Source organism: Streptacidiphilus sp. EB129 (assembly GCF_041262645.1).
GTDB lineage: Bacteria > Actinomycetota > Actinomycetes > Streptomycetales > Streptomycetaceae > Streptacidiphilus.
The window spans coordinates 1-57,671 of the sequence record NZ_JBGCCS010000017.1; the positions used below are offsets into that span (position 1 = coordinate 1).

At 72.2% G+C, this 57,671-nt stretch carries 49 protein-coding genes and 2 pseudogenes (1 of these 51 running past the window's edge); 37 read left to right on the top strand and 14 right to left on the bottom strand.

The features are described from left to right. Nucleotides 1-147: 147 nt before the first annotated feature. Together ABH925_RS21165 and ileS are read right to left on the bottom strand one after the other, a co-directional pair. On the bottom strand, nt 148-693 hold the full coding sequence (locus ABH925_RS21165; protein WP_370150139.1) for a Uma2 family endonuclease: 546 nt from the start codon (nt 691-693) through the stop codon (nt 148-150). Nucleotides 694-791: 98 nt separating this feature from the next. After that, nucleotides 792-3,929 (bottom strand): isoleucine--tRNA ligase, encoded by a 3,138-nt coding sequence (ileS, locus tag ABH925_RS21170; protein WP_370150141.1) that lies wholly within the window; start codon nt 3,927-3,929, stop codon nt 792-794. A 624-nt stretch (nt 3,930-4,553) separates the two neighbouring features. On the opposite strand from ileS, the gene ABH925_RS21175 reads away from it, so the two are divergent. From ABH925_RS21175 to ABH925_RS21205, 7 genes and pseudogenes are all read left to right on the top strand, one after another. Beyond that, entirely contained in the window at nt 4,554-5,087 is a 534-nt protein-coding gene (locus ABH925_RS21175; RefSeq protein WP_370150143.1) for a TraR/DksA family transcriptional regulator, read from the top strand. 163 nt (nt 5,088-5,250) lie between these two features. Beyond that, nucleotides 5,251-5,880: pseudogene (gene lspA, locus ABH925_RS21180) on the top strand (signal peptidase II); the annotation flags it as partial. 210 nt (nt 5,881-6,090) lie between these two features. Next, nucleotides 6,091-7,029 carry an RluA family pseudouridine synthase gene (locus ABH925_RS21185; protein ID WP_370150144.1) on the top strand — a complete coding sequence of 313 codons (939 nt, stop codon included), beginning with the start codon at nt 6,091-6,093 and terminating at the stop codon, nt 7,027-7,029. A gap of 28 nt (nt 7,030-7,057) precedes the next feature. Then, a complete protein-coding gene (locus tag ABH925_RS21190) occupies nt 7,058-7,483 on the top strand; it encodes a GNAT family N-acetyltransferase (protein WP_370150357.1) in 426 nt (141 codons plus the stop codon). 72 nt (nt 7,484-7,555) lie between these two features. Further along, a complete protein-coding gene (locus ABH925_RS21195; RefSeq protein ID WP_370150145.1) occupies nt 7,556-9,148 on the top strand; it encodes a Na+/H+ antiporter in 1,593 nt (530 codons plus the stop codon). Between the two features lie 313 nt (nt 9,149-9,461). Beyond that, entirely contained in the window at nt 9,462-13,298 is a 3,837-nt protein-coding gene (locus ABH925_RS21200) for a Pls/PosA family non-ribosomal peptide synthetase (protein WP_370150147.1), read from the top strand. 52 nt (nt 13,299-13,350) lie between these two features. Further along, complete coding sequence (locus ABH925_RS21205) at nt 13,351-14,886, top strand: M1 family metallopeptidase (RefSeq protein ID WP_370150149.1); 1,536 nt, start codon at nt 13,351-13,353, stop codon at nt 14,884-14,886. A gap of 619 nt (nt 14,887-15,505) precedes the next feature. Here ABH925_RS21205 and ABH925_RS21210 read toward each other — a convergent pair. Together ABH925_RS21210 and ABH925_RS21215 are read right to left on the bottom strand one after the other, a co-directional pair. After that, nucleotides 15,506-16,279, bottom strand: a pseudogene (locus ABH925_RS21210) (DNA polymerase beta superfamily protein); the annotation flags it as partial. Then, nucleotides 16,276-16,980 (bottom strand): DNA polymerase beta superfamily protein, encoded by a 705-nt coding sequence (locus ABH925_RS21215; protein ID WP_370150150.1) that lies wholly within the window; start codon nt 16,978-16,980, stop codon nt 16,276-16,278. The gene ABH925_RS21215 and the pseudogene ABH925_RS21210, both read right to left, overlap by 4 nt. Nucleotides 16,981-17,285: 305 nt before the next feature. Here ABH925_RS21215 and ABH925_RS21220 point away from each other — a divergent pair, with 305 nt between their 5' ends. Both ABH925_RS21220 and ABH925_RS21225 read left to right on the top strand, forming a co-directional pair. After that, the gene (locus ABH925_RS21220; protein WP_370150152.1) at nt 17,286-17,546 is read left to right on the top strand and encodes a CopG family transcriptional regulator; all 261 of its coding nucleotides are present in this window, start codon (nt 17,286-17,288) and stop codon (nt 17,544-17,546) included. Next, the gene (locus tag ABH925_RS21225) at nt 17,543-17,986 is read left to right on the top strand and encodes a PIN domain-containing protein (RefSeq protein ID WP_370150154.1); all 444 of its coding nucleotides are present in this window, start codon (nt 17,543-17,545) and stop codon (nt 17,984-17,986) included. The genes ABH925_RS21220 and ABH925_RS21225 overlap by 4 nt, the downstream gene beginning before the upstream one ends. Nucleotides 17,987-18,007: 21 nt before the next feature. Here ABH925_RS21225 and dnaE read toward each other — a convergent pair whose 3' ends face one another. From dnaE to ABH925_RS21250, 5 genes are all read right to left on the bottom strand, one after another. Beyond that, the gene (dnaE, locus tag ABH925_RS21230) at nt 18,008-21,562 is read right to left on the bottom strand and encodes a DNA polymerase III subunit alpha (RefSeq protein WP_370150156.1); all 3,555 of its coding nucleotides are present in this window, start codon (nt 21,560-21,562) and stop codon (nt 18,008-18,010) included. Nucleotides 21,563-21,620: 58 nt separating this feature from the next. Continuing rightward, the gene (locus tag ABH925_RS21235; RefSeq protein ID WP_370150158.1) at nt 21,621-22,373 is read right to left on the bottom strand and encodes a hypothetical protein; all 753 of its coding nucleotides are present in this window, start codon (nt 22,371-22,373) and stop codon (nt 21,621-21,623) included. A 52-nt stretch (nt 22,374-22,425) separates the two neighbouring features. Next, nucleotides 22,426-23,316, bottom strand: coding sequence for an ABC transporter permease (locus tag ABH925_RS21240; protein ID WP_370150159.1), 891 nt, complete (start codon nt 23,314-23,316; stop codon nt 22,426-22,428). Then, nucleotides 23,313-24,320 (bottom strand): ABC transporter ATP-binding protein, encoded by a 1,008-nt coding sequence (locus ABH925_RS21245; RefSeq protein WP_370150161.1) that lies wholly within the window; start codon nt 24,318-24,320, stop codon nt 23,313-23,315. Before ABH925_RS21245 ends, ABH925_RS21240 begins: the two co-directional genes overlap by 4 nt. 105 nt (nt 24,321-24,425) lie before the next feature. After that, on the bottom strand, nt 24,426-25,712 hold the full coding sequence (locus ABH925_RS21250; RefSeq protein ID WP_370150163.1) for an NYN domain-containing protein: 1,287 nt from the start codon (nt 25,710-25,712) through the stop codon (nt 24,426-24,428). Between the two features lie 223 nt (nt 25,713-25,935). Here ABH925_RS21250 and ABH925_RS21255 point away from each other — a divergent pair, with 223 nt between their 5' ends. Next, a complete protein-coding gene (locus ABH925_RS21255) occupies nt 25,936-26,706 on the top strand; it encodes a hypothetical protein (protein ID WP_370150165.1) in 771 nt (256 codons plus the stop codon). Here the strand turns inward: ABH925_RS21255 and ABH925_RS21260 are convergent. Next, nucleotides 26,693-27,403 carry an LON peptidase substrate-binding domain-containing protein gene (locus tag ABH925_RS21260; protein ID WP_370150167.1) on the bottom strand — a complete coding sequence of 237 codons (711 nt, stop codon included), beginning with the start codon at nt 27,401-27,403 and terminating at the stop codon, nt 26,693-26,695. The two genes, ABH925_RS21255 and ABH925_RS21260, sit on opposite strands and share 14 nt — an antisense overlap. A gap of 96 nt (nt 27,404-27,499) precedes the next feature. On the opposite strand from ABH925_RS21260, the gene hisD reads away from it, so the two are divergent. From hisD to hisF, 8 genes are read left to right on the top strand one after another with little or no spacing between them, the layout of a single operon-like run. Then, complete coding sequence (hisD, locus tag ABH925_RS21265) at nt 27,500-28,807, top strand: histidinol dehydrogenase (RefSeq protein ID WP_370150168.1); 1,308 nt, start codon at nt 27,500-27,502, stop codon at nt 28,805-28,807. Continuing rightward, the gene (locus ABH925_RS21270; protein ID WP_370150170.1) at nt 28,804-29,901 is read left to right on the top strand and encodes a histidinol-phosphate transaminase; all 1,098 of its coding nucleotides are present in this window, start codon (nt 28,804-28,806) and stop codon (nt 29,899-29,901) included. Before hisD ends, ABH925_RS21270 begins: the two co-directional genes overlap by 4 nt. Beyond that, nucleotides 29,902-30,495 carry an imidazoleglycerol-phosphate dehydratase HisB gene (gene hisB / locus ABH925_RS21275; RefSeq protein ID WP_370150171.1) on the top strand — a complete coding sequence of 198 codons (594 nt, stop codon included), beginning with the start codon at nt 29,902-29,904 and terminating at the stop codon, nt 30,493-30,495. 3 nt (nt 30,496-30,498) lie between these two features. Further along, nucleotides 30,499-30,651, top strand: coding sequence for a hypothetical protein (locus ABH925_RS21280; protein WP_370150172.1), 153 nt, complete (start codon nt 30,499-30,501; stop codon nt 30,649-30,651). Nucleotides 30,652-30,668: 17 nt separating this feature from the next. After that, complete coding sequence (hisH, locus tag ABH925_RS21285; protein WP_370150174.1) at nt 30,669-31,301, top strand: imidazole glycerol phosphate synthase subunit HisH; 633 nt, start codon at nt 30,669-30,671, stop codon at nt 31,299-31,301. Between the two features lie 11 nt (nt 31,302-31,312). After that, nucleotides 31,313-32,041, top strand: coding sequence for a bifunctional 1-(5-phosphoribosyl)-5-((5-phosphoribosylamino)methylideneamino)imidazole-4-carboxamide isomerase/phosphoribosylanthranilate isomerase PriA (priA, locus tag ABH925_RS21290; protein WP_370150176.1), 729 nt, complete (start codon nt 31,313-31,315; stop codon nt 32,039-32,041). Between the two features lie 16 nt (nt 32,042-32,057). After that, complete coding sequence (locus ABH925_RS21295; protein WP_370150178.1) at nt 32,058-32,504, top strand: RidA family protein; 447 nt, start codon at nt 32,058-32,060, stop codon at nt 32,502-32,504. A gap of 28 nt (nt 32,505-32,532) precedes the next feature. Continuing rightward, nucleotides 32,533-33,303 (top strand): imidazole glycerol phosphate synthase subunit HisF, encoded by a 771-nt coding sequence (gene hisF / locus ABH925_RS21300; RefSeq protein WP_370150180.1) that lies wholly within the window; start codon nt 32,533-32,535, stop codon nt 33,301-33,303. 24 nt (nt 33,304-33,327) lie between these two features. On the opposite strand, the gene ABH925_RS21305 is transcribed toward hisF, so the two are convergent. Next, nucleotides 33,328-33,960, bottom strand: coding sequence for a TIGR03085 family metal-binding protein (locus ABH925_RS21305; RefSeq protein WP_370150182.1), 633 nt, complete (start codon nt 33,958-33,960; stop codon nt 33,328-33,330). Nucleotides 33,961-33,991: 31 nt separating this feature from the next. Continuing rightward, entirely contained in the window at nt 33,992-34,840 is an 849-nt protein-coding gene (locus ABH925_RS21310) for a hypothetical protein (protein WP_370150184.1), read from the bottom strand. Nucleotides 34,841-35,019: 179 nt separating this feature from the next. Here ABH925_RS21310 and hisI point away from each other — a divergent pair, with 179 nt between their 5' ends. The 12 genes from hisI to ABH925_RS21370 all read left to right on the top strand — a co-directional run bounded on the left by hisI (nt 35,020) and on the right by ABH925_RS21370 (nt 44,429). Next, nucleotides 35,020-35,472, top strand: coding sequence for a phosphoribosyl-AMP cyclohydrolase (gene hisI / locus ABH925_RS21315; protein ID WP_370150186.1), 453 nt, complete (start codon nt 35,020-35,022; stop codon nt 35,470-35,472). Nucleotides 35,473-35,520: 48 nt separating this feature from the next. Beyond that, a complete protein-coding gene (locus ABH925_RS21320; protein WP_370150188.1) occupies nt 35,521-37,080 on the top strand; it encodes an anthranilate synthase component I in 1,560 nt (519 codons plus the stop codon). Next, nucleotides 37,077-37,760 (top strand): TIGR02234 family membrane protein, encoded by a 684-nt coding sequence (locus ABH925_RS21325; protein WP_370150190.1) that lies wholly within the window; start codon nt 37,077-37,079, stop codon nt 37,758-37,760. The genes ABH925_RS21320 and ABH925_RS21325 overlap by 4 nt, the downstream gene beginning before the upstream one ends. A gap of 96 nt (nt 37,761-37,856) precedes the next feature. After that, nucleotides 37,857-38,111: an HGxxPAAW family protein gene (locus ABH925_RS21330; protein ID WP_370150192.1), complete on the top strand. Its 255-nt coding sequence runs from the start codon at nt 37,857-37,859 to the stop codon at nt 38,109-38,111. Between the two features lie 41 nt (nt 38,112-38,152). Then, nucleotides 38,153-38,617, top strand: coding sequence for a DUF2752 domain-containing protein (locus tag ABH925_RS21335; RefSeq protein ID WP_370150360.1), 465 nt, complete (start codon nt 38,153-38,155; stop codon nt 38,615-38,617). Nucleotides 38,618-38,747: 130 nt separating this feature from the next. Beyond that, complete coding sequence (trpC, locus tag ABH925_RS21340) at nt 38,748-39,557, top strand: indole-3-glycerol phosphate synthase TrpC (protein ID WP_370150193.1); 810 nt, start codon at nt 38,748-38,750, stop codon at nt 39,555-39,557. A gap of 40 nt (nt 39,558-39,597) precedes the next feature. Continuing rightward, nucleotides 39,598-39,780, top strand: coding sequence for a tryptophan biosynthesis modulator TrpM (gene trpM, locus ABH925_RS21345; protein ID WP_370150362.1), 183 nt, complete (start codon nt 39,598-39,600; stop codon nt 39,778-39,780). A gap of 152 nt (nt 39,781-39,932) precedes the next feature. After that, nucleotides 39,933-41,147 carry a tryptophan synthase subunit beta gene (gene trpB, locus ABH925_RS21350; RefSeq protein WP_370150195.1) on the top strand — a complete coding sequence of 405 codons (1,215 nt, stop codon included), beginning with the start codon at nt 39,933-39,935 and terminating at the stop codon, nt 41,145-41,147. Nucleotide 41,148: 1 nt separating this feature from the next. Beyond that, nucleotides 41,149-41,964, top strand: a complete 816-nt coding sequence (gene trpA, locus ABH925_RS21355) for a tryptophan synthase subunit alpha (protein WP_370150196.1) — start codon at nt 41,149-41,151, stop codon at nt 41,962-41,964. Between the two features lie 189 nt (nt 41,965-42,153). Further along, on the top strand, nt 42,154-43,017 hold the full coding sequence (locus ABH925_RS21360) for a DsbA family protein (RefSeq protein WP_370150197.1): 864 nt from the start codon (nt 42,154-42,156) through the stop codon (nt 43,015-43,017). Further along, the gene (locus ABH925_RS21365; protein ID WP_370150198.1) at nt 43,014-43,544 is read left to right on the top strand and encodes a MauE/DoxX family redox-associated membrane protein; all 531 of its coding nucleotides are present in this window, start codon (nt 43,014-43,016) and stop codon (nt 43,542-43,544) included. Before ABH925_RS21360 ends, ABH925_RS21365 begins: the two co-directional genes overlap by 4 nt. 30 nt (nt 43,545-43,574) lie before the next feature. Beyond that, nucleotides 43,575-44,429 carry a DsbA family protein gene (locus ABH925_RS21370; protein ID WP_370150199.1) on the top strand — a complete coding sequence of 285 codons (855 nt, stop codon included), beginning with the start codon at nt 43,575-43,577 and terminating at the stop codon, nt 44,427-44,429. A 75-nt stretch (nt 44,430-44,504) separates the two neighbouring features. On the opposite strand, the gene ABH925_RS21375 is transcribed toward ABH925_RS21370, so the two are convergent. Both ABH925_RS21375 and ABH925_RS21380 read right to left on the bottom strand, forming a co-directional pair. Continuing rightward, nucleotides 44,505-45,149: a response regulator gene (locus ABH925_RS21375; RefSeq protein WP_370150201.1), complete on the bottom strand. Its 645-nt coding sequence runs from the start codon at nt 45,147-45,149 to the stop codon at nt 44,505-44,507. Continuing rightward, nucleotides 45,146-46,534 carry a sensor histidine kinase gene (locus ABH925_RS21380; protein WP_370150202.1) on the bottom strand — a complete coding sequence of 463 codons (1,389 nt, stop codon included), beginning with the start codon at nt 46,532-46,534 and terminating at the stop codon, nt 45,146-45,148. The genes ABH925_RS21375 and ABH925_RS21380 overlap by 4 nt, the downstream gene beginning before the upstream one ends. Before the next feature lie 212 nt (nt 46,535-46,746). Between ABH925_RS21380 and ABH925_RS21385 the strand changes: the two genes are divergently transcribed. The 7 genes from ABH925_RS21385 to ABH925_RS21415 all read left to right on the top strand — a co-directional run. Beyond that, on the top strand, nt 46,747-47,820 hold the full coding sequence (locus tag ABH925_RS21385; RefSeq protein WP_370150204.1) for an ABC transporter permease: 1,074 nt from the start codon (nt 46,747-46,749) through the stop codon (nt 47,818-47,820). After that, on the top strand, nt 47,817-48,506 hold the full coding sequence (locus ABH925_RS21390; protein ID WP_370150207.1) for an ABC transporter ATP-binding protein: 690 nt from the start codon (nt 47,817-47,819) through the stop codon (nt 48,504-48,506). The genes ABH925_RS21385 and ABH925_RS21390 overlap by 4 nt, the downstream gene beginning before the upstream one ends. An 82-nt stretch (nt 48,507-48,588) precedes the next feature. Next, a complete protein-coding gene (locus ABH925_RS21395) occupies nt 48,589-49,827 on the top strand; it encodes an acyltransferase family protein (RefSeq protein WP_370150210.1) in 1,239 nt (412 codons plus the stop codon). Nucleotides 49,828-49,981: 154 nt separating this feature from the next. Next, entirely contained in the window at nt 49,982-50,533 is a 552-nt protein-coding gene (locus ABH925_RS21400) for a Uma2 family endonuclease (protein WP_370150212.1), read from the top strand. Between the two features lie 260 nt (nt 50,534-50,793). Beyond that, a complete protein-coding gene (locus tag ABH925_RS21405) occupies nt 50,794-51,513 on the top strand; it encodes a VIT1/CCC1 transporter family protein (RefSeq protein WP_370150365.1) in 720 nt (239 codons plus the stop codon). Between the two features lie 374 nt (nt 51,514-51,887). Further along, entirely contained in the window at nt 51,888-56,489 is a 4,602-nt protein-coding gene (gltB, locus tag ABH925_RS21410) for a glutamate synthase large subunit (protein WP_370150213.1), read from the top strand. Continuing rightward, nucleotides 56,482-57,671, top strand: the 5' portion of a protein-coding gene (locus ABH925_RS21415; RefSeq protein WP_370150215.1) for a glutamate synthase subunit beta. 274 nt of this gene lie beyond the right edge of the window; only the first 1,190 of its 1,464 coding nucleotides appear in the window; the start codon lies at nt 56,482-56,484; its stop codon lies off the right edge, out of view. Before gltB ends, ABH925_RS21415 begins: the two co-directional genes overlap by 8 nt.

Genomic DNA, 57,671 nt, shown 5'->3' on the forward strand with positions numbered 1-57,671 from the left:
CCCCGGGCCGCCACGGCCGGGCGCTGCCCCGTCCCCGCGGCGGGGCCCCGGCGCGGCCCCCCCCCCCCCCCCCCCCCCCCCCCCGCGCGGCCCCCCCCCCCCCCCCCCCCCCCCCCCCGCCACGGGGTTGTTCGCGTCCCGGCCCGTCTAGTACGGCAGCAGCCGGCTGGTGTCGAGGGTGAAGCCGAAGGGGGCGGGGATGTGGACGGTCTCGCCGAAGGCGGCGTCCTCGCGAAGGCGGTAGCGCCCGTTCTCGGGTTCGCTGAGCAGGGTCACGGTCTTCTTTCGCGCGTCGACCAGCAGATACAGCGGGATGTGCATCAGCGGATAGTCGCGGACCTTCCCCTCCCAGTCGTTCTCGGGGTTGGACGGGGAGACGATCTCCACGGCGATGAGGGCGAGCTCGGCGGGGAGCGCGCTGTCCGTGGTGGTCATTGCCTCCTCGGGCAGGTAGGTCAGATCCGGGTTCCGCAGCTTGCTGATCGCGGGCGATTCGAGGTCGCTGTTTTCCGTGGCGATGTACCCGTCCGGAACGTGGGCGTCGAACTGTCGCCGGATGTTGCTCAGGTTCCGCTGGTGGATGGCGGACGGTGAGGCCTGCATGATCACGATGTCACCAGAAAACTCGACTTTCACCTTGGAGTCGGCGAGCTGTCGGGCCTGATCGAGGAGTTCACGGTGCCGTGGCTGCATGGTCCTCATGGTATGGGCTCACGCCCAACACGGTGGAACAAGGCGGCGTGCGCCCGGTGTGCCCGGCGCGGGCAGACCGGGCGCACGCCGTCGGCGGGTCAGGCCTTGCGGAGCCAGAAGGTGAGGCCGAGGGGCTCGTCGGTGAAGGCGGCCGCGCCGTCCCAGTCGGCTTCGCCGGAGGCGAAGTCGGTGGCCAGGACCTCGTCGGCGATCAGCGTCGCGTGGGCGGTGAGGGCTTCCGCGGTCGCCTCGTCGGTCGCCGAGTAGCGGAGCGTGATCCGGTCGGCGACGTCAAGGCCGCTGTTCTTGCGGGCCTCCTGGACCTGCCGGATGACGTCGCGGGCCAGGCCCGCGAGCCGCAGCTCCGGAGTGATGTGCAGGTCCAGCGCGACGGTGGCACCGGCCTCGTTGGCAACGGCCCAGCCCTCGCGCGGGGTCTCGGTGATGATGACCTCGTCCGGGCCCAGCTCGACCGGCTCGCCGTTCAGCTGGACCGTCGCCGTTCCGGTGGCGCGCAGCGAGGCCGAGAGGGCGGCCGCGTCGGCGGCGGCGACGGCCTTGGCCACGTCCTGGACGCCCTTGCCGAAGCGCTTGCCCAGCGCGCGGAAGTTCGCCTTGGCGGTGGTGTCCACCAGCGAGCCGCCGACCGCGGCCAGCGATTCCAGCGCGGTGACGTTCAGCTCCTCGGCGATCTGCGCCAGCAGCTCGGCGGGCAGTTCCTCGTAGCCCTGCGCCGCGACCAGCGCGCGGGACAGCGGCTGACGGGTCTTCACGCCGGAGTCCGCGCGGGTCGCACGCCCCAGTTCGACCAGGCGGCGGACCAGGGCCATGTGCCGGGACAGGGCCGGGTCGATCAGCGACTCGTCCGCGACCGGGTAGTCGGCGAGGTGGACCGAGGCCGGGGCGTCCGGCGCGACCGGGACCACCAGGTCCTGCCAGACCCGCTCGGTGATGAACGGGGTGAGCGGGGCCATCAGCCGGGTGACCGTCTCCAGCGCCTCGTGCAGGGTGGCCAGCGCGGCGGGCTCGCCCTGCCAGAAGCGGCGGCGGCCGCGCCGCACGTACCAGTTGGACAGGTCGTCGACGAAGGCGGAGAGCAGCTTGCCGGCGCGCTGGGTGTCGAAGCCGTCCAGCGCCGTGTCCACCTCGCGGACCAGGGTGTTCAGCTCGGACAGCACCCAGCGGTCCAGCAGCGGACGCTCCGCCGGGGCGGGGTCCGAGGAGGACGGGGACCAGCCGGCGGTGCGGGCGTAGAGGGCCTGGAAGGCGACGGTGTTCCAGTAGGTCAGCAGCGTCTTGCGGACCACCTCCTGGATGGTGCCGTGCCCGACCCGGCGCGCGGACCAGGGCGAGCCGCCGGCCGCCATGAACCAGCGCACCGCGTCGGCGCCGTGCTGGTCCATCAGCGAGATCGGCTCCAGGGTGTTGCCCAGGTGCTTGGACATCTTGCGGCCGTCCTCGGCGAGGATGTGGCCCAGGCAGACCACGTTCTCGTAGGAGGACCTGTCGAAGACCAGGGTGCCGACCGCCATCAGCGTGTAGAACCAGCCGCGGGTCTGGTCGATGGCCTCGGAGATGAACTGGGCCGGGTAGCGCTTCTCGAACAGGTCGGCGTTCTTGTACGGGTAGCCGTACTGGGCGAAGGGCATCGAGCCGGAGTCGTACCAGGCGTCGATGACCTCGGGCACGCGGACCGCGTCCAGCGCGCAGCCGGGGCTGGTGCACGGGAAGACGACCTCGTCGATGAACGGGCGGTGCGGGTCCAGGTCGGCCAGGTCACGGCCGGTCAGCTCGGACAGCTCGGCGAGCGAGCCGACGCAGCTGAGGTGGCCCTCCTCGCAGCGCCAGATCGGCAGCGGCGTGCCCCAGTAGCGGTTCCGGGACAGCGCCCAGTCGATGTTGTTGTTCAGCCAGTCGCCGAAGCGGCCGTACTTGACCGTCTCCGGGAACCAGTTGGTGTTCTCGTTCTCGCGCAGCAGCGCGTCCTTGACCGCGGTGGTGCGCACGTACCAGGACGGCTGCGCGTAGTAGAGCAGCGCGGTGTGGCAGCGCCAGCAGTGCGGGTAGCTGTGCTCGTACGGGACGTGGCGGAACAGCAGGCCACGGGCCTGCAGGTCGGCGACCAGCGCCTCGTCGGCCTTCTTGAAGAAGACGCCGCCCACCAGCGGGACGTCCGGCTCGAAGGTGCCGTCCGGGAGCACCGGGTTGACCATGGGCAGCCCGTAGGCGCGGCAGGTCGCGAGGTCGTCCGCGCCGAAGGCGGGGGCCTGGTGCACCAGGCCGGAGCCGTCCTCGGTGGTGACGTACTCGGCGTTGACGACGAAGTGCGCGCCCTCGACCGGGACCAGCTCGAACGGGCGCTGGTAGGTCCAGCGCTCCAGCTCGGCGCCGGTGAAGCGCTCGCCGGTGGCGGTCCAGCCCTCGCCCAGGCACTTCTCCAGCAGCGGCTCGGCGACGACCAGCCGCTCGGTGCCGTCGGTGGCGACGACGTAGCTCACCGACGGGTGGGCGGCGACGGCGACGTTGGAGACCAGCGTCCACGGCGTGGTCGTCCAGACCAGCAGCGAAGCCCCTCCGGCCAGCGGGCCGGAGGTGAGCGGGAAGCGGACGTAGACCGAGGGGTCGACGACGGTCTCGTAGCCCTGGGCCAGCTCGTGGTCGGACAGGCCGGTGCCGCAGCGCGGGCACCACGGGGCCACCCGGAAGTCCTGGACCAGCAGGCCCTTGTCGAAGATCTGCTTCAGCGACCACCACACCGACTGGATGTAGTCCGGGTCCATGGTGCGGTAGGCGTCGTCCAGGTCGACCCAGTAGCCCATCCGGTGGGTGAGGCTCGCGAAGGCGTCGGTGTGGCGGGTCACCGACTCGCGGCACCTGGCGTTGAACTCGGCGATGCCGTAGGCCTCGATGTCCTGCTTGCCGGAGAAGCCGAGCTCCTTCTCCACGGCGAGCTCGACCGGCAGGCCGTGGCAGTCCCAGCCGGCCTTGCGGGCCACGTGGTGGCCCTTCATGGTCTTGTAGCGCGGGAACACGTCCTTGAAGACGCGGGCCTCGATGTGGTGCGCGCCCGGCATCCCGTTGGCGGTCGGCGGGCCCTCGTAGAACACCCATTCGGGGCGGCCCTGGGACTGCTCCAGACTGCGCTGGAAGATCTTGTTGTCCTGCCAGAAGGAGAGGATCCCGTGTTCCAGTGCGGGCAGGTCTACCTGGGCGGGGACGGGTCGGTACTGGGCCATGGTGTCTGGTTCCTCCGGCGGGCGCGTGTACGTCGTGCGGCTTCCGACGAAGGGACGAGGCCGAGCTGCGGGCCCCGCGGTACCACCCTCCTTGGCCGTGCGCGCGAACACGCACAGCCCCCTCATTAGGGGTTGCGGCCGGTTCTACTCGACCCGCGCCGACACGCGCGGTTCTTTCCTCCGACGGCTCCGGGGTGATCTTCCCGTCGCGCACACCCCCGGGCTTCCACCGGCCCCGGGTCGCTCCTGGCTGCGTGCGGCGGTACTCGTCCCCATCCACGCCTTGCGGCGTCAGTCTATAGGGCTTGGCGAGCGAATTTCTGCGGACGCCGGAGGGGTGACGCGCCGGTAACGATGACTGAAGGCGATTATCGGGTCACGTTCTGGGCACACATCCGTCGAGTCAGAAGCCAAGGGACATGCAGCGGTATGTCCCGTTGTGGTGGGATTCATCACGCATTATCGTTCCGGCACCACCAGTACGTCCGAACGCGCGCAGCCGCGGAGTCCGCGGTCGGCGCGACCAGCCATTAAGGGGTCACACGCATGGCGGACAAGGCAAGGAGCGGGGCCGTCGGTACGCGCCGCGCGGGATCGTCCGTGGCAGACCCGGGGGAGGGCACAGTGACCCGACAGAAGACCGGCGCGGCGACCAGGACCGCGGCCGGCGCCCGCGGCAGCGCGGCAGCGGTTGTCAGCGCCGGGACTGCCGGCCCGGGGGCCGCGGGGGCCTCCGGGGCGGGCACCACGCAGGCGACCGCCGCCGGAGCGATCCCGGTACGACCGGGCGAGGACCTGTGGACCGAGGCCGAGGTCACCGAACTGCGCGAGGAACTGGCGGCCGAGGCCGCCCAGCTGCGCGCCGAGATCACCGCCTCGGAGCAGACGCTCAACGGCCTGATGCGGGACTCCGGCGATGGCGCGGGCGACGACCAGGTCGACGCCGGCACCAAGAACATCTCCCGCGAGCACGAGCTGTCGCTGGCCGCCAACGCCCGCGACATGCTGGCGCAGACCGAGCGGGCACTGGGACGGCTGACCGGGACCGGCTTCGGCGTCTGCGAATCCTGCGGCAACGCCATCGGCAAGGCCAGGCTCCAGGCCTTCCCCCGGGCCACCCTCTGCGTCCAGTGCAAGCAGAAGCAGGAGCGCAGGTAGGAACGGTGCGGCCGGCGGCGGACGGGCGGGGCGGCGGAGCCCGTCCGGCGGCGACACGAGCGGGTAACAGTGTGCCGTGGCGGTGCGGGCCAGCCCGTGTCGCTGATCCGCTGTGCCGTAGGCTCGATGATGGACGTCCACTCGACTCGGTGTAGCGGAGCGCATCATCAGTACCCCAGGTTTCCAGAAGGCCCCCGCCGCCGCGGCCGGCCCGGAGTCGGGCCCGGAGGCGGAGCTGCCCGAGGCCGCGGCCGACGCCGCGACCGGGCCCACCGCCCGGTCCGGAGCCGACGACGCCGCGACCGGGAAGCGCCGGCGCAGGGTCGGCGTGCTGCTCTCGGTCGCGCTGCTCGCCTACCTGCTCGACCTCGGCAGCAAGCTGCTGGTGGTCGCCAGACTGGAGTACCACGAGCCGATCCGCCTGGTCGGGGACTGGGTGATGCTGCAGGCCACCCGGAACCCGGGGGCGGCCTTCGGGATGGGCGCGGCGATGACGATCGTCTTCACCGTCATCGCCACCACCGTGGTGGTGGTGATCTCCCGGCTCGCCCGCAAGCTCTACAGCCTGCCCTGGGCGGTCGCGCTGGGCCTGCTGCTGGGCGGTGCCTTCGGCAACCTGACCGACAGGATCTTCCGCTCGCCGTCCACCTTCCGGGGCGCGGTGGTGGACTTCATCTCGGTGAAGCACTTCGCCGTGTTCAACCTCGCCGACTCGGCGATTGTCTGCGGCGGCATCCTGGTCGTGGTGCTGTCGTTCCTCGGCACCAACCCGGACGGCACCTCGCTGCGCGACGCCGGGCGGGAGACCGGGCCGCACGAGGCGGCCGAGGCCGAGGCCGAGCCGGCCGACGGCACCGTCCCGAAGGCCGATCCGCAGACCGCCGTGAAGCCCGGTGCGCAGACCGGCGCGCAGACCGCCGCGGATGGCGCGGAGGCCCCGGCGGAGGCCGATCCGAAGGCCTGATGGCGGGCCGACCGCCCGCGTTCCGGCATACTCGTACCGGTGAGCACCGTTCCGCAGATCCGTAGCCTGCCCGTACCCGACGGCCTTGAGGGCGAGCGTGTCGACGCCGCCATCGCCCGGATGTTCGGGTTCTCCCGCACCAAGGCGGCCGAGCTGGCCGCCGACGGCAAGGTCCTGCTGGACGGGGCGGCCGTGGGCAAGTCCGACCGGGTGATGGCCGGATCCTGGATGGAGGTCGAGATCCCGGCCCCGCCCGCGCCGGTGCAGATCGTGGCCGAGCGCATCGACAACATGCGGATCGTGCACGACGACGAACACCTGGTGGTCGTGGACAAGCCGGTCGGCGTGGCCGCGCACCCCAGCCCCGGCTGGACCGGCCCCACCGTCATCGGCGGCCTGGCCGGCGCCGGGTACCGGATCTCCACCTCGGGCGCGTCCGAGCGCCAGGGTGTGGTGCACCGGCTGGACGTGGGCACCTCGGGGCTGATGGTGGTGGCCAAGTCCGAGCTCGCCTACACCCTGCTCAAGCAGCAGTTCCGCGACCGGGTGGTGGAGAAGAAGTACAACGCCCTGGTGCAGGGCCACCCCGACCCGATGTCCGGCACCGTGGACGCGCCGATCGACCGGCACCCCACCAGTGACTGGAAGTGGGCCGTGGTCGCCAACGGCAAGCCGTCGGTGACCCACTACGACCTGATCGAGGCCTACCGGGCCGCTTCGCTGCTCGACATCAAGCTGGAGACCGGCCGCACCCACCAGATCCGGGTGCACATGTCCGCGCTGCGGCACCCCTGCGTCGGCGACATCACCTACGGCGCCGACCCGACCCTGGCCAAGCGGCTGAAGCTGACCCGGCAGTGGCTGCACGCCGTCGAGCTGGGTTTCGAGCATCCCTCCGACGGTCAGTGGGTACAGTTCCGCAGCGAGTACCCCGAGGACCTCTCCCGTGCGCTGGAGATCATCAGTGCTGAAAGCTGACATACGCGTCGCCGAGAGCGAGCAGGACATGGCGGCGGTGCACGCGGTGCGCCGGGCCGTGTTCATCGTCGAACAGGGCATCCCCGAGGACGAGGAGTGGGACGAACTCGACGCCACCGCCCTGCACCTGCTCGCGGTCGACCAGGACGGCGCGCCGCTGGGCACCGCCCGGCTGATCCACGGCGAGCAGGCCCTGGCGATCAGCGGCCGTCCGGACGCCCCGCTGCTGGGCCGCCTCGCGGTGCTGCCCGCCGCGCGCGGCACCGGCCTCGGGGTGGCGCTGGTCCGCGCCGTCGAGGAGGCCGGACTGGCGCGGGGCGCGCGCGAGCTGGAGCTGCACGCGCAGGTCCCCGCGCTCGGCTTCTACGAGCGGCTCGGCTACCTCGCCGAAGGCCCGGAGTACCTGGACGGCGGTATTCCGCACCGCACCATGACCCGGTCGCTGGCAGGCTGATCAGCAGGATCGCGAGCATTCCCGGGCGGACCGGTCATCAGGGTCTCCCTGACGCGAGAGGGGGCCGGCGGCATGGCGCAGCTGACGCTGCTGTTCCTGGTGCTGCTGGCCGCCATCGTCACCACCCCGCTCGCCCGCCGGTTCGGCGTCCCGCAGCCGGTGCTGATGACGCTGATCGGCATCGTCATGGCGGTGCTGCCGTTCGTCCCCGACATCAGCCTCGACCCGGACCTGATCCTGCCGCTGGTGCTGCCGCCGCTGATCTACGCGGCGGCGCAGCGCTCCACCACCCGCTTCTTCCGGGCGAACTCCCGGGTGATCCTGCTGCTCGCGGTCGCCCTGGTGCTGGTCACCACGGTCGCGGTGGCCTGGGCCGCGCGCTGGATCGCCCCGGCGCTGCCGCTGGGCGCCGCCGTCGCGCTGGGCGCGATCATCTCGCCGCCGGACCCGATCGCCGCCGCCGCGGTGGCCGGCAGCGTGGGGCTGCCGCGCCGGCTGCTGGGGATCCTGGAGACCGAGGGCCTGTTCAACGACGTCACCGCGCTGGTGGTGTACGGGCTGGCGGTGGACGCGGTGGTGAACGGTCGTTTCTCCACCCTGTACGCGGCGGAGCGGCTGGCGCTGTCGGCGGTGCTGGCGGTGGTGTTCGGGATCGGCCTGGGCTGGCTCAGCGGCAAGGTGATGTCGCTGCTGGACGACCCCACGCTGCAGGTGGGGCTGAGCCTGCTGATCCCGTTCGCGGCCTACTCGCTGGCGGAGGTCCTGCACGGCTCGGGGGTGCTGGCGGTGCTGGTCTGCTCGCTGTGGATCAACGACCGCGCGGTGGGCGCCGACGACGTCGGCTTCCGGCTGGTGGGCAGCGCCTTCTGGGACGTGGTGGAGCTGCTGATCTCGGGCATGGCGTTCGGCCTGATCGGCCTGGAGCTGGCCAGCGTGCTCAAGGAGGTGGGCCACAACTGGCGCGGGATGCTGGGCGACGCCGTCCTGGTGATCCTGGTGGTGGTCGGGGTGCGGCTGCTGTGGCTGCTGCCGGGCGGCTGGGTCACCCAGTGGTGGGACCGCCGCCGGGGCGTCCGGGAGGAGGCCGCGCCGATCAGCTGGCGCGAGTCGCTGGTGCTGTGGTGGTCCGGGATGCGCGGGGTGGCCTCGGTGGCGCTGGCGCTCGCCGTCCCGTACACGGTGGACGGCGGGGCGCCGTTCCCCGGCCGTGCCGAGATCGTCTTCATCGCCTTCTGCGTGGTGCTCTTCACCCTGCTGGTGCAGGGGCTGAGCCTGGCCTGGGTGGTGCGCCGGCTGCACCTGAGCCGGGACGAGGACGCGGAGGACGCGGCCGAGCGGCAGCTCTGGTACCGGGTCTCCAAGGCCGGGATCCGCCGGCTGAAGGAGCTGGCGGAGCGCGAGGACCTGCCGGAGGAGCTGGTGGACCGGCTGAAGCAGCGCCAGCTGGACCGGGTGGCCCGCACCCGCCCGGACATCTACGACGAGGAGCAGCGCCGCGAGTACCGGGAGCGGGCGGTGCGGATGCGGCGGTTCCGCGAGGTCGAGCAGGAGATGCTGGCGGCCGGCCGCGCGGAGATGCAGCTGGCCCGGATGGAGGCGGGCGCCGATCCCGAGCTGGTGGACCGGGTGATCCGCACGCTGGACCTGCGCAGCGCCCCGCTGTAGCGCGGGGCCGGTGTCCCGCGGGTGGCTGGGGCGGGCTCCGACGGGATTCGGTCCGGGTGCTATATCCTGTTTAAGGCGATATGAATGGATATTGACACCCGTCCGACATGTGGCGTCTGTCTCAGTTCAAAATTTATCTGATGGCTCGTCAAAAATAGCTGACAGGCCGTCAAGTCTCGCCGAGGGCGCGGTGCCTATTACCTGACTAGGCGTCAGAAATAGTCCGCAGTTGGGGTGTTGCAGGCGATTCCGGGACTGCGCCCGGCTCTCCGGCGGACTAGCATCGACCGGGTCGTTGACGAGAAGAGGACCCATGACCACGGCCGTGCACGACCAGCTGACGGACGGTGACGTCGCCCCCAGCGGCCTCGCGCTGTTCCCCGGCCGCCCGGCACACCCCGCGCGGACCCTTCTCGACCTCCTGGACGCCACGGTGAAGGCGCACCCGGACGAGCCCGCGCTGGACGACGGGAGCACCGCGCTGAGCTACCGCGCGCTGGCCGCCCGGGTCGACACGCTGCGCCGCACCCTGGCCGGCGCCGGGGTCGGCCCCGGCGACCGGGTCGGGGTCCGCATCCCCTCCGGGACGCTGGACCTCTACGTCGGCATCCTGGCGGTTCTCGCCGCCGGCGCCGCCTACGTCCCGGTCGACGCCGAGGACCCGGACGAGCGTGCCGCGCTGGTCTTCGGCGAGGCCGGGGTCTGCGCCGTGCTGGGCGCCGGCAACGAGCTGGCGGCGCACCGGCCGCCGCAGGGCACCCCCGGCACCCGCCCCGGGCTGGACGACGACGCCTGGATCATCTTCACCTCCGGCTCCACCGGCAAGCCCAAGGGCGTCGCGGTCAGCCACCGCAGCGCCGCCGCCTTCGTCGACGCCGAGGCCGCCCTGTTCCAGCAGGACGAGCCGCTCGGCCCCGGCGACCGGGTGATGGCCGGCCTCTCGGTGGCCTTCGACGCCTCCTGCGAGGAGATGTGGCTGGCCTGGCGCTACGGCGCCTGCCTGGTCACCGTCCCGAGGTCGCAGGTCCGCAGCGGCGCCGACCTCGGCCCCTGGCTGCTGGACCAGGAGATCACCGTGGTCTCCACCGTCCCCACGCTGGCCTCGCTCTGGCCCGCCGACGCGCTCGGCGACGTCCGGCTGCTGATCTTCGGCGGCGAGGCCTGCCCGCCCGAGCTGGCCGAACGGCTGGCCACCGAGGGCCGCGAGGTCTGGAACACCTACGGGCCCACCGAGGCCACCGTGGTCGCCTGCGCGGCGCCGCTGACCGGCGCGGCCCCGGTCCGGATCGGCCTGCCGCTGGACGGCTGGGAGCTGGCCGTGGTCGACGAGCAGGGCCAGGTCGTCGCCATGGGCCAGAGCGGCCAGCTGGTCATCGGCGGGGTGGGCCTGGCCCGCTACCTGGACCCGGAGAAGGACGCCGCGACCTACGCCCCGCTGGAGTCGGTCGGCTGGGAGCGCGCCTACCGCAGCGGCGACCTGGTGCTGGCCGAACCCGAGGGCCTGGTCTTCCTCGGCCGCGCCGACGAGCAGGTCAAGCTCGGCGGCCGCCGGATCGAGCTCGGCGAGGTCGACGCGGTGCTGCAGTCCCTGCCCGGCGTCACCGGCGCGGCGGCCGCCGTGCGCACCGCGCGCGGCGGCAACCAGCTGCTGGTCGGCTACCTGGTCACCGACCAGGACGCCTTCGACCACGACGCCGCCGTCGCCACACTGCGCTCCGCGCTGCCCGCCGCGATGGTCCCGCTGCTCGCGCAGGTCGAGGACCTGCCCACCCGTACCTCCGGCAAGGTCGACCGCAACGCCCTGCCCTGGCCGCTGCCCGGCGCCGCGCGCCAGGAGCGGGCCGAGCAGCTCTACGGCACCGAGGCCTGGCTCGCCGAGCAGTGGACCGACGTCCTCGGCGTGCCGGTGACCGGTGCCAAGGACGACTTCTTCGCCAGCGGCGGCAGCAGCCTCGGCGCGGCCCAGCTGGTCACCCTGCTGCGCGGCCGCTACCCGGCCGCCGCCGTCAGCGACCTCTACCAGCACCCGGTGCTGCGCGACCTCGCCCGCCGGCTGGAGGCCTCCAGCCAGCGGGCCGGCGCCGTCCGGGAGATCCGGCCCACCCCGCGCCGGGCCGGGCTGCTGCAGACCCTGATCACCCTGCCGCTGCTGACCGTGGTCGGCCTGCGCTGGACCGTCGCGCTGGCGGCGGTGGCCGGGCTGCTCGGCTGGAGCCACACCGCCCCGTGGTGGGCGCTGGCCCTGGCCGCCGCGGTTCTGTGGACCCCGGCCGGGCGGATCGCGGTCGCGGCCGGCGGCGCCCGGCTGCTGCTGCGCGGCGTCGAACCCGGCGACCACCCGCGCGGCGGCAGCGTGCACCTGCGGCTGTGGACGGCCGAGCGGCTGGCCGAGGCGGTCCGGGCCACCGACCTGTCCGGCGCCTGGCTGGTCCGCTACGCCCGCGCGCTGGGCGGCAAGGTCGGCCCCGACGTCGACCTGCACACCCTGCCGCCGGTCACCGGCATGCTCAGGCTGGGCAAGGGCTGCGCGGTCGAGGCCGAGGTCGACCTCAGCGGCTGGTGGCTGGACGGCGACATCCTGCGGATCGGCCCGGTCCGGGTCGGCGCCGGCGCCGCCGTCGGCACCCGCAGCATCCTCTTCCCGGGCGCCAGGGTCGGGAAGCGCGCCGAGATCACCGCCGGATCCGCCGTCACCGGCCAGGTCCCCACCGGCCAGCGCTGGTCCGGCGCCCCGGCCGCCAAGACCGGCCGCGCCGAACACGCCTGGCCCAAGAACCGCCCCGCCCGCAAGGCCCGCTGGGCGGCGCTGTACGGGGCCAGCGGCCTCGGGCTGACGCTGCTGCCGGCGGCCGCCGCCGTGCCCGCGCTCCTGGTGCTGCGGCAGCTGTGGTCGCAGCCGCTGCTGGCCGTCCCGCTGGCCACGCTGGCCGGGGCCGCCGCGTACGCGCTGCTGGTACTGGTCGCGGTCCGGCTGCTCAGCGTGGGCCTGCGCACCGGGCACCACCCGCTGCACAGCCGCACCGCCGTGCAGGCCTGGACCGTGATCCAGCTGATGGACCTGGCCCGCAACAGCCTCTTCCCGCTCTACGCCAGCCTGTTCACCCCGGCCTGGCTGCGCGCCCTGGGCATGAACGTCGGCCATGGCGTCGAGGCCTCCACCGTGCTCGCGCTGCCCAGCATGACCACCGTCGGCGACGGAGCGTTCCTCGCCGACGACACCCTGGTCGCCCCCTACGAGCTGGGCGGCGGCTGGCTGCGGATCGACTCCGCCGAGATCGGCGTCCGGGCGTTCCTCGGCAACTCCGGGATGACCGCCCCGGGCCGCTCGGTCCCGGACCGGGGCCTGGTCGGCGTGCTCTCGGCCACCCCGAAGAAGGCCAAGAAGGGCAGCTCCTACCTCGGCATGCCGCCGATGAAGCTGCCCCGCCGCGCCGACAGCGCCGACCAGAGCCTCACCTACGCGCCCCCGGCCCGGCTGCGCTGGCTGCGCGGCGCGGTGGAACTGCTGCGGCTGGTCCCGGTGATCCTCTCGGCCGGGCTCGCGGTCGCCGTGCTGGACGTGCTGTACCGGATCGCCGGGAGCGGCGGCTACCTGCTGGCCGCGTTCGCCTCCGGCGCGGTGCTGCTGGCCGCCGGGGTGTTCGCCTGCCTGCTGGCGCTGGCCGCGAAGTGGCTGCTGATCGGCCGGTTCCGGGCGGTGGAGCACCCGCTGTGGAGCGGGCACGTCTGGCGCAACGAGCTGGCCGACACCTTCGTCGAGGTGCTCGCCGCGCCCTGGCTGCTGAACAGCGTCCTGGGCACCCCGTTGCTCAGTCTGTGGCTGCGCGGCCTCGGGGCCAGGATCGGCAGGGGCGTGTGGTGCGAGAGCTACTGGCTGCCCGAGGCGGACCTGGTCACCCTCGGCGACGGGGTCAGCGTCAACCGCGGCTGCGTGCTGCAGACGCACCTGTTCCACGACCGGATCATGCGGATGGACACGGTCACCCTCCAGGAAGGGTCGACCGTCGGCCCGCAGGGTATCGTCCTGCCCGGGACCACCATCGGCGCCCGCACCACCCTCGGCCCCGCGTCGCTGGTGATGCGCGGCGAGTCCGTGCCCGCGGACAGCCGCTGGCTGGGCAACCCCATCGCGGCCTGGCCCGAGCTCTGACCCGAGCCCTGAAAGGCCCCCGGAGCGGGATGAACAGTGGAGCAGAACAGCGTTGAGCCCCAAGCAGTCGCCGTCCCCGCAGCAGCGGACCCCGCAGGCCGTGCCGTCCTCGCAGCCCCGGCCCGCGGCTGACCCGTACTTCCCGACCCACGGCGACGCCCGCTTCCACGTCCACCGCTACGAGTTGGCGCTCGACTACCGCCCCGCCCCGAACCGGCTGGCCGGCAGCGCCCGGCTGACCTGCCTGGCCGGCCCCGCACCGCTGACCGAACTCGCGCTGGACTTCGCGGACTTCCGGATCACCCGGGTACTGCTGGACGGCCGCGCCGCACGCTGGACGCACCGGGCGGGCAAGCTGCGGCTGCGCCCGGTCAAGTCGCTGCCGGCCGGCGCGGCCTTCACCGTCGAGGTGCACTACAGCGGCAACCCCCGTCCGGTCCGCAGCGACTGGGGCGACCTGGGCTGGGAGGAGCTGGAGGACGGCTCGCTGGTCGCCAGCCAGCCGATCGGCGCACCGTCCTGGTACCCGTGCAACGACCGGCCCGCGGACAAGGCCGCCTACCAGATCTCGGTCACCGCCCCCAGCCCCTACACGGTGGTCGCCAACGGCAGACTGCTCTCGCGCACCGCCAGAGCCGGCAGCAGCACCTGGGTCTACGACCAGCCGGCGCCCACCGCCAGCTATCTGACCACGGTTCAGATCGGGCACTACCGCGAACTCCCGATCGCGGCAGGGCCGGTGCCGCAGCTGGCCTACGTCCCGGCGCGGCTGAGCTCCGCCGCCCTGACCGACTTCGGCCGCCAGCCGGCCATGCTGGAACTGTTCACCGAACTGTTCGGCCCCTACCCCTTCGGCGAGTACTCGGTGGTGGTCACCGACGAGGAACTGGACGTCCCGGTCGAGGCCCAGGGGCTGTCCACCTTCGGCGCCAACCACGTCGACGGCCACCGCGGTTCGGAGCGGCTGATCGCGCACGAGCTGGCGCACCAGTGGTTCGGCAACAGCGTCACCATCGCCGACTGGCGGCACATCTGGCTCAACGAGGGCTTCGCCAAGTACGCCGAGTGGCTCTGGTCCGAGCGCTCCGGCGGCCGCAGCGCGGCCGAGCACGCGGCCCTCGCCCACGCCGGGCTCGCCGACCTGCCGCAGGACCTGGTGCTGGCCAACCCGGGCCGCAGCCTGATGTTCGACGACCGGCTCTACCAGCGCGGCGGCCTGGTGATGCACGCCCTGCGCGGCGTCCTGGGCGACCCGGCGTTCTTCGCGCTGCTCCGCGAGTGGGCCACCGAGCACCGCAACGGCGTGGTCACCACCGCCGACTTCACCACCAGCGCCCAGCGCCACAGCGCCGCCCCGCTGCACGCCTTCTTCAACGACTGGCTCTACGCCACCACCCTCCCACCCCTCCCGGCCCTCCCGGCCCCCGCAGCACCGCCCGCAGCCCCGTCCGCGCCCGCCGCCCCGATAGCCGCGCCCGCCCCCGCACCTCCGACCGCCCCCGCCGCGCCGTCCGCGACCCAGCAGGCGGGCAGCGCCGCCGCAGCCCTGTCCCCCCGCCGCTGGCTGCGCCGCGAAACCCGCCGCTGACCCGCGACGAGCCGCGCCCGCCCGGCGCCACGCCGCCAGCGTGGCCGGTATGGACTACGCACGGATGCTGGAGATCGCCGACGAGCTGGCGAAGCTGCCCGAGTCGTGGACTGTGGAGATCTCCGGAGACAACGTCATCCTGGTAACGGCTCCCAGCAATCCCCACCAACTCAACGTCCGCCGCGCCCGTCAGCAACTCGACCCGCAGGTCCAGCGGACCCGGCCGGGGTGGGTCGCCGAGAATGAGCCGGAAGTCGCCGTTCCCGGAGTCAAGCGCAAGCGCCGCCCCGACCTGGTGGTCTGCCGGGAGAGCGCCCTGGAACGCGGCACCGCACTGGACGTCGCCGACGTCCTGCTGGAGTGCCAGGACGGTTCGGGACCTCGCGCCAGCAGCGTGAATCGGACCGTGTCCTACGCGTCGTCGCGGAAGAAGTGGCTCCAGCGCTCATCGATGGTGGCGTCGGTGACCTGCTGGGGACCCTGCGTCGACGGGTTCGGACTCCAGACGGTCGATCTCTGCGTCGATCTCGGCGAAGACTTCGCGTTCCCGAGTCGTGCGGCGGGCGACCTCCATCGCGGTGCCGGACACGAGGGCCGAGAAGAGTTGGTGGTCGTGAGCGAGGCGCGCGCGTACGACCAGATCGTTCACGGCGGGGCCGGCTGTGGGCTCGGCGGGCAGGTGCGTGCCTGCGCGTGCCGCGTCCAGCCTGGTGCGCAGGGAGCGGATGTCGGCGCTGAGTCGGTCCTGGCCAGGCGGCAGGTCGAGCTGGTTCAGTGCCAGGTGTTCCGCGCGGGCCTTCGCTGCTATCAGATCATTGAGATAGCCTGGCGCGTTCTCCTGCTCGGCCAGGGTGGGCAGGTCAGCGAGGAGCTGCCCGGTGCGCATCAGGTGGATGCCGGTGAGCAGGACCCGGAAGGTGTAGAGCAGGGGTTTGCGTTCCCCGGTCCTGGCGAACAACTTCCACTGTGTGGCGGCGAAACCCTGGTAGTGGTCGGCATGGTGGCTGGTGAGCAGACCTGGTACCAGATCGGCCAGCTCGGCGTGAACCTGCGTGGTGTGCACCACGAGCGGCGAGAGGAGCTGTTCGAGGACGTAGCCGTTGGGGCGCAGCAGCAGTCGGGCGAACTTCGCCAGGTCGTGGGTGACCAGGTCCATCTCGACTCCGTCGCGGTCCCACATCCGCGAGAGCGTCTGGACCGGGGCGCGCAGCCCGGCCAGGTCGGTGACCGGCAGCAGATGCGCGCCCCGCAGGTCGATGTCGGAGTCAGCTGAGGGGAATCCCTACAGGTGGGCACCCGAGACGGTGGCGAATACCAGCGGATGCGGGTATTCGGCGACGATCGGCCGCAGGTCCGGTAGGAGTGCTGCCTGTGCCGCGTAGTCGGGGCTCATGTGGGCTCCCAGAACGCCCTGCGGACCCGCAGCAGCCACGCCTCGACCGCGGCGGTGTCCGGCTGCTCGGGCAGCGCGGTGCGCGCGGTGCCGAAGCGGGTCTCCGCCTCGGCCATGAACGGCACCGCCACTTGCGGGTTGGCCGCGACCTGCTCGCCGAAGGCGAGGTACCGCTGCGGATCCGCCAGCCGGATGACCACGTTCCCCGTCGTGTACAACTCGAAGCCCTGATCGACGAGGCGCATCAGGTGCCGGGCGTGCTTGGCGGCGCGGTTGCGGGTCTCGCCGGAGAATGCGCCGTCGCCGCGGTTCAGCAGCTTCCTGAACTGCTGGGTCGCATAGCCCAGATAGGCGTCGCGGGTTCGTTTTGCGGACAGGAACGCGGTCCGCAGGGCGATCGCCTCGTCGCCCAGGGGCGTGCGCGACTCGTAGAGGTCTTCAGGCAGCCACAGCAGTTCGGTGGCGGTCGGGTTCCCGGCCAGGATCAGCCGCGCGGCCTTGCCTGCTTCGTGGAACGTCGCGTCCGGTTTTGTTGTCACCCGGCTTTGTGCCGGGGCGCTCAGGGCGAGCAGCGTCTGGGTTGGCGTGGCGAACATTCCCAGCCGGTCCACGTCCGAGCCCGCCCCGGCCAGACCGTAGGCCGTGGAACCCACGATCCCGGACAACAGCACCGTGCCGTAACCCTCAAGCTGAGTCGCCACTCGCCCTCCCCTCGGATCACGGCGATCATGTCGCCCAGGCAGCACCCGATTTTTACCGGGCTGCGAAGGGCCGGGTCAAGCGGGTTTCCGCAGTTCAAGGCCCCGCACCCGTTGCGGTACACGCCTCACTCCGCGCCAGAGCGGAGGTGCGGAATCGCCAAGGCGAGTGGCGACAGACTTGGCTGCTGCCAGGCGCATCGCCTCCAACCGCTGATCGGCGGCGGCTCGACCCCTCAGGCGTTCGACCGCCCTGCCGCGACGAGCGGCGCCTGCCCGGCACCGCTGATATGTACTACGCTTGGTACATGTCGATGAAGCGAACCAACGTCTATGCCGACCCCGAGGACCTCGCGATCATCAAAGAGGCGGCCAGGCGACGCGGCATCAGCGAGGCTGAGATAATCCGCCAGGGTATTCATCTTGCCGCCATGGCCAACCGGGTCTGGGACGAGCCCCTTTTCTCGCGCACCTTCGAGGGGCCGGGGCGGACCCCGACCAGGAGCGACGTGCGGGATGCTGTTGCCGACGCGGTCCAGAGCGAGACCGGCCAGGGGTCCGCCGCGTGATCATCGTGGTCGCGGACACATCCGGTCTCCTGGCGGCTCTCGATTCCACCCACCCGGAGCACCATGCGGCGAACCAGGCGATCATGGCGGCCGGCCTCCTGATCGTGTCACCGTTGCTGCTGGCCGAACTTGATCACGTCGCCACGCGTGAGCTGGGCCGCGAGGCAGCAGTGAGCGCGGTCGACGACATCCGACGCTGGATGCGCCTGGGGCGCGTCGTAGCACCCGAGATCACCGAGTCCCACCTCGCGGCTGCGCAGTCCGTTCGAGCCCGTTACGCCGCTCTCGGTCTCGATCTCGCGGACGCGGTGAACGTCGCCCTGGCCACCGACTACGACACGGACGCCGTCCTCACGCTCGACCGCCGCGACTTCCGCACGGTACGTCCGCTCGGGCGGCACAAGGCATTCCGGGTCCTGCCCGACGATCTCCCACTGTGACTGCCCTGGTGGTTCGCCGGTTCAGGCCGCGGTGGCCCAGACGCCGGGGCCGAGGAGGCCCTTGATGTCGCTGGCGAAGCCGCTCTCCGGGTCGACCAGGAAGCCCAGTTCGAAGAGCACGCTCCTGGTGTGACCCTCCATCAGCAGCCGGACCGGTACGTCGCCGGGGTGGGCGCGCATGGTGCGCTTGAGCTCGGCGATCAGCTGGGGGGTGATCTTCCGCTCCGGGATGTTGAGCTGGATCGGCGGCTTGCCCCCGTGCTCCGCGGAGGAGATGTCCACCGGGGCCATCTCCTCGCCGAAGACGCTGATCGCCCCGTCCCGCTCGTTCAGCCGGCCCCGGACCGAGATCACGTTGTCCTCGATCAGCTCGTGTGCCACCAGCTGGTACGCCTTGGGGAAGTAGAGCACCTCCATGGTGGCGTCCCGGTCGGCCAGGGTGACGATGGCCCAGGGGTTGCCCGCCTTGTTGATCCGCCGGTCCACCGAGGTGATCAGACCGCAGAGCTTGACGAAGCCCTCGGTCCTGCCGGAGCCCAGGAGTTCGGCGATCGAGCTGTCCCGGTTGCGGGACAGGATGTGCTCGGTGCCGTCCAGCGGGTGGCTGGAGACGTACAGGCCCAGCATCTCCCGCTCGGTCGAGAGCAGGTGCTTGCGCGGCCACTCGCGCTCGTCCACCTGGAAGTCCAGGCCGATGGTCGGGCTGCCGCTGCCGTCGTCGATGGCGCCGAAGAGGTCGTCCTGGCCGATCGCGGCCTGCTTCTTGACGCCGATCACCGCGTCGATCGCGGTCTCCGCGACCGCGACCAGACCGCGCCGGGTGTGCTGCAGCGAGTCGAAGGCACCGGACTTGATCAGCGAGTCCACCGCGCGCTTGTTGCACACCGGCAGCTCGACCTTGTCCAGGAAGTCGGCGAAGCTGTTGAACTTCCCCTTCTCCCTGCGGGTCGCCACCAGCGAGTCGATCACCGGCAGACCCACGTTGCGGACCGCCTGCAGGCCGAAGCGGACGTTGTCGCCGACGGCGGTGAAGTCGGCCACGGACTCGTTGATGTCCGGGGAGAGCACCTTGATCCCGGCCGACCGGGCGTCGGCGAGGTAGATCGCCATCTTGTCCTTGTCGTCGCCGACCGAGGTCAGCAGCGCGGCCAGGTACTCGGCCGGGTAGTTGGCCTTGAGGTAGGCGGTCCAGTAGGAGACCAGGCCGTAGGCGGCGGAGTGCGACTTGTTGAACGCGTAGCCGGCGAAGGGGACCAGCACGTCCCACACCGCCTGGATCGCCTCGTCGCTGTAGCCGCGCTCCTTGCAGCCCGCGTGGAAGGGGACGAACTCCTTCTCCAGGACCTCCTTCTTCTTCTTGCCCATGGCCCGGCGGAGCAGGTCGGCCTGTCCCAGGCTGTAGCCGGCCAGCACCTGCGCGGCTCGCTGCACCTGCTCCTGATAGACGATCAGACCGTAGGTCGGGCCGAGGACCTCGCTGAGCGGCGCCTCCAGCTCGGGGTGGATCGGGGTGATCTCCTGCTGGGCGTTCTTCCGCAGCGCGTAGTTGGTGTGCGAGTTCATGCCCATCGGGCCCGGCCGGTAGAGCGCCGAGACGGCGGAGATGTCGGCGAACTCGGTGGGCTTCATCAGCCGCAGCAGTGCCCGCATGGGCCCGCCGTCGAGCTGGAACACGCCCAGGGTGTCGCCGCGCGCCAGCAGGTCGTAGGTGGCCGGGTCGTCCAGTGGGATCTTCTCGGTGTCGACCTCGACACCACGGTTGGCCTTGATGGTCTTCACCGCGTGATCAATGATGCCCAGGTTCCGCAGACCCAGGAAGTCCATCTTGATCAGACCCATCTCCTCACAGGACGGGTAGTCGAAGCCGGTGATGATCACGCCGTCCTTGTCCCGCCTGTGCAGCGGGATCAGCTCAAGGAGCGGGGTGGAGGAGAGGATGACGGCGGCGGCGTGCACGCCGGTGCCGCGGATCAGGCCCTCGATGCCCTTGCCGGTGTCGATGATCTTCTTGACGTCCGGTTCGTTCTCGTACATCGCCCGGATCTCGCCGCCCTCGCTGTACCGCGGGTGCGAGTCGTCGAACAGCGCGTAGAGCGGGACGCCCTTGCCCATCACGTCCGGGGGCATGGCCTTGGTGATCCGGTCGCCCATGGAGAAGGGGTAGCCCAGGATCCGGTTGGAGTCCTTGACCGCGGCCTTCGCCTTGATCGTGCCGAAGGTGTTGACCTGCGCGGTGTAGGCGGCGCCGTACTTCTCGGTGACGTAGCGGACCATCTGGTCGCGCTGGCGGTCGTCGAAGTCGATGTCGACGTCGGGCGGGTTGATCCGCTCGGGGTTGAGGAAGCGCTCGAACAGCAGATCGTGCTCCAGCGGGTCCAGCTCGGTGATCCGGGTCAGGTAGGAGACCATCGAACCGGCCGCGGAGCCACGGCCCGGGCCGACCGGGATGCCGTTGTCCCGGGCGTGCTGGCAGATGTCGGCGACCACGAGGAAGTACGCGTCGAAGCCCATCGGGGAGATGACGCCCATCTCCAGCTCGACCCGGTCCAGCACCTCCTGGCTGGGGTTGTCGCCGTAGCGCAGCTGCAGCCCGGCCTCGATCTTCCGCCGCAGGAACGAGGCCTGGGTCTCGCCCTCCGGGACGTCGAACTGCGGCATCCGGTCGACGTAGGTGAAGACCTCGTCGTACGGCTCGATCATCTCGGCGATGGCGAGGGTGTTGCTGCAGGCCTCGGGCAGCTCCCGGAACATCTCCTGCATCTGCTCGGCGGTCTTGATGTAGTAGCCGGAGCCGTTGAAGCGGAAGCGGTTCGGGTCGTCCTTGTTCTTGCCCACGCCGATGCAGAGCAGGTTGTCGTGCGCGTCGGACTGGTCCTCGGTCACGTAGTGCGAGTCGTTGGTGGCCAGCAGCGGGATGTTCAGTTCCCTGGCCAGCCGCAGCAGGTCCTCGCGGACATTGCGCTCGATGTCCAGGCCGTGGTCCATCAGTTCCAGGAAGTAGTTCTCCCTCCCGAAGATCTGCTGGTACGCGTCGGCCGCCTTGACGGCCTCCTCGTACTGGCCGAGCCGCAGCCGGGTCTGCACCTCGCCGGAGGGGCAGCCGGTGGTGGCGATGATCCCGGCACTGTTCTCGGCGATCAGCTCGCGGTCCATCCGGGGCTTCATGTAGTAGCCCTCGATGGACGCCAGCGAGGAGATCTTGAACAGGTTCCGCAGCCCCTGGGCGTTCTTCGCCCACATGGTCATGTGGGTGTAGCGGCCGCCGCCGGAGACGTCCTTGCCGCCCTCGCCGTCCGCGTTGGCGCTGCGCTGCCCGCCCGGAGCCCAGAACACCGGCTTCTTCTCGAACCGCGAGCCGGGCGCGACATAGGCCTCGATGCCGATGATCGGCTTGACCGGGCTCTTGGCCGCGATCTTCTGGAACTCGTACGCCCCGAACATGTTGCCGTGGTCGGACATCGCCACGGCGGGCATGCCCTGCCGTTCCACCTCCGCGATCAGCTTGCTGTTCTTCGCGGCCCCGTCAAGCATCGAGAACTCGGTGTGAACATGCAGGTGAACGAAGCTGTCGGCCACGGTTCGGGCGCTCCTCGGGCTGGAAGCCGGCTGGGGAAGCCTCCACCCTAGCGCGCGGTCACGGCGCTTCGTGCCCGCCCGTCGAAGGTGTCCGCGGCGGCCCCTGCCAGTGCATCGGCTGGGGCTGCGGCTTGGGGGTGAACAGCGCGGTGAGGCCCATCAGCACCGCCAGCGCGGCGATCGGCCAGGCCGTCAGCACGCCCTGCGCGGTGAGCTTCAGCGGGCCGTAGAAGGTCTGCCCGGTGGGTACCGCGCGGGCCGCCGCCACCACGTCCCCGGTCGGCCCGAGGGCGGTACCGACCTTGGCGGCGATGTACGCGCCGAGGAGTCCGCCGAGGGCCAGTCCGACCGCGACCGTCACCCCGCCCTGCCGAGCCCGGGTGCGCCAGTACGCCAGCGCCCCGGCGACCAGGCCGAAGCCCAGGCCGATCAACGCGAAGGTGCCGTCGGCGCCGATCGCCTGCTCGCCCTCCGGGTCCTTGAGGTAGACCGCGCTGGTGTCCGCGTAGAGCGGCACCTTGGGTGCCAGCCAGTGCCAGACCGCGCCCATCAGCACGCCCAGCACCGCCGAGCCGACCAGCAGCGCGCAGATGATCACCAGATTGGCGCGCAGCTCGACCGGCGCCCTCACCGGCCCGGTCGGGAGCGCGTCGGGCCCGCCGGGCCCGGTGCCCGAGGGCAGGGCGTCCGAGGGCAGGGCGTCCGAGGGCAGGGCGTCCGAGGGCAGGGCGTCCGAGGACGCGGCGTCCGAAGGCACGGTGTCGGCCGTGTCGGCGGTGTTCGCGGCATCGGCGGCGTCAGGAGCGGTCACGGCGTCATCGTCCCATGCCGGTACGCGCCGGCGCGCGCCCAGGTCGGCCAGGTCAGGCGTGGGTGGCGGCGCGGCGGTAGGCCCAGGTGGCCAGGGTGAGCGAGAGCAGGCCCACCACGGCGCAGACCGCGAGGTCGGCACCGACCAGCGCCCAGTCCGGCCGGGCGGCGAAGCTGCGGGCCAGCGCCTCCACCCCGTACGTCGAGGGCAGCAGGTCGCGCAGCCACTGGATCGGGGCCGGCATCCGGCTCGACGGCAGCACCCCGAGCAGCAGCGCGGCGGACATCCCCAGCTGCCCCAGCAGCGTCGCGATCTCCTGACGGTTCGCCAGCAGCCCGCAGGCCGCGCCCAGGCCGGCCAGCGCCGCCCCGGCGAGCGGGACCACCAGGGCCAGCACCCACAGGTGCACCCAGCTGAGCTGGAACAGCGCACAGCCCACCGCCGCCGTCAGCAGCGTCCCCGGCACCGTGAACGACGCGTACGCCGCCGCCGTCCCCAGCACCACCGAGGCGGCCGGCACCGGCAGCGTCGCGTAGTGGTCCAGGCCGCCGGTGGCGCGCAGCCGGCCGAAGTACTGGGCCAGCAGGTTGAGCGCGACGAAGGCCACCACCAGCACGCTCGACCCGGCGACCACGTCGCGCGCGGCCTCGGTGTCGGAGGCACCGGTGCCGACCACCCCGCGCATCATCACCATGATCCCGAGGGACTGGAAGGTGGCGACGAACAGCAGCGGTATCCGGGCCACCCTGGCCCGGGACAGCTGGGCGCGGTAGACCGCGCCGAGCGCGGGCAGCAGCGCGGCCCGCGGCGCCAGCGGGACCGGCCCGCCGGCCGGGACCGCGGGCCGGGCGCAGGCCGGAGCGGCGGAGGAGGTGGCGGAGGCAGGGGCGGAAGCCGAAGCGGAGGCGGGCACGGGTGCGGGTGCCGGGACCGGGGTGTTCATCGGGCCAGTCCTTCCTGGCGTCCGCCCAGCAGCAGGTACACGTCCTCCAGGCTGGGCGTGGACAGCGAGAAGTCGTCGAGGGCCGCGAAGGCGGGGCCCGAGGTGACCTCCGCGACCAGGTCGCGGGCCTCGTCCGGGCCGGTGCGCACGGTCCAGCGGCGGCCGTTGCGGGTGGCCCGGGCGGCCAGCCCGGCGACCAGCGGCAGCCCCAGCGGCGGCTCGTCCCGCCAGACCAGGTCCAGCCGCACGTCGCCGTCGACCATGGCCTTGAGGCCGCCGGGGGTGTCGCAGGCGATGATCCGCCCCTGGTCGACCACGGCGACCCGGTCCAGCACCGTCTCGGCCTCGATCACGTTGTGGGTCACCAGCAGCACGGTCACCCCCTGCTCGGCGCGGCGGCGCGCCACCGCCGACCAGACCGCCCGCCGGGCGACCGGGTCCATACCGGTGGTGGGCTCGTCCAGGACCAGCAGCGGGCGGGTGCCGACCAGCGCGGTGGCGAAGCAGGCGAGCCGGCGCTGGCCGCCGGAGAGTCTGGCCAGCGGGCGGCCGGCGAGCGGCTCCAGGGCGAGCTCGGCCAGCACGGCGTCGCGCTCGTCCCGCGCCGCCGGGGTGCTCAGCCCGCGCAGCCGGGCCGTGGTCTCCACCGCCAGCGCCACGGTGAGCTCGTCCAGCGCGGTGGACTCCTGGCCGAGGTAGCCGAGCAGCCGCGCGGCCCGGTCCGGGTGCCGCACGATGTCGTGGCCGAAGAGGTCGATGCTGCCGCCGTCCGGCCGCAACAGCCCGGTGAGCTGCCGGACCAGGGTGGACTTGCCCGCTCCGTTCGGCCCGAGCAGCCCGAACACCTCGCCGCGCCGGATCTCCAGCGAGATGCCGGCGTTCGCGGTCACGGTCGTGGCTTTCGCGCCCCGTCCGGAGCGATAGGTCTTGGTCAGGTCACGGACGGTGCAGCAGCTGTCGGCGGGAGCGAGCGTCCCCGTCGCCGCGATTGGTTGGGTATCCACGTGCTCCCTGCGCTTCCGTCCTCCGACAGGGCCTGACTGTACGCGGAGTCGGCGTGCCGGCGGGCCACGGGGGTGCTCGCAGGGGTGACGCGGCGGCCGGTGGGATCAGTGGTCCGGGACGCGCTGCTCCACCGCGGCGGCGTCCCCGCCGGGGACACGGGCCGCGATCTCGCGCCAGAAGCCGGCCCGGATGGCGAAGCGGTCGTGCTCGTCGATCTGGTCGTCCTTGTGCGCGAGCAGGCCGAACCGGGCCGCGTAGCGCAGCAGCTCGCCGTCCACCCGGTGCGGGATCCGGGGGTAGTCGGTCCAGAGCCCGGCCAGCCGGGTGGCCGCGTCGCCCAGCCGGTCGGTCCAGCGGCGGGCGAAGACCTGGCCGACCTCGGTGGGGTCGCCGCCGACCGCGGTGATGTCGTCCTCGCGGTCGGCCCACTTCTGCTCGGCGGTGGTGAGCTGGCTGAGCGTGGGTACGGTGTCGGCCGCGCCGCCCTCGCCGGGCCGGTCCACCCAGCCGCGGTCCGAGGACCAGCGCAGCATCGACGGCGACGGCACGGGCATCGGCGGCGCCGGCGGCGCCGGACGGGGAGCGGCGAGACCGGCCGCGATCTCCTTGGGGGTGGGCACCCGGGCGGCAGGCTTCCCGGTCGCGGTGACCGCTCCGGCGGCCGCCGTCGCCGCCGCCCCGGTCACCAGCTCCTCGGCGGTGTCCGGGACGGCCGGTTCCGGCGTGGCCGGGATCGGCGCGTGGGTGATCGGCGCGTGGGTGATAGGTGCGTGGGGAATCGGCGCGGAGAGGATCGTGGTGATGTCGGGACGGGGGTCCGGGGGCGCGCAGGGCGGCACGGCCTCGCGGACCCGGACCCAGCCGGTGATCCACTCGCGGTCCAGCACCCGCCGCTCGTCCGCCTCGGCGACCAGGTCCTCGGACTGGTTGAAGTCCCCGTCGGCGGCCTGCACCGCCCACAGGTGCACGGCCACGCCGTGCTCCTTGGCCGCGGTCATCCCCGGCAGCAGGTCGCCGTCGCCGGTGACCAGCACCACGTCGGCGCAGGCCCGGTTCCGGGCCAGCCCGGACAGCTCGGCATGCATCGCGGCGTCCACGCCCTTCTGCACCCAGCGGCCTTCGGCCCGGGTCAGCGCGCCGAGCCGGACGGTGACCCGGGGCATCACCCTCAGCCGCCGGTGGTCCGGCATCGGGCGCCGGTCCGGCGCGGCGTCGAACCAGTAGATGCGCAGCAGCGGCAGGCCGGTCTCGGCCTCGGCACGCTCCCGGAGCCGTCCGATCAGTTCGTTGTGGTCCACCGCGATCCGCGAGCGGGAGCTCTCGCCGGCGAGCAGGCTCGCCGCCGCACCCAGCAGGTATCCGGCATCCACGAGGACGACGCATCGGTCCACGTCCCACACCTCATTCCTCTGACCGGCGGGTGGAGCTCGGCGGTGGAGGAGTGACCGGCCGCGCTGTTCCGAGACCCTTACCCAACCGGAACGCAGGGTATCCGACCGGACACGCGCCGCGGGGGCGGTCGCCGGGCCCGCCGTGCGTCGCGGACGATCAGGGACAATGGCTCCTACGGGCCGTGGCGTCCGGTTCGCGAGTGGAGCAGGTGTCTGTCGAGTCATGCGTAGAAGATCAGTGGTGCTCCTGGTGTCCGGGGTCCTCGCGGTCGGCGGGATCGTGCTGCCCTCGATCCAGGAGCAGGGGTCGCACGGCGACACCAGGATCACCAGGGTGGTGGTGAACGGCGGCAAGCCCATCGTGCTCGGCCCGGACAGCACCGTGCCGTTCACCTTCAGCATCACCGCGGAGGACGGTTCGGGGGTCAGGTCGGTCGACAACGTCGGCTTCTGGGGCCCCAACGACGGGATCCTCAAGGCCTCCGCGACCAGCTGCACCGCCACCTCGAAGACCGTCTCGGTCTGCACCGGCACCTCGTCGGTGTCGACCGGCAAGTCCAGCGAGCGCGCCTTCGACGACATGGCCGGGGTCTGGCACGTGCACGCGGTCGCCAACGGCAACGACGGCGACAAGGCGGTGGAGGACGGCGCCGGGACCTTCTCGGTGCTCAAGGCCGGGGTGTTGTCGGTCTTCGGCGTCCAGCAGGTGGCCGCGAAGGGCACCCACTTCACCGTCGGCGGGCTGCTGCAGAAGCCGCAGTGGCAGACGAAGCAGTGGGTGCCGAACCCGGACCAGAAGGTCGAGCTGCAGTTCTGCGCGACCGGCTGCCGCAAGCCCACGGTGGTGGCGAAGGTCTGGTCGGACGCCCAGGGCGAGATCATCGCGACCGTCGCCGCGTCCAGCACCGGCACCTACAACTGGTACTACCCGGGCCAGTACTGGGCCCAGCCGGTCGCCTCCCAGGCCGTGCAGACCACCGTCAGTTCGGGTTGAAGGCCTGGCGGGTGAGTTCCACCGCGGGCAGCGAGGGCAGCTTGGCGAGCAGCGCGGTCTCGCGGCGGAGCAGGGCCAGTTCGGCGCGCAGCCGTTCCCCGGTCGAGACGGCCCCCAGCAGCCGCTGCTTGTCCGTGGTGTCCAGCACCGAGGCCGCGGCGATCAGGTAGGAGAGCACGGTCGGGTCGTCGGGGAGCTCCTGCACCCCGGCGACGGACGTCTCCCGGGCCCCCGCCAGCCGCTTCTGGTAGGTGCGGAAGGTCCGCTCCACCACCGGGGCGAGCATGGCCGCCTCCTCGTCCGGCTCCTCGGCGATCCGTTCGACCTCCGCGGTCAGGTACGGTCCGCTCGCGTCGAAGGACGCCACCCGGAACCGGGTGGTGCCGGTCGCGATCAGGTCGTAGCCGCCGTCCTGGCGCGACTCCACCGAGGCGATCTCGGCGACGCAGCCCAGGTCGAAGAGCGAGCGGGCCGGGTCGGGGCCCATTCCGGCCAGGGCCGCGCTCGACTGCTCCAGCCCGGTCGGCGCGACCTCGCGGCCGTCCCGGATCGCGACCACTCCGAAGCGGTACGGCTCGGGACCCTCCACCAGGTCCGCCACGAGACGGCGGTACCGCTCCTCGAACACGTTCAGAGGCAGGACCAGGCCCGGATAGAGCACCGTGCCCAGGGGGAAGAGGGGTAGCCGTTCCGTCACGTGCGCAAGAGTATCGGCACCCCGGGAGTCCCACGGCGCGTCCCACGACGTGGTACGGACCCACGGTTGCGGCGGCTGCTCCGTAGACTGGTTTCTGTGATTTCGCGAATCGACCTCAGAGGTTCCACCGACGACCCGCGCGCCGTCCTGCCGCGCGCCGAACTGGACGTCGAGGCCGCCCTGGAGCGGGTGCGGCCGATCTGTGAGGACGTACGCCATCGCGGCGTCGAGGCGCTGATCGAGATCACGGAGCGTTTCGACGGAGTTCGGCTGACCGACATCAGGGTGCCCACGGCGGCGATCAGCGCCGCCCTGGAGCAGCTCGACCCGGACATCCGGGCCGCCCTGGAGGAGTCCATCCGCCGGGCCCGCACGGTCCACCGCGAGCAGCGCCGCACCGACCACACCACCCAGGTCGTCCCCGGCGGCACCGTCACCGAGCGCTGGGTCCCGGTCGACCGGGTCGGCCTCTACGTCCCCGGCGGCCTGGCGCCGCTGGCCTCCTCCGTGGTCATGAACGTGGTCCCGGCGCAGGAGGCCGGGGTGCCCAGCCTGGCGCTGGCCAGTCCGCCGCAGAAGGCGCACGGGGGGCTGCCGCACCCGACCATCCTGGCCGCCTGCGCGCTGCTGGGCGTGGACGAGGTGTACGCCGTCGGCGGCGCCCAGGCCATCGCCATGTTCGCCTACGGCGCGGGGGAGTGCGAGCAGGTCAACCTGGTCACCGGTCCCGGCAACATCTATGTCGCCGCGGCCAAGCGCCTGCTCAAGGGCCGGATCGGGATCGACGCCGAGGCCGGTACCACCGAGATCGCCATCCTCGCCGACGACACCGCCGACCCGCGGCACGTCGCCGCCGACCTGATCAGCCAGGCCGAGCACGACCCCAACGCCGCCTCGGTGCTGGTCACCGACTCGGCCGCGCTGGCCGGTGCGGTCGAGGAGGAGCTGGCGGCGCAGGTCGCCAGGACCCGGCACGAGGTCCGGGTCCGGGCCGCGCTGTCCGGCAAGCAGTCCGGCATCATCCTGGTCGACTCGCTGGACCAGGGCCTGGAGGTGGTGAACGCCTACGCCGCCGAGCACCTGGAGATCCAGACCGCCGACGCCCCCGCGGTCGCCGCCCGGGTCCGCAACGCGGGCGCGGTCTTCGTCGGCGCCTACGCGCCGGTGTCGCTGGGCGACTACGCGGCCGGCTCCAACCACGTGCTGCCGACCGGCGGCTGCGCCTGCCACTCCTCCGGGCTGAGCGTGCAGTCCTTCCTGCGCGGCATCCACGTGGTGGAGTACTCCCGGGACGCCCTGGCCGACGTGGCCAGGCACGTGGTGACCTTCGCCAACGCCGAGGACCTGCCGGGCCACGGGGACGCGGTTCGCGCTCGCTTTGACTGGACGGTGCCCCAGGCATGAGGATCGACGACCTCCCCATCCGGGACGAGCTCAAGGGCAAGTCTCCGTACGGGGCCCCGCAGCTCGACGTGCCCGTCCTGCTGAACACCAACGAGAACCCCTACCCGCTGCCGGACGCACTGGTGGCGCGGATCGCCGAGCGCGTCGCCGAGGCCGCCCGGACCCTCAACCGCTACCCGGACCGGGACGCGGTCGAGCTGCGCGAGGGCCTGGCCGGCTACCTGACCCGCTCCACCGGGTACGGCGTCGACCTGGTCAACGTCTGGGCCGCCAACGGCTCCAACGAGATCCTGCAGCAGCTGCTGCAGACCTTCGGAGGACCCGGGCGCACCGCGCTCGGCTTCGCGCCCACGTACCAGATGCACGAGCTGATCGCCCGGGGCACCGGCACCGGCTGGCTGCAGGGTCCGCGCAACGCCGACTTCACCGTCGACCTGGACGCGGCCCGCGCGGCCATCGCCGAGCGGCGTCCCGACGTGCTGTTCATCTGCTCGCCGAACAACCCGACCGGCACCGCGGTGCCCCGCGAGACCGTGCTGGCGCTGTACGAGGCGGCGCAGGCGGTCAAGCCGACGCTGGTGATCGTCGACGAGGCGTACATCGAGTTCTCGCACCGGCCCTCGCTGCTGCCGCTGATCGAGGGCCGCCCGCTGCTGGTGGTCACCCGGACCATGTCCAAGGCCTTCGGCGCGGCCGGGCTCCGGCTCGGCTACCTCGCCGCCGACCCGGCGGTGGTGGACGCGGTGCAGCTGGTCCGGCTGCCCTACCACCTGTCCTCGGTCACCCAGGCGACGGCACTGGCCGCGCTGGAGTTCACCGACACGCTGCTCGGCTACGTGGAGCGGCTCAAGGACGAGCGCGACCGGGTGGTCGGCGAGCTGCGGGCGATGGGCCTGCGGGTCACCGACTCGGACGCCAACTTCATCCAGTTCGGCTGCTTCGAGGACACCCACGCCGTCTGGCAGGCCGTCCTCGACCGCGGCGTGCTGGTCCGCGACAACGGCGTCCCCGGCTGGCTGCGGGTCACCGCAGGCACCCCGGCCGAGAACGACGCCTTCCTCGACGCCGTCCGTGCGGCAACCAAGGAGCTGTGAATGACCCGCATCGGGCGCGTTGAGCGCACCACCAAGGAGACCTCCGTCAAGGTCGAGATCGACCTGGACGGCCGCGGCACCACCGACATCAGCACCGGCGTGGGCTTCTACGACCACATGCTGGACCAGTTCGGCCGCCACGGACTGTTCGACCTCACCGTCAAGACCGACGGCGACCTGCACATCGACACCCACCACACCATCGAGGACACCGCCCTCGCGCTGGGTGCCGCGTTCAAGCAGGCGCTGGGCGACAAGGTCGGCATCTACCGCTTCGGCAACTGCACCGTCCCGCTCGACGAGTCGCTCGCCCAGGTCACCGTGGACCTCTCCGGCCGCCCCTACCTGGTGCACACCGAGCCGGAGCAGATGGCGCCGATGATCGGCTCCTACGACACCACGATGACCCGGCACATCCTGGAGTCCTTCGTGGCCCAGGCGCAGATAGCCCTGCACGTCCACGTACCGTATGGACGCAATGCCCACCACATTGTCGAGTGCCAGTTCAAGGCGCTCGCCCGGGCGCTGCGGTACGCCAGCGAGCTGGACCCGCGCGCGGCCGGGATCCTCCCGTCGACCAAGGGCGCGCTCTGAGTCATGAACACCGCCAGCATTGTCTACATCTTCCTCGGGCTCTTCCTCGTCGGCGGCGCGTACTCCTTCTGGAAGCAGAAGCTGCCCAGGGGCGTCGTCCTGCTGCTCGCCCTCGGTGCGGGCATGTGCCTCGCCACCGGGCTGATGCGCCTCTAGAGAAGGGCTTGACTGTCATGGCCAAGCGAGTGGTCGTCCTCGACTACGGCTCCGGCAACCTCCGCTCCGCGCAGCGCGCGCTGGAGCGGGTCGGCGCGGAGGTCGAGGTGACCTCCGACTTCCAGACCGCGCTGGACGCCGACGGGCTGCTGGTCCCGGGCGTGGGCGCGTTCGCCGCCTGCATGGAGGGCCTGCGGGCGGTGCGCGGCGAACGCGTCATCGGCCGCCGGCTGTCCGGCGGACGTCCGGTGCTTGGCATCTGCGTGGGCATGCAGATCCTGTTCGCCCGGGGTGTGGAGCACGGCGTGGAGACCGAGGGCTGCGACGAGTGGCCCGGCACGGTCGAGCCGCTGCGGGCCCCGATCGTCCCGCACATGGGCTGGAACACGGTCAAGGCCGCGCCCGGCAGCGGGCTGTTCGCCGGCCTTGACCAGGACACCCGCTTCTACTTCGTGCACTCCTACGCGGTCCGGCACTGGGAGCTGCCGCCCATCGAGCAGCTGCGCCCGCCGCTGGTCACCTGGGCCGAGCACGGCGAACCCTTCGTCGCCGCGGTCGAGAACGGACCGCTGGCCGCCACGCAGTTCCACCCCGAGAAGTCCGGCGACGCCGGCGCGACCCTGCTGAAGAACTGGATCGAGTCACTGTGAGCAAGGATGCCGTGAACAAGGACCGTCTCGTCCTCCTCCCCGCCGTCGACGTCCGGGACGGCCAGGCCGTGCGGCTGGTCAAGGGCGCCTCCGGCTCCGAGACCGGCTACGGCGAGCCGCTGGCCGCGGCGCTGGCGTGGCAGCAGGCCGGCGCCGAGTGGATCCACCTGGTCGACCTGGACGCCGCCTTCGGCACCGGCGACAACCGGGCGCTGCTCGCCGAGGTCACCGGCCGGCTCGACGTCAGGGTCGAGCTGTCCGGCGGCATCCGCGACGACGACTCGCTGCGCGCCGCGCTCAGCACCGGCTGCGCCCGGGTGAACCTCGGCACCGCCGCGCTGGAGTCCCCGGAGTGGGTCGCCAAGGCCATCGCCGAGTACGGCGACCGCATCGCGGTCGGCCTCGACGTGGTCGGCACCACCCTGCGCGGCCGCGGCTGGACCAGCGAGGGCGGCGACCTCTACGAGGCGCTGGCCCGCCTGGACGCCGAGGGCTGCGCCCGCTACGTGGTCACCGACGTGGACAAGGACGGCACCCTCACCGGCCCCAACCTGGAGCTGCTGCGCAACGTCTGCGCCGCCACCGACCGCGCGGTCGTCGCCAGCGGCGGCGTGTCCTCGCTGCAGGACCTGCGTGACATCGCGACGCTGGTGCCTCAGGGTGTGGAGGGTGCCATCGTGGGCAAGGCCCTCTACGCACAGGCATTCACCCTCGAAGAGGCGCTGGCGACAGTGTCCTGAAGGAGCTGACGGCGGCATGACCGATCGAGAGTTGACGCAGCGTGAGACGACGCAGCGTCAGGCAGTGCCGCCCGGCCAGGTTGGCGGAGACAGCCCCTGGGAGGAGCAGTTCGGCTTCTCCCGGGCCGTCGCCGTCGGCGACTTCGTCTTCGTCTCGGGATGCACGGCCTGGGACGACGGGCGGATCCTGTTCGAGGGCTCGCCCACGGACCAGGCCCGCACCGCGTTCGGGGTGGCCCTGAGCGCTCTCGCCCGCTTCGGCCTCGGCGCCGACGCCGTGGTCAGGACCCGGATGTACGTGACCCACGCCCGGGACTGCGACGACGTGGGCCGGGTGCACAAGGAGCTGTTCGGCGAGGTCCGGCCGGCCGCCACCATGGTCGTGGTCAGCGCCCTGCTGGACTCCCGGATGGCCGTCGAGGTCGAGGTCGAGGCCTACCGCGGGACCCCGGCAACCCAGTGAACCAACGAAAGAGATCGGAGCCGTTCGCGTGACCCTCGCCGTTCGCGTGATCCCCTGCCTGGACGTCGACGCCGGACGGGTGGTGAAGGGCGTCAACTTCCAGAACCTGCGCGATGCCGGTGACCCGGTGGAGATGGCGAAGCTCTACGACGCCGAGGGCGCCGACGAGCTCACCTTCCTGGACATCACCGCCTCCTCCGGCGACCGGGAGACCACCTACGACGTGGTCCGCCGCACCGCCGAGCAGGTGTTCATCCCGCTCACCGTCGGCGGCGGGATCCGCGAGGTGGACGACGTGAACCGGCTGCTGCGGGCCGGCGCGGACAAGGTCGGCGTCAACACCGCCGCGATCGCCCGCCCGGAGCTGCTGCGCGAGATCGCCGAGCGCTTCGGCCGCCAGGTCCTGGTGCTGTCGGTGGACGCCCGGCGCACCCCGGAGGGCACCGTGACCGCCTCCGGCTTCGAGGTCACCACGCACGGCGGGCGGCGCGGGACCGGCCTGGACGCGGTCGAGTGGGCCGAGCGCGCGGCCGAGCTGGGTGCCGGCGAGATCCTGCTGAACTCGATGGACGCGGACGGCACCAAGGACGGCTACGACCTGGAGCTGCTGCGCGCGGTGCGCCGGGTGGTCGGCGTCCCGGTGATCGCCAGCGGCGGCGCGGGCAGGCTGGCCGACTTCGCGCCCGCCGTGGAGGCGGGCGCGGACGCGGTGCTGGCCGCCAGCGTGTTCCACTTCGGCGACCTGCGCATCGGTGAGGTCAAGCAGGCCCTGCGCGCCGCCGGCCACCCGGTGCGCTGACCCCTGCGGGGGGCCGGGCCGGGGTCACATGCCCAGCTCGGCCTGCTGCACCTTGTCGATGGCCTCCTGGTCGCCCTCGACCTGCACGTCGGCGTGCTCCTGGCGTCCCATTACGAACATCAGCAGCTCGGCGGGCTCCCCGGTCACGGTGACCACGGGGGAGCCCTTGCGGGCCACCGCCGTCTGCCCGTCCGGGCGGCGCAGCACCAGTCCGGACGGCGAGCGCCGCCCGGACAGCCAGGCGGTGCGGACCAGCCGGCCCCACAGCTCCTCGGCGAACTCCGGGTCGACCACCCGCGGCGACCAGCCGCTCTGCGCCCGCCGCACGTCCTCGCCGTGGATGTAGTACTCCACGACGTTGGCGGCCTCGTCCGCGCCGGGAATCCCGAACACCGACAGCTTCGGCGGCCCGGTGCGGATCAGTTCGAGCAGCTCCTCGTAGGGCTTGGCCGCGTACTCGCCCTGGATCCGGTCGAGCCGGGCCGCCAGCGGCTTGATCATGATGCCGCCGGCGGCGTCCGGCCGCCGCTCGCGCACGACCAGGTGCGCGGCGAGGTCCCGGGTCGTCCAGCCCTTGCACAGGGTGGCGGCCTCGGGACCGACGCTTTCGAGCAGGTCGACCAGCAGCAGACGTTCACGGCGGGCGTGATTTGGCATAAGGCCAGCCTACGGCTGATGGGCCCTCAGTTCACCGCAGCTTCGAACTCAGTTTCGTCGCGGTGGGACCGGAGATGGACAGGGCGCAGGTCGCGGTGCGGGTGCCCCGGGTGTAGGTGTCCAGGTCCGGGAAGAGCGCGTACGACTTCAGCTGGGTCTGGTTGCTCAGGGTGTTGTACTTGTGCTGGTTGATCGGGTCGCACAGGTCCCCGGCCTTGGTCGATATCTGGTCGTCGGTGGTCAGCCCGGCGGGCAGCGTCGCCAGCCCGGTGACCTCGGCGTCGTGCGCCTCGCTGCAGACGTGCACGGCGATGTCGGTGATCGTCGGGGTCAGGCTGGGGGTGCTGAAGCACTCACCGACGAACAGGTCGACGTAGGTGAAGGTGCGGTCGGTCGACGAGGGCGTCGGGGTCGGGGTCGGCGAGTCGGTGGGCGCGTCCGTGGTGGGCGTGTCCGTGGGAGTGTCGGTCGGCGTGTCCGTGACGACCGGCGTCGTGTCGGTGGGGAACGCCACCGGCTTGTTCCCGCCGCTGCCGAGCGCGACGACGAGCACCACCACCAGGACGATGACCGCGGCGACCCCGCCGGCGATGATCCCGATCACCTTGCCGTTCCCGTTGCCCGGGGGCGGGCCGGGCGGCGGCCCGTACGGCTGCTGGTAGCCGGGTGGCGGGTAGCCGCCACCCGGGGGCGGCGGCGTCGGCTGGCCCGGCTGGCCCCACGCCGGCGGCTGCGGCTGGCCGTACCCCTGCGGTGGCGGGGGTGTCGGCTGCTGCTGCGGGTAGCCGTAGCCCTGTGGCGGCTGTTGCCCGTAGGGGTTCTGATAGGGGTTGGACTGGCCGTCGTTGGGCGGTGGTGGCGGCGGTGGCGGGGAACTCATGTCGTACAGAATGCCCGTCGAGTAAGAGATTCTGACAGGCGGATCGTAGGAAAAGTCAGGCCTGTGGCAGCTTCTGAAGCTACCTCAGGATGATTGTGCGGCTTTGTCCTGTATTGGCGAGAGCCCAAGATCACAGCTCGCCGGCGCCGCCGGGGCACCGGCTTGGCACAATGGTCGGCATGTCCTCCACTCCCGCCACTCCCTCCACCCCCGCCGCACCTGGCAGTACTGCCCTCGACCCGGCGATCGCGGTCCGGCTCAAGCGCGACCCGAACGGCCTGCTGCCCGCCGTCGCCCAGCAGTACGACACCGGCGAGGTGCTGATGCTCGGCTGGATGGACGACGAGGCCCTGTACCGCACGCTCACCACCGGCCGCTGCACCTACTGGTCGCGCAGCCGTCGCGAGTACTGGGTCAAGGGCGACACCTCCGGCCACCTCCAGCTGGTGAAGTCCGTCGCGCTGGACTGCGACGGCGACACCCTGCTGGTCCGGGTCGACCAGGTCGGCGCGGCCTGCCACACCGGCGACCGCACCTGCTTCGACGCCGGCACGCTCCCGGTCTCCGGTACTTCGGACTCTGGTACTTCGGACTCCGGTGTCCCGGGCTCCGGTACCGCGACCGCCGGCTGAGCCCTTCGGCCGGTGGCGCGGGCGGCGGATCGGCTACGCTGCGGAATCATGACAACCGGTGCCGTGACACCCGACCTTGAGACCTTTCGCAAGCTCGCCGTCGACCGGCGGGTCGTGCCGGTCACCCGGCGGTTCCTCGCGGACGGCGACACGCCCGTGGGGCTGTACCGCAAGCTCGCCGGGGAGCGGCCGAACACCTTCCTGCTGGAGTCCGCGGAGCAGGGCCGCTGGTCGCGCTACTCCTTCGTCGGAGTGCGCAGCAGCGCCGCGCTGACCACCGACGCGGACGGCAACGCCCGCTGGCTCGGCAGCCCGCCGGTGGGCGTCCCGACCGGGGGCGACCCGCTGCAGGTGCTCCGGGCCACCGTCGAGGCCCTGCACACGCCCCGCAGCGTCACCTCCACCGGCCCGCACCGGGCCGGTGAGCTCCCGCCGTTCACCGGCGGCATGGTCGGCTACCTGGGCTACGACGTGGTCCGCCGGCTGGAGAAGCTCCCGGACCTCAACCCCGACGACCTCGGGCTGCCCGAGCTGACCATGCTGCTCGCCACCGACCTGGCCGTCCTGGACCACGGTTCGGGCACGGTGATACTGATCGCGAACGCGGTCAACCACGACGACCGCCCCACCGGGGTCGACGCCGCCTACGCCGACGCGGTCGCCCGCCTGGACACGATGACCGCCGACCTGGCCCGGCCGGTCGACACCGGCGCGGCCGCGCTGGCCCCGGTCCAGGCGGTCGAGGCGGTCTCGCTCTTCGGCGGAGCCCCGTTCCGGGCCGCCGTCGAGGAGGTCAAGGAGCGGATCCGGGCCGGCGAGGCCTTCCAGGTGGTCCCCTCGCAACGGTTCGAGGCCCCGTGCCCGGCCAGCGCGCTGGACGTCTACCGGGTGCTGCGGGCCACCAACCCTAGCCCGTACATGTACCTGCTGCGGTTCGAGGGCTTCGACATCGTCGGCTCCAGCCCCGAGGCGCTGGTCAAGGTCGAGGACGGCCGGGCCATGGTGCACCCCATCGCCGGGACCCGGCACCGGGGCGTCACCCCCGAGGAGGACGCGGCGCTCGCCACCGAGCTGCTGGCCGACCCCAAGGAGCGCGCTGAGCACCTGATGCTGGTCGACCTGGGCCGCAACGACCTGGGCCGGGTCTGCGCGCCCGGCAGCGTCGAGGTGGTCGAGTTCATGACGGTGGAGCGCTACAGCCACGTCATGCACATCGTCTCCACGGTCACCGGGCAGGTCGCCGAGGACCGGACCGCCTTCGACGTGCTCACCGCCTGCTTCCCGGCCGGGACGCTCTCCGGCGCGCCCAAGCCCCGGGCCATGCAGATCATCGAGGAACTGGAGCCCACCCGCCGGGGGCTCTACGGCGGCTGCGTCGGCTACCTGGACTTCGCCGGGGACTCCGACACCGCCATCGCGATCCGCACCGCGGTGATCCGCGACGGCGTGGCGTACGTCCAGGCCGGTGCCGGCGTGGTGGCCGACTCGGTGCCGGAGAGCGAGGACGCCGAGTGCCGCAACAAGGCCGCCGCCGTGCTGCGCGCCGTCGCCACCGCGAGCACCCTGCGTCCGGCCGCGGAGTCGGCACAGGGCAGACTGGACGGGTGACCGCACTGCCGCAGCCCCGTACCGAAGCCGACTCCGGGGCCGATGCCCAGCCCGGAGCCACGGATGTCCCCGGCGACGCCGCTGCCGCCCGAGGGGGGAGCGGGAGCCGGCGCAGCCTGGCGCTGATGCTGCTGCTGACCGTTCTCGGCGCCGCGCTGGTGCTGCTGGCGGTCGGGCAGACCTGGGCCCGCGGGACCGTCGACTTCCAGGGCACCCGGGTCGCGGTCTCGGCCGGCGGCTCGCAGACCACCGGACTGCCCGGCGCGCTGGCGCTGGTCGGCCTGGCCGCGGCCGTCGCCGTCTTCGCGGTACGCGGCGCGGCGCGGCGCGCGGTCGGGCTGCTGCTGGCCCTGGCCGGCGCCGCTGCGGCGGTGGCGGCCGTGACCGGCGCCGCCGGCGACGACGCGCTGAACCGCAGGGCCGTCGCCGCCGTCGGCCTCAGCCGGGCCGTCGCCACCGGCGTCAGCCACAGCGTCTGGCCCTGGGCGGCCGCGGTGGGCGGCCTGCTGCTGCTGGCTGCCGGTCTGCTGGTGCTGGTCCGGGGCCGGGACTGGCCGGGCATGTCCTCGCGCTACGAGGCCCCGGCGAAGCCCGCAGTGACGAAGACCACGCGGAACAACCCGGACAGTCCGGCAGACTTGTGGAAGGCCCTGGACCGGGGCGAGGATCCGACGACGTGACGAGGTCAGGGCCGACACAGGCCACCCGGCACGGCGGCGCCCATCGCGGTACGGAACAATGGCCGTCGACAGCCAACGTGCAACTGAGGAGCAGCAATGTCGGGTAGTGCCCACGGACACACCACCGCCGCCTGGACCGGCGTCGGGATCTCCTTCATCGGGTTCATGGTCTCCGGCGTGGCCATGGTCGTGCCGAGCCCGGTGCTGGTGATCGTCGGCCTGGTCGTGGCCGCTGTCGGCCCGCTGGTCGGCAAGGCCATGTCGGTCGCCGGTTACGGCAAGAAGCCCTCCACCCACACCACCATCCCGGTGGTACAGAAGACCCCGGTCAGCTCCGGCGTCTCCTCCTGACCCCAGCGGTGGACTTCGGGGGTGCGGACGCGGGAGCCGGGATCCGGACGAGCCCGGCTGCGTCCGCGGGTGCGCCGTCGGGCCCGCCCGGTGCCGGTGCCCCGCGTCGGCTGGCCGGGCCGGCGACCGCCTTCGCCGCGGTCGTCGCGGCCACGGCCTACGTCGGCGCCGTCGATCCGAACCGTCCCGGGCACTACCCGGTCTGCCCGTTCCTGCGGATCACCGGCTGGTGGTGCCCCGCCTGCGGCGGTCTGCGCTGTGTGCACGCGCTGACCAGGGGCGACCTCGGTGCCGCCGTGCACGACAATGTGCTGGCCGTGCTGGCCTGCGGATTCGCGGTGCTGCTCTGGCTCCGCTGGAGCTACCGGGCGGCCCGTGGGCTGCGTACCCCCACACCCGAGATGGGCCGATCCTGGGCCTGGGTGCTGGTCGCCGTGCTGCTGGCCTTCACCGTCCTCCGCAACCTGCCCGCCGGGGCCCTGCTGGCCCCGCCGGTGGTGCACTGACCGGCGCCCGCGGTCCGAAGGGCGAGACCGCATCGCTCTCGATGCGAAGCACTGCCACGCCTGCGGATATCATCGACACGGCTGCAGACAGCCGGACCTGTTTCGTTACACCCGCATAGGGGGCGTCCGCGTGAGTGTGCTCGACGAGATCATCGAAGGTGTCCGTGAGGACCTCGCAGAGCGCCAGAGCCGGGTCTCCCTGGACGAGCTCAAGGAGCTCGCAGCCCGCGCCCCGCAGGCCAAGGACGGCGTCGCCGCGCTGCGCGGCGACGGCGTGAGCGTCATCTGCGAGGTGAAGCGCTCCAGCCCCTCGAAGGGCGCGCTGGCCGCCATCGCCGACCCGGCCGCGCTGGCCATGGACTACGCCGCCGGCGGTGCCGCGGCCATCTCCGTGCTCACCGAGCAGCGCCGCTTCGGCGGTTCGCTGGCGGACCTGAAGGCGGTTCGCGCCGCGGTGGACACCCCGCTGCTGCGCAAGGACTTCATCGTCACCGCCTACCAGCTCTGGGAGGCCCGCGCCTACGGCGCCGACCTGGCCCTGCTGATCGTCGCCGCGCTGGACCAGCCGGCCCTGGTGTCGCTGATCGAGCGGGCCGAGTCGATCGGGCTGACCCCGCTGGTCGAGGTGCACGACGAGGAGGAGGCCGCCCGGGCGGTGGACGCGGGGGCCCGGATCATCGGCGTCAACGCGCGGAACCTCAAGACCCTCAAGGTCGACCGGGACACCTTCGCCAACGTCGCCCCGTCCATCCCGGCGCACATCGTCAAGGTCGCCGAGTCGGGGGTGCGCGGTCCGCACGACCTGATCGCCTACGCCAACGAGGGCGCGGACGCGGTTCTGGTCGGCGAGTCCCTGGTCACCGGCCGCGACCCGAAGGCGGCCGTCGCCGACATGGTCGCCGCCGGAGCGCACCCCGCGATCCGCCACAACCGCGGCTGAGCCGCCGCCGAACCGCCGCCGAGCCGCGGTCCCGATCGGGATCGCGGCGAGGCCACTCACGCGGCGGGCGACCGTCTGTCATACTCCTTCCATGGCCATGTCCCCCCGTCTCCAGCCCGGCTGCAAGCCGCGCGGCTGCCGTGCACCCGCTCGCCGGGTGCTCGGGCGGCGGGTTCGCTATGTGATCGGTGCGGAGCCGGGACAGGTCCCCGGGCAGCGCTAGCAGGGAACCAGCGGCGAGCCTTCGGCACGCGACGGGATGCGCACGGGATCTTTCAGGGGGCGACCTCGGGGGACGTGCCGGTCCGGTCGTGCCGGAGGTCGCGCGCCGCCGTGTGTACCCCTCCCTGCCCACCTCACCTCCGAGGACCTGTCATGCCATCCGAGGACATCACTCCCGACCCGCGCGGATACTTCGGCGCCTACGGCGGCCGCTTCATTCCGGAGGCGCTGGTCGCCGCCGTCGAGCAGGTCGCCGACGAGTACGAGAAGGCCAAGGCCGACCCGGCCTTCGCGGCCGAACTCTCCGCCCTGCTCAAGGACTACACCGGGCGCCCCAGCCCGCTCACCGACGTCCGCCGCTTCTCCGCCGAGGCGGGCGGCGCCCGGATCCTGCTCAAGCGCGAGGATCTCAACCACACCGGCTCGCACAAGATCAACAACGTGCTGGGCCAGGCCCTGCTCACCCGGCGGATGGGCAAGACCCGTCTGATCGCCGAGACCGGCGCCGGCCAGCACGGCGTGGCCACGGCCACCGCCGCCGCGCTGTTCGGCCTGGACTGCACCGTCTACATGGGCGAGGTCGACACCGAGCGCCAGGCGCTCAACGTCGCCCGGATGCGGATGCTGGGCGCCGAGGTGATCCCGGTGACCTCCGGCAGCCGCACCCTGAAGGACGCGATCAACGAGGCGTTCCGCGACTGGGTCGCCAACGTCGACTCCACCCACTACCTCTTCGGCACGGTGGCCGGACCGCACCCGTTCCCCATGATGGTCCGCGACTTCCACCGGGTCATCGGGATCGAGGCCCGCGCCCAGGTCCTGGACCGTACCGGGAAGCTGCCGGACGCGGTCGTGGCCTGCGTCGGCGGCGGCTCCAACGCGATGGGGATCTTCTACGACTTCATCCCGGACGCCGGCGTCCGGCTGGTCGGCATCGAGGCGGCCGGCGAGGGCGTGGACACCCCGCGCCACGCGGCGACCCTCACCAAGGGCGACCCGGGCGTGCTGCACGGCTCGCGCACCTACGTCCTGCAGGACGAGGACGGCCAGACCATCGAGAGCCACTCCATCTCGGCCGGCCTGGACTACCCGGGCGTCGGTCCGGAGCACGCCTACCTCAAGGACACCGGCCGCGCCGAGTACCGGCCCTGCACCGACGCCGACGCCATGGCGGCGCTGCGACTGCTGTCCCGCACGGAGGGCATCATCCCGGCCATCGAGAGCTCCCACGCCCTCGCCGGGGCCCTGGAGCTGGGCCGCGAGCTGGGCCCCGAGGCGACCATCCTGGTCAGCCTCTCCGGGCGCGGGGACAAGGACATGCACACGGCCGCCGAGTACTTCGGCCTGCTCGACGAGGCGGGACACTGAGATGGCGCAGCACACGAACAAGCAGCTCAGCCGGGTGCTCGCGGCGGCGAAGGCGGAGCACAGGGCGGCCCTGGTCGGCTACCTCCCGGCCGGCTTCCCCACCATCGCGGGCGCGGCCGACGCCGTGCAGGCACTGATCGACGGCGGCGTCGACGTGGTCGAGATCGGCCTCCCGCACAGCGACCCGGTGCTGGACGGTCCCACCATCCAGACCGCGGACGACATCGCGCTGCGCAACGGGGTCCGCACCAGCGACGTGCTGGAGACGGTCCGTCAGGTCACCGCGGCCAACCCGGCCGTGCCGGTCCTGGTGATGACCTACTGGAACCCGGTCGACCGGTACGGCGTGGCGCGGTTCGCCGCCGACCTGGCCGCGGCCGGCGGCGCCGGCTGCATCCTGCCGGACCTGCCGGTCGAGGAGGCCGGGCCGTGGCTCGCGGCCGCGGAGGAGCTGGGGCTGGCCACGGTGTTCGTGGTCGCCCCGTCCAGCCGCGACGAGCGGCTCGCGACCATCACCGCGAGCGGCACCGGCTTCGTCTACGCTGCGGCGGTGATGGGCGTCACCGGCACCCGCAGCGCGGTCGGCGACATGGCCGAGGACCTGGTGAAGCGGACCCGGGCGACCACGGACCTGCCGGTCTGCGTCGGCCTGGGTGTCTCCACGGCGGCGCAGGCCGCGGAGGTGGCGGCCTTCGCCGACGGCGTCATCGTCGGCTCGGCCTTCGTCCAGCGGCTGCTGGACGCGCCCACGGTGGAGGCAGGCTGCGCCGCCGTCCGCGAACTCGCGGCGGAACTCGCCCAGGGCGTCCGCCGGTAGGCCGGCGGGGTTGCCGCTCCGGAATCCGCGGGACCGGGACGGCGTGGTGTCCGACGCGGTCACTCGTTCGGGTGAGTGACCGCGTGGCGCGCACCCGGGCGGGTGCTCTTCTCGTTGATGATCCGGCAGGTGGTGCCGTTCGGCGCCGCCCGTGCGTCCTCGCACGACCGCGATCTGAGGAGGTCTCCCGTGGCGGCTTCGCATGGTGCCCGGGTCAAGGTGGCGCAGGCGGCCCTCGCGGCGGTGGCGCTGGCCGCGGCCGTCGGCGGCGAGTCCAGCGTCGGCCGGGCACTGACCGAGGGTGGCAAACAGGCGTCGATGCAGTCGGTGTCGGAGCAGTCGATGTCCCAGCAGTCGACGTCCGGGCAGTCGGTGTCCCAGCAGCGGATGGTGCCGACCGCCGCCAGTCGTAGCGCGGTGCGCCCCGCGCTGGTGGCCGATCTGCCGCAGGCGCAGCGCGCCGAACTGCTGGCGCTGCCGGCCAGGCTCGCTCCGGACGGAGCCGGGATCGACGTCGGCTACCCGGACGCCCCGCTGACGCTCACGCTGTTCGAGGACTTCCGCTGCTCGGTCTCCGCCGCCTTCGAGTTCACCCAGGGCGCGACCCTCGCCGACCTCGCCACCCGCCACCAGGTGCTGCTCCGCTACGTCATGGACTCCTCGCTGGACCGGCGGCTGCCCGGACCGGGCGCGCTGCTCGCCACCAACGCGGCCCGCTCGGCGCTCGCACACGGCGGCTTCCCGCTGTTCCACGCGCTGCTCTTCGCCAACCAGCCGTCCGAGCTGGTGGACGGTTTCACCGAGCCGCGGCTGCTGGAGATCGCCTCCGCCGTGCCGGGTCTTCGCGGCCCGGCCTTTGACGCCGAGGTGCACGGGCTCTGGTACCGGGACTGGGTGGCCCGCGCGCAGCAGGCCTACGCCGACGCGCATGTCATCAACGGCACGCCCTCGATGCTGGCCGACGGCCGGACCGTCGACCTGGGCGCGCACCCGGAGCTGGTGCGGTCGCCGGCCGCGCTGCGGGCCTTCGTGCAACGCGGGGGCGTGGCGTGATCGGCGAGCAGGCCACGGGGACCGGCAGTTCCGGCATGGCCCACCGGTCCGGGCCCCGACGTCCGGAGGGCGGGTGGGCCGACTGGGTCGGCACCGCGGCCCGGGTGGGCCTGGCCGTGGTCTGGGGCTGGGCCGGATTCGCCAAGATCGGCGACCCCGAAGCGGCCGCACAGGCGGTCCGCGCCTACCGGCTGCTGCCGGAGTCACTGGTCAAGCCCCTCGGCTACGGACTGCCGTTCCTGGAACTGGCGTTGGCCGTGCTGCTGCTGCTCGGCCTGATCACCAGGGTCGCCGCCGGACTGTCGGCACTGCTGCTGCTGGTCTACATCGGTTCCATCGCCTCGGTCTGGGCGCGTGGCATCTCCATCGACTGCGGCTGCTTCGGCGGCGGCGGAGCGGTGAGTGCCTCGAAGACCGCGTACCTGCAGGAGATCCTGCGCGACCTGGGCTTCCTGCTGCTCTGCGGCTGGCTGCTGTGGCGGCCGCGAAGCCGGTTCTCGGTGGACGGCCGGCTCAACGGGTCCTGACGCCTCAGGGTCGTGCACGCAAGGAGAATGATGAGTCAGAAGAACAACGGGGACAGGCGCAGCGCGCGCGAGCGGATGCAGGAGGAGCGGGTCGCACAGGAGGCGAAGACCAGGAAGCTGCGGCAGCTGGCGATCACCGGCACGGTGCTGGTGGTGGTCGTGATCGTGGTGGTGATCGCGGTGCTGGTCCAGAACAGCCGCACCAGCTCGTACTCCGCCTCGCAGGCCCCGGCCGGGACGATCGGGACCAACAACCTGGTGATCCCGGTGGGCGCGAGCAACGCGCCGACCACGATGGACGTGTACGAGGACCCGCGCTGCCCGGCCTGCGGCGAGTTCGAGAAGGACTTCCACACCACCGTCAACCAACTGCTCGCCCAGGGCAAGATCGTGGCGCACTACCACGTGGTGTCCTTCATCGACCGGCACGACAACGGCCAGGGCTCCAAGAACGGGGCCAACGCCCTGGCCTGCGCGCAGAACGTCGGGAAGTTCCACGACTACCACGACGTCCTCTACGCCAACCAGCCGGACGAGACCGTTGACGCCTGGGCCGACAGGAGCAAGCTGATCGCACTGGCGAAGCAGGTGCCGGGGCTGGACACGCCGACCTTCGAGTCCTGTGTCAACGGGAACAGCTTCGGTGCCTGGGTGACCGCGGTGCAGACCGACTTCGACAAGTCCGGGTTCAGCTCCACGCCGACCATCCTGCTGAACGGCACCTCGGCCTACCCGACTTACAACGGTGCCGACATCAGTCCGGCCAGCCTGGTGAGCTGGGTCGACGCCGCCAACAAGGGCAAGCCGCTGGGCACCGTCCCCGCTGCCAGCGCCGCCGCGCTGGCCTCGCCGACGGCCGGCAACAGCCCCGCGGCCGGCGGCTGAGGTACCGCGCAGGTCAGTTGTGACGCCGCCGAACCCGTCCGGGTTCGGCGGCGTCACACTGTCGTCACCGGCGGTCTACCTCGGTCTGAGCAGGCCGTTCTGGTGCCCTGCGGCGATGGCCGCGGTCCGGCTGTCCACGCCGAGTTTGTCGTAGATGTGCACGAGATGGGTCTTCACCGTCGCCTCGCTGATGAACAGCCGCTTGGAGATCTGACGGTTCGCCAGGCCCTCGGCGAGCAGCTCCAGGATCTCCGACTCGCGCGGCGACAGGGTGGGGCGTCCGGCCCGTACCCGGCCGAGCAGCCGGGCGGCGACCGGCGGGGCCAGCACGGTCTCGCCCCGGGCCGCCGCCAGCACCGCCGCCGCGAGGTCCTCCGGCGGGGCGTCCTTGAGCAGGTAGCCGGTGGCCCCGGCTTCGACGGCGGCCAGGATGTCGGCGTCGGTGCTGTAGGTGGTCAGGATCAGCACCGAGGGCGGGTCGGGCAGCGCGGTGATCCGGCGGGTGGCCTCCACCCCGTGCATCCCCGTGCCCATCTGCAGGTCCATCAGCACCACGTCGACCGCGGGTCCGCCGGCCGCCGCCAGTTCGGCGAGCAGCCGCAGCGCGGCGGCGCCGTCCGAGGCCTCGCCGACCGGCTCCAGGTCGGGCAGTTCGGCCAGCAGCGCGCGCATCCCGCGCCGCACCACCGGGTGGTCGTCCACCAGCAGCACGCGGATCAACGGGACGCTCCTTCGAGGGCGGTCAGCGGCAGCGAGACGGCGACGGCGGTGCCCTCGCCCGGGGCGGACTCCACGGTGAGGGCGCCGCCCAGTTCGGCGATGCGCTCGCGCATGCCGTGCAGGCCGAAGCGGGGCCGCCCGGCCGCCGGTCCGGCGTCCGGGTCAAAACCGCGACCGTCGTCGTAGACGTCCAGGGTCACCTGGTCGTCCAGGTAGGAGAGGGTGACCGCGGCGCGGTCGGCGCCGGCGTGGTGCCGGACGTTGGCCAGCGCCTCCTGGGTCAGTCGCAGCAGCGCCACCTCGGCCTCGACCGGCAGCGGGAAGGCGTCCCCGTCGAGGTGGAAGCTGACCTCGGGGACGGGACCGTAGCCGGCCGCGACCCGGCGCAGCGCCTCGGCCAGGGTCGCGTCCTGCAACGACGGGGGAGTGAGCGCGGCGACGAAGCGGCGGGCCTCGGCGAGGTTGTCCGAGGCGGTCGCGCCGATCTCCCTGATCCGCTCCCGCGCGATCGCCGAGCCGCGCGTCGCGGGGTCGGTGGTCGCGGGGTCGCGCGTCGCGGGGTCGGCGGTCGCGGGGTCGGTCGTCAGCGAGTCCGTGGCGACCGGGTCCGGGGGCAGCGCGGACTCGGCCGAGCGGGCCAGCAGCACGATGCTGGACAGTCCCTGGGCCAGCGTGTCGTGGATCTCCCGGGCCAGCCGCTGCCGTTCGGCGAGCCGGCCGGCCTCGCGCTGGGTCGCGGCCAGCTCGTCCCTGGTCCGCACCAGGTCGTCGATCAGCCGCTGCCGGGTCACGCTCTCCCGGTAGAGCACCGCGTAGCCGTAGGCGGTCAGTACCGCCACCAGCGCGCCCACGCAGGGGCCCAGTATCTTCGCCGAGGTCAGCCCGCCCGCGGTGGTCGACTGCGCGGCGACCACCACCCCGGTCAGCGCCGCCACCACCGGCAGCGACCAGCGCCGCGGCAGCAGGTGCAGGCACAGCAGGAACAGCGGGAACGAGACATAGCCCGAGGCCGGGTCGACCAGGGTCAGCGCGGTCCACAGCGCGATCACTCCGGCCAGCCACCAGCGCGAGGCGGCTCGGCCGGAGCGCACGACCGGCAGCCCGCCGCAGGCGTAGGCCAGACCGAGCAGCACGCCGAGCAGCAGGCCGCCGGTCCCGGCGCCGTTGAGCAGCCCGGCGACCAGCAGCGCGTAGAACATCAGGTGCAGGGCGGCGCTCATCACCCGGAGCGCGGGCAGGTGCGCCGCGGGCTCCGCCGCCGCGGTCGTCCCCGCCGTCCCGGTCATCGCCGCCGTCCCGGTCGTCCCCGCCGGGTCGGTCGTCCGGACCGGTGCGGACGTCCGGGCCGGCTCGGCTGTCCCCACTGGCTCGGTCGTCTCCGTCATTCCGGAGTCTGCCATTTCGGTGTCTGCCGTTTCGGTCGGCTGGGCGTCGGTGCTGGTCACAGCATTCGAGGGTACGTCCGCCGGGACCCCGGCCGGGGCGTTCGGGGCATCAACCATTCGATGGATTCCGGACCACCCCTCTCCCTGATGGCTCGCGGCCGTGATGCGCGGAGGGTGGAGGCATCAGCTCAGCCGACCGTCGGAGGACCCCCGTGTTCGTCGCCCTGCGTGACATCCGCTTCGCCCGAGGGCGCTTCGCCCTGATGGGTGCGGTGGTCGCGCTGATCACCACGCTCGTCGTCTTCCTCTACGGACTCACCGGCGGGCTGGCGGCCGACTCCTCCTCGGCGATAGCGGGCCTGCCCGCGCAGGACGTCGTGTTCGGCGCGCCGCAGGGGGCGACGCCCGGGGTCTCGTTCAGCAACAGCAGCGTCAGCGCCGCCCAGCAGTCGGCCTGGGAGTCGGCTCCCGGCGTGGGGAGCGTCTCGCCGGTGGGGATCGCCATGTCCCGGCTCACCACCGCCGGCTCGGCGAGCTCGGTCAGCGTGCTGGGTGTTCCGGCCGCGCTGCTGCCCCCGCTGACGGCGGGGACCGCGCCCGGCGCGGGGCAGGTGGCGGTCGGTCAGAAGACCGCCTCCGCCGACGGGGTGACCGTCGGCAGCACCGTCACCGTGGGCGCGCGGACGCTCACCGTCTCGGGCATCACCGCGGACCGCTCCTACGGTCACGCCGCCAGTGTCTGGACCACCGTGCCGACCTGGCAGCAGGTCAGCGGTGCCACCGGCCCCAGCGCGCTCGCGGTCGACCCCGGCAGCGCCGACACCGCCGCCCTGGACCGCGCGCAGAACACCGACACGGTCAGCCGCGGCTCCGCCCTGGCCGGCATCGACGGCTTCTCGGCCGAGCAGGGCAGCCTGCAGATGATCCAGGGGTTCCTCTTCGTCGTCAGCGCCCTGGTCATCGGCGCGTTCTTCACGGTCTGGACGGTACAGCGCCGCACCGACATCGCCGTGCTGAAGGCCGTCGGCGCCTCCAGCGGCTACCTGGTCCGCGACGCGCTGGGCCAGGCACTGATCCTGCTGCTCGGCGGCTCGCTGGTGGGTGCGGGGGTGGGCCTGGCCGGCGGGGCACTGCTGCGAGGCGGCGGGATGCCGTTCGTCCTGGGCGCCGCCACCGTCGCGGTACCCGTGCTCGCGATGGTGCTGCTCGGCCTGGCCGGCGCCGCCCTCGCGGTCCGCCGCATCACCTCCGTCGACCCGCTGACCGCACTGGGAGCCAACCGATGAGCACCGTCACCCTCACCACAGGTCTCACTCTACGAGACGTCGTTCTCACCTATCCGGACGGCGACCGCCGGCTCACCGCGCTGGACCGGGTCAGCCTCAGCGTGGCCCCCGGCGAGCTGACCGCCGTGGTCGGCCCCTCCGGGTCCGGCAAGTCCAGCCTGCTCGCGGTCGCCTCGACGCTGCTGCGACCGGACTCCGGTCAGGTCCTGATCGCCGGTGCGGACGCCGGCGCGCTCTCGCCCCGGCAGGCCACCGCGCTGCGCCGGGACCGGGTCGGGATCGTCTTCCAGCAGCCCAACCTGCTGGCCTCGCTCACCGCCCTGGAGCAGCTGCTGGTCGTCGAGAACCTGCGCGGCGGCAGGGCGAGGGCCGCCCACGGCCGCGCCGAGCGGCTGCTCGCCTCGGTCGGCATAGCCGACGGCAAGCAGTACCGCCGCCCGCACCAGCTGTCCGGTGGCGAACGCCAGCGCGTCAACATCGCCCGCGCCCTGTTCGCCGAGCCGTCGGTGCTGCTGGTGGACGAACCCACCTCCGCGCTGGACCACGAGCGCGGCGCGCAGATCGTCGAGCTGCTCGCCGACGTCACCCGCGACTACGCCACCGCGACAGTCATGGTCACCCACGACCGCGCCCTGCTGGACCGCGCCGACCAGGTCCTGGAGATGGTCGACGGATACCTGGGTTAGGACGACTGGGTTAGGACGACACAGGAAGGACGGCTACCGTCTGCCTGTGACCGCGCTAGGAGAAATCGCGACAGCCGCCCCCGTGGCTTCCGCACCGGCAAAGAAGACCCAGCGACTGGGGTGGCTCGACGCCCTGCGCGGAGTGGCCGCCCTCGGCGTGGTCTTCCAGCACGTCGGCCCGGAATGGCTGTGGGCGCAGTACCACGTCGAGCATCAGCAGTTCGACCTGGGAGTGTTCGGCGTCTTTCTGTTCTTCCTGGTCAGCGGCTACATCGTGCCCGCCTCGCTGGAGCGCAGGGGCGACGTCCGGGCGTTCTGGGTCGGCCGGTTGCTCCGGCTCTACCCGCTCCTCATCGTGGTGGTCGTCCTCGCCTGGCAGCTGCCCTCGCGCTACGCGGTCGTCGCCGCCGGGATCTACCCGGGGTTCTGGCCGACGGGCGCCGGCAACCTCCTGCTGCTGCCCGACCTGCTCGGGCTGAACGGCGCCCTGCGGGTGGTCTGGACGCTGTCCTACGAAATGGTCTTCTACTACATCGTCACCGCGCTGTTCGTCTTCGGCCGGCACCGCCTCAGCGGGCCGATCGCCGTCGGCTTCGCCACCGTCGCGGTGTTCGCCGGGGCCTCGCTGCCCCTGGGGCTGCTGGTGGCCGAGGCCGGCGGCACCGGACCGCTGGTCGCCATCGTGGCGGCGGTCGTGGTCACGGCCCTGGCCTGCATCCTCAGCGGCCACCGGGTGGCGACCCGGATCGGGGGCGTCCTGCTCGGTGCGGTCGGACTGGCACTGCTGTTCCTGAACAGCCGCTCCGCCGGTTTCGAGAGCATGATGATCCTCGCCACGATGTTCGCCGGTACCGCGATCTACCGCGCGGAGCACGGTCAGATCAGCCGGCTGCAGGGCGTGCTCTGCTGCGGCCTGGTCCTGGCGGGCGGTCTGGTCGCCGGCGTGCAGCAGGGCCCCCACTACCTGAACCTGGTCTGGACCGCCACCGCCGGCAGCTGGACCACCGCCTTCGTCGCGGCCTGGGCCCTCTTCCTGCTCGCCTGGCTGCTCCGCCGCTACCCGCTGCCGCGCGCGCTGAGCTGGCTCGGCACGGTCAGCTACGCCGTCTACCTGATCCATGTCCCGCTGCTCAGCTGCGGCGTCTGGCTCTGCGTGGAGCTGCAGTTCTGGCCGCACGGCCTGTACCAGGGCCTGGCCGTCTTCGGCGGGTTCGTGGCCGTGCTGCTCGCGGTCAGCTACGCGGCCCACCTGCTGGTCGAGGTCCCCGCGCAGAAACTCGCACGACGGCTGACCCGGCCCCGGGCCGGCGTCGCCGGATGACACCGGGCGCACCCGGCATCCTCCGTCCGGCCATCCCCCTGTCCGGCATCCTCCGTCCGGCCATCCCCCTGTCCGGCGTCGTCGGCTCCACCACCAACGGCCGCCTCGGCTGATCCGCCCGCCCCGGACGGGCGGCGCTTGGTACGGTGCGGACATGGCGCACGATCCCTCCACTCCGAGCAACCGCCTCGTCCAGGCATGGCACGACCTGGAGATCCCGGCAGGGCTGTACGTCGAGCTGCTGGACGGCGAACTCGTCATGCAGGCCAACCCCGGGTCGATCCACGACCTGCCGGGCCGCGCGTTCGTTCGGCAGACGCCGGACCCCTTCGCGGCCTGGTCGGAGCGGGGCGTCTTCCTGGCCGACGACTACCGTCCGCGCGCCGACGCCGTCGTGGTCCGATCCGTGGACACCCCGATGTCCATGGACGACTGGCCGTCCCAGATCCTCCTCGCCGTGATCGAGACGGTCTCCACGACCCGTGCCGCGATCAAGCGTGACTGGGAGGACAAGCGCCTCGCCTATGCCGCTGCCGGCGTCCCCGTGTACGTGATCGTCGACCCGAACGACGCCGAGTGGCACATCCTGGAGCTGGACGGCAGCCGTTACGTCGAGACTGCGAAGGGCATCTTCGGCCAGCCCCTGCCCATGCCGGAGCCGATGGGCTTCGCCATCGACACCCACGGCTGGCACCCCTACACCTGACCGGGCGTGCTGCCGGACGCCCCGGACGAGGCTGCGGCGGACGCTTGGCTGCGGTCGGTGCGGCGGGCCTTCTGTCGGTAAAGGTTAGGCTAACCTTGCAGGTCAGGGCCTTGGTAAGGCAGTACTGGCTTGCTGGCGGGGCGGGTACCGGAAGGTCTAGGTTCGTGGGCGTGACCACCACTGCGCCCGCCACCACGTCCGCCGCCGCGTCCACGGCCCTGCCCGTCGACACGTCCGCCTCCACGTCCCCGTCGAACGACGTGACCGCGGAGTCCATAGCCGCGACCGCCGAGGCGTACGCCCACAGCCACCGCGATGTGAACGGCGGCTGGCTGCGCCCGGCGGTGTTCGGCGCGATGGACGGGCTGGTGTCCAACTTCGCGCTGATGTCCGGCGTCGTCGGCGGCAGCGCGGGCCACCAGGCGATCGTGCTGACCGGCCTGGCCGGGCTGGCGGCCGGTGCGTTCTCGATGGCGGCGGGGGAGTACACCTCGGTGGCCTCGCAGCGCGAGCTGGTCCAGGCCGAGCTGGAGACCGAGCGGCTGGAGCTGCGACGCAACCCCAACGAGGAACTGGCCGAACTGGCGCAGCTGTACGTGGAGCGCGGCGTGGAGCCGCAGCTGGCCTTCGCGGTCGCGCAGCAGCTCACCGCCGACCCGGAGCGTGCGCTGGAGGTGCACGCCCGCGAGGAACTGGGCATCGACCCGGGCGACCTGCCGTCGCCGCTGGTCGCCGCGGTGTCCTCGTTCACGGCCTTCGCGCTGGGCGCGCTGCTGCCGCTGCTGCCGTTCCTGCTGGGTGCGACCACGCTGCTGCCCGCGCTGGGGCTGGCCCTGGTGGGCCTGTTCGGCTGCGGCGCGGTGGTCAGCCGGGTGACGGCCCGCAGCTGGTGGTTCAGCGGGCTGCGGCAGCTGGTGCTGGGCGCCTCCGCCGCAGGCATCACCTTCCTGCTCGGCACCCTGATCGGCTCCCACGTCTGACCCCGTTCGGCCGCCGGTAATCCGGTGCGCGGTCGGTGCACAGACTGTGCCCGGACCGCCACGTGGTGTTGCTCACAGAGGTCAGCTGGATAAACCCCCTGTTTCGGAGCGGGGGCATTCGGGCACACTTGCGACAACGTCACGGCCCCCGCTACCCCTGGGGGCCGCTCGTTTCGGGATCGCCGCGCCCTGCTCGAAGCCTGAGCCGCTGACCGGGACCGACCTGCCGCCAGTCCACATGATGGACTCAGGAATCCACTTTGTGGAATCTCAGGCATCATGTAACCTGCACGAAATCGCAGAGGGCCAGCGTCGTCCCGGATGCGCATGTGAATTCAGACCATGCCGAACTCGACGACACGACGGGAGAGCCGATGCTGTCTGCGTCCCCGCACTCTGCCCCTCAGCCCTACTGGGCTCTGGCGGACGCGCGCCCCGCTCAGCAGGGCCTGTACGACCCCAGCAACGAGCACGACGCCTGCGGTGTCGGTTTCGTCGCGACGCTCACCGGCAAGGCCGAGCACCGCATCGTCGAGCAGGCGCTCACGGTGCTGCGCAACCTGGAGCACCGCGGCGCCACCGGCTCGGAACCCGACTCCGGTGACGGTGCGGGCATCCTGACCCAGATCCCGGACGCCTTCCTGCGCGGCAAGGTCGACTTCGAGCTTCCCGCCGCCGGCGCCTACGCCGTCGGCATCGCCTTCCTCCCGGACCAGGACGCCGCCGACGCGGCAGCCGTCGCCGCGATCACCGCCCTCGCCGCCGAGGAGGACCTCACCGTCCTCGGCTGGCGCGATGTGCCGGTCACCCCCGACCTGCTGGGCGACACCGCCCGCTCGGTCATGCCGCGGTTCCGCCAGCTGTTCGTCAGCGACGCGGCCGGCCGGAAGACCGGCCTGGAGCTGGACCGGGCCGCGTTCGTGCTGCGCAAGCGCGCCGAGCGCCAGGCCGGTGTCTACTTCCCCTCGCTGTCCGCGCGCACCCTGGTCTACAAGGGCATGCTCACCACCGGCCAGCTGGAGCCGTTCTTCCCCGACCTGTCGGACCGCAGCTTCGCCTCCGCCATCGGCCTGGTGCACTCCCGGTTCTCCACCAACACCTTCCCGAGCTGGCCGCTGGCCCACCCGTACCGGTTCATCGCCCACAACGGCGAGATCAACACGGTCAAGGGCAACCGCAACTGGATGACCGCCCGCGAGTCCCAGCTCGCCACCGACCTCATCCCGGCCAACCGCAACGGCCAGGGCCTGGAGCGGATCTTCCCGATCTGCACCCCGGAGCACTCCGACACCGCGTCCTTCGACGAGGTCCTGGAGCTGCTGCACCTCGGCGGCCGGTCGCTGCCGCACGCCGTGCTGATGATGATCCCGGAGGCGTGGGAGAACCACACCACCATGGACCCGGCCCGGCGCGCCTTCTACCAGTTCCACTCGAACCTGATCGAGCCCTGGGACGGCCCGGCCTGCGTCACCTTCTCCGACGGCACCCGGATCGGTGCGGTGCTGGACCGCAACGGCCTGCGCCCGGCCCGGTACTGGATCACCGAGGAGGGCCTGGTCGTGCTGGCCTCCGAGGTCGGCGTGCTGGACATCCCGCAGGACCAGATCGTCCGCAAGGGCCGGCTGCAGCCCGGCAAGATGTTCCTCATCGACACCGCCGAGGGCCGGATCGTCGAGGACGAGGAGATCAAGTCGGCGCTGGCCGCCGAGAACCCCTACCAGGAGTGGCTGCACGCCGGCTCGATCACCCTGGACGCGCTGCCCGAGCGCGAGCACATCGCGCACACCCACGCCTCGGTCACCCGCCGCCAGCAGACCTTCGGCTACACCGAGGAGGAGCTGCGGGTCATCGTCGCGCCGATGGCGAAGACCGGCGGCGAGCCGCTCGGCTCGATGGGCACCGACTCGCCCATCGCCGCGCTGTCCGAGAAGCCCCGGCTGCTGTTCGACTACTTCACCCAGCTGTTCGCGCAGGTCACCAACCCGCCGCTGGACGCCATCCGGGAGGAGCTGGTCACCTCGCTGTCCAGCAACCTCGGCCCGGAGGGCAACCTGCTGGACGCCGAGGCGGCCTCCTGCCGCTCGGTCACCATCCCGTTCCCGGTGATCGACAACGACGAGCTGGCCAAGCTGGTCCACATCAACGCGGACGGCGACCTGCCCGGCCTCAAGGCCGTCACCCTGTCCGGCCTCTACAAGGTCTCCAGCGGCGGCCCGGCCCTCGCGGACCGACTCCGGGAGATAGCCGTCGAGGCCGACGCGGCCATCGCCGACGGGGCCAGGATCATCGTGCTCTCGGACCGCCACTCCGACGCCGAGCACGCCCCGATCCCCTCGCTGCTGCTCACCGCGGCCGTGCACCACCACCTGATCCGCACCAAGCAGCGCACCCACGTCGGCCTGATCGTCGAGGCCGGGGACGTGCGCGAGGTGCACCACGTGGCGCTGCTGATCGGCTACGGCGCCGGCGCGGTCAACCCGTACCTGGCCATGGAGTCGGTCGAGGACCTGGTCGCGCAGGGGACCTTCATCGAGGGCATCGAGCCCGAGAAGGCCATCCGCAACCTGATCTACGCCCTGGGCAAGGGCGTGCTCAAGGTGATGTCCAAGATGGGCATCTCCACCGTCGCCTCCTACCGGGGCGCCCAGGTCTTCGAGGCCATCGGGCTCTCCCAGGAGCTGGTGGACTGCTACTTCTCCGGCACCACCAGCAAGCTCGGCGGCGTCACCCTGGACCAGATCGCCCAGGAGACCGCCGCCCGCCACGCCCAGGCCTACCCGGTCTCCGGCATCTCCCCGGCGCACCGCCGGCTGGAGATCGGCGGCGAGTACCAGTGGCGCCGCGAGGGCGAGCCGCACCTGTTTGACCCGGACACGGTGTTCCGCCTGCAGCACTCCACCCGGACCCGTCGCTACGACATCTTCAAGCAGTACACAGCGCGGGTGAACGAGCAGTCCGAGCGGCTGATGACGCTGCGCGGCCTCTTCGGCTTCGCGAGCGAGGGCCGGACGCCGGTCTCCATCGACGAGGTCGAGCCGGTCAGCGAGATCGTCAAGCGCTTCTCCACCGGCGCCATGTCCTACGGCTCCATCTCGATGGAGGCGCACGAGACCCTCGCCATCGCGATGAACCGCCTCGGCGGCAAGTCCAACACCGGCGAGGGCGGTGAGGACCCGGAGCGCCTGTACGACCCGGAGCGCCGCTCCGCGATCAAGCAGGTCGCCTCCGGCCGCTTCGGCGTCACCAGCGAGTACCTGGTCAACGCGGACGACATCCAGATCAAGATGGCCCAGGGCGCCAAGCCCGGCGAGGGCGGGCAGCTGCCCGGCCACAAGGTCTACCCCTGGGTCGCGAAGACCCGGCACTCCACCCCCGGCGTGGGCCTGATCTCCCCGCCGCCGCACCACGACATCTACTCCATCGAGGACCTGGCCCAGCTGATCCACGACCTCAAGAACGCCAACCCGGCGGCCCGCATCCATGTGAAGCTGGTCTCCGAGGTCGGCGTCGGCACGGTCGCGGCCGGGGTCAGCAAGGCCCACGCGGACGTCGTCCTGGTCTCCGGGCACGACGGCGGCACCGGCGCCTCCCCGCTCACCTCGCTGAAGCACGCGGGCGGCCCCTGGGAGCTCGGCCTGGCCGAGACCCAGCAGACCCTGCTGCTCAACGGGCTGCGCGACCGGATCGTGGTGCAGACCGACGGCCAGCTCAAGACCGGCCGCGACGTCGTCATCGCCGCGCTGCTGGGCGCCGAGGAGTTCGGCTTCGCCACCGCGCCGCTGGTGGTCTCCGGCTGCGTGATGATGCGGGTCTGCCACCTGGACACCTGCCCGGTCGGCGTCGCCACCCAGAACCCGGTGCTGCGCGAGCGCTTCAACGGCAAGGCCGAGTACGTCGTCAACTTCTTCGAGTTCATCGCCGAGGAGGTCCGCGAGCTCCTGGCCGAGCTGGGCTTCCGCAGCATCGAGGAGGCCGTCGGCCACGCCGAGCTGATCGACGCCGCCAAGGCCGTCCAGCACTGGAAGGCCGAGGGGCTGGACATCGCCCCGCTGCTGCACGTGCCGGCGCTGCCCGAGGGCGCCTCACTGCACCAGACCACCGAGCAGGACCACGGTCTGGACAAGGCCCTGGACAACCAGCTGATCGAGCTCAGCGCCGAGGCGCTGCAGCACGGCGAGGCGGTCCGGATCCAGCTGCCGATCCGCAACGTCAACCGCACCGTCGGCACCATGCTCGGCCACGAGGTCACCAAGCGCTACCGTGGCGAGGGCCTGCCCGAGGGCACCATCGACGTGACCTTCACCGGTTCGGCCGGCCAGTCCTTCGGCGCCTTCCTGCCGCGCGGCGTGACGCTGCGTCTGGAGGGCGACGCCAACGACTACGTGGGCAAGGGCCTGTCCGGCGGCGTGGTGATCGTCCGCCCGTCCCGGGACGCCGCCGCCATCGGCGCCGAGGCCCAGCACCACGTGATCGCCGGCAACACCATCGGCTACGGCGCCACCTCGGGCCGGATCCACCTGCGCGGCAAGGCCGGCGAGCGCTTCGCGGTCCGCAACTCGGGTGCGACACTGGTCGTCGAGGGCGTGGGCGACCACGGCCTGGAGTACATGACCGGCGGCCGGGTGGTCATCCTGGGCGAGACCGGGCGCAACCTCGCGGCCGGTATGTCCGGCGGTATCGCCTACGTCCTGGACATGCGGCCCAACAACGTCAACACCGGCATGGTCGCCATCGAGGCGCCCGGTGCCGCCGACCGCGAATGGCTGCGGGAGACCGTCCAGCAGCACTACGAGGAGACCGGCTCCACCGTCGCCGCCGCCCTCCTCGCCGACTGGGGCAGCGGGCTCTCCCGCTTCTCCACGATCATGCCCCGTGACTACAAGGCAGTGCTCGCCGCCAAGGACGCCGCCGAGCGAGATGGCCTCTCCGAGTCCGAGACCACCGCGAAGATGATGGAGGCTGCGAACCGTGGCTGACCCCAAGGGCTTCCTCACCACTCCGAAGCAGCTCGCCGAGCGCCGCCCCGTCGACGTCCGCCTCAGGGACTGGAACGAGGTGTACGTCGAGCGCAGCCTGCTGCCCATCATCACCAAGCAGGCCGGACGCTGCATGGACTGCGGCATCCCGTTCTGCCACAACGGCTGCCCGCTCGGGAACCTCATCCCCGAGTGGAACGACCTCTCCTACCGGGAGGACTGGAAGGGCGCCATCGAGCGCCTGCACGCGACGAACAACTTCCCGGAGTTCACCGGGCGGCTGTGCCCGGCGCCGTGCGAGTCGGCCTGTGTGCTGGGCATCAACCAGGACCCGGTGACCATCAAGAACGTCGAGGTCACCATCATCGACAAGGCCTGGGACAACGGCGGCGTCGCGCCGCAGCCCCCGGACCGCCTCTCCGGCAAGACCGTCGCCGTGGTCGGCTCCGGCCCGGCCGGGCTCGCCGCCGCCCAGCAGCTCACCCGGGCCGGCCACACCGTGGTGGTGTACGAGCGCGCGGACCGCGTCGGCGGGCTGCTGCGCTACGGCATCCCCGAGTTCAAGATGGAGAAGCGGCACGTCAACCGGCGGGTCGAGCAGATGCGCGCGGAGGGCACCCGGTTCCGTACCGGCGTCGAGATCGGCGTCGACCTGACCGGCCGTCAGCTGCGGGAGCGCTTCGACGCGGTGGTGATCGCGGCCGGTGCCACCACGGCCCGCGACCTGCCGGTGCCCGGACGCGAACTCAAGGGCATCCACCAGGCGATGGAATACCTGCCGCTGTCCAACAAGGTGCAGGAGGGCGACTACGTCGAGTCGCCGATCAGCGCCGCCGGCAAGCACGTGGTGGTCATCGGCGGTGGCGACACCGGTGCGGACTGCCTCGGCACCGCGCTGCGTCAGGGCGCGGCCTCGGTCACCCAGCTGGAGATCATGCCGCGCCCGGGCGACGACCGCCCGGATCACCAGCCCTGGCCGTCCATGCCGATGACCTACAAGGTCACCTCCGCGCACGAGGAGGGCGGCGAGCGCGTCTACGCGGTCAACACCACCCACTTCAGCGGCGACGAGGACGGCAACGTCCAGGAGCTGCACCTGGTCGAGGTCGCCTTCAAGGACGGCCGCTTCGAGCCGGTGCCCGGCACCGAGCGCGCCATCCCGGCCCAACTGGTCACCCTGGC

Bases quoted from the DNA above. Each gene is read 5' to 3' on its own strand.
- ABH925_RS21165 (WP_370150139.1), bottom strand. From the start codon at position 693: ATGCAGCCACGGCACCGTGAACTCCTCGATCAGGCCCGACAGCTCGCC.
- ileS (WP_370150141.1), bottom strand. From the start codon at position 3,929: ATGGCCCAGTACCGACCCGTCCCCGCCCAGGTAGACCTGCCCGCACTG.
- ABH925_RS21190 (WP_370150357.1), top strand. From the start codon at position 7,058: ATGGCGGCGGTGCACGCGGTGCGCCGGGCCGTGTTCATCGTCGAACAG.
- ABH925_RS21195 (WP_370150145.1), top strand. From the start codon at position 7,556: ATGGCGCAGCTGACGCTGCTGTTCCTGGTGCTGCTGGCCGCCATCGTC.
- ABH925_RS21200 (WP_370150147.1), top strand. From the start codon at position 9,462: ATGACCACGGCCGTGCACGACCAGCTGACGGACGGTGACGTCGCCCCC.
- ABH925_RS21220 (WP_370150152.1), top strand. From the start codon at position 17,286: ATGTCGATGAAGCGAACCAACGTCTATGCCGACCCCGAGGACCTCGCG.
- ABH925_RS21240 (WP_370150159.1), bottom strand. From the start codon at position 23,316: ATGAACACCCCGGTCCCGGCACCCGCACCCGTGCCCGCCTCCGCTTCG.
- ABH925_RS21255 (WP_370150165.1), top strand. From the start codon at position 25,936: ATGCGTAGAAGATCAGTGGTGCTCCTGGTGTCCGGGGTCCTCGCGGTC.
- ABH925_RS21270 (WP_370150170.1), top strand. From the start codon at position 28,804: ATGAGGATCGACGACCTCCCCATCCGGGACGAGCTCAAGGGCAAGTCT.
- hisB (WP_370150171.1), top strand. From the start codon at position 29,902: ATGACCCGCATCGGGCGCGTTGAGCGCACCACCAAGGAGACCTCCGTC.
- ABH925_RS21280 (WP_370150172.1), top strand. From the start codon at position 30,499: ATGAACACCGCCAGCATTGTCTACATCTTCCTCGGGCTCTTCCTCGTC.
- hisH (WP_370150174.1), top strand. From the start codon at position 30,669: ATGGCCAAGCGAGTGGTCGTCCTCGACTACGGCTCCGGCAACCTCCGC.
- ABH925_RS21295 (WP_370150178.1), top strand. From the start codon at position 32,058: ATGACCGATCGAGAGTTGACGCAGCGTGAGACGACGCAGCGTCAGGCA.
- ABH925_RS21305 (WP_370150182.1), bottom strand. From the start codon at position 33,960: ATGCCAAATCACGCCCGCCGTGAACGTCTGCTGCTGGTCGACCTGCTC.
- ABH925_RS21310 (WP_370150184.1), bottom strand. From the start codon at position 34,840: ATGAGTTCCCCGCCACCGCCGCCACCACCGCCCAACGACGGCCAGTCC.
- hisI (WP_370150186.1), top strand. From the start codon at position 35,020: ATGTCCTCCACTCCCGCCACTCCCTCCACCCCCGCCGCACCTGGCAGT.
- ABH925_RS21320 (WP_370150188.1), top strand. From the start codon at position 35,521: ATGACAACCGGTGCCGTGACACCCGACCTTGAGACCTTTCGCAAGCTC.
- ABH925_RS21330 (WP_370150192.1), top strand. From the start codon at position 37,857: ATGTCGGGTAGTGCCCACGGACACACCACCGCCGCCTGGACCGGCGTC.
- trpB (WP_370150195.1), top strand. From the start codon at position 39,933: ATGCCATCCGAGGACATCACTCCCGACCCGCGCGGATACTTCGGCGCC.
- trpA (WP_370150196.1), top strand. From the start codon at position 41,149: ATGGCGCAGCACACGAACAAGCAGCTCAGCCGGGTGCTCGCGGCGGCG.
- ABH925_RS21370 (WP_370150199.1), top strand. From the start codon at position 43,575: ATGAGTCAGAAGAACAACGGGGACAGGCGCAGCGCGCGCGAGCGGATG.
- ABH925_RS21380 (WP_370150202.1), bottom strand. From the start codon at position 46,534: ATGACGGAGACGACCGAGCCAGTGGGGACAGCCGAGCCGGCCCGGACG.
- ABH925_RS21390 (WP_370150207.1), top strand. From the start codon at position 47,817: ATGAGCACCGTCACCCTCACCACAGGTCTCACTCTACGAGACGTCGTT.
- ABH925_RS21400 (WP_370150212.1), top strand. From the start codon at position 49,982: ATGGCGCACGATCCCTCCACTCCGAGCAACCGCCTCGTCCAGGCATGG.
- gltB (WP_370150213.1), top strand. From the start codon at position 51,888: ATGCTGTCTGCGTCCCCGCACTCTGCCCCTCAGCCCTACTGGGCTCTG.